Origin of the sequence: Vibrio algicola (genome assembly GCF_009601765.2) — a bacterium.
GTDB classification, from domain to species: Bacteria; Pseudomonadota; Gammaproteobacteria; order Enterobacterales; family Vibrionaceae; genus Vibrio; species Vibrio algicola.
In genome coordinates, this window is record NZ_CP045700.1 from 230687 (window position 1) to 288357 (window position 57671).

55 protein-coding genes and 5 pseudogenes (2 of these 60 running past the window's edge) are annotated in these 57671 nt (G+C 40.6%); 33 read left to right on the forward strand and 27 right to left on the reverse strand.

Annotated elements, in window-relative coordinates:
- The 11 genes from GFB47_RS12555 to napF form a co-directional block, all read right to left on the reverse strand.
- A protein-coding gene (locus tag GFB47_RS12555) for a LytS/YhcK type 5TM receptor domain-containing protein (RefSeq protein WP_153448395.1) crosses the window boundary here: on the reverse strand, positions 1-1267 show its 5' portion. It extends 422 nt beyond the left edge of the window; 1267 of the gene's 1689 nt are visible here — the first part of the coding sequence; it begins with the start codon at positions 1265-1267; its stop codon lies beyond the left edge, outside the window.
- 73 nt (positions 1268-1340) lie between these two features.
- Positions 1341-2084, reverse strand: a complete 744-nt coding sequence (gene cobA / locus GFB47_RS12560) for a uroporphyrinogen-III C-methyltransferase (RefSeq protein WP_153448396.1) — start codon at positions 2082-2084, stop codon at positions 1341-1343.
- A 177-nt stretch (positions 2085-2261) separates the two neighbouring features.
- The gene (nirC, locus tag GFB47_RS12565) at positions 2262-3077 is read right to left on the reverse strand and encodes a nitrite transporter NirC (RefSeq protein WP_153448397.1); all 816 of its coding nucleotides are present in this window, start codon (positions 3075-3077) and stop codon (positions 2262-2264) included.
- Positions 3078-3247: 170 nt separating this feature from the next.
- A complete protein-coding gene (gene nirD, locus GFB47_RS12570) occupies positions 3248-3598 on the reverse strand; it encodes a nitrite reductase small subunit NirD (RefSeq protein ID WP_153448398.1) in 351 nt (116 codons plus the stop codon).
- Positions 3598-6189, reverse strand: a complete 2592-nt coding sequence (gene nirB, locus GFB47_RS12575; protein ID WP_153448399.1) for a nitrite reductase large subunit NirB — start codon at positions 6187-6189, stop codon at positions 3598-3600. The genes nirD and nirB overlap by 1 nt, the downstream gene beginning before the upstream one ends.
- 213 nt (positions 6190-6402) lie before the next feature.
- Entirely contained in the window at positions 6403-6540 is a 138-nt protein-coding gene (locus tag GFB47_RS12580; protein ID WP_153448400.1) for a TIGR02808 family protein, read from the reverse strand.
- A 40-nt stretch (positions 6541-6580) separates the two neighbouring features.
- Positions 6581-7156, reverse strand: a complete 576-nt coding sequence (locus GFB47_RS12585) for a NapC/NirT family cytochrome c (protein ID WP_153448401.1) — start codon at positions 7154-7156, stop codon at positions 6581-6583.
- 62 nt (positions 7157-7218) lie between these two features.
- The gene (locus GFB47_RS12590; RefSeq protein ID WP_153448402.1) at positions 7219-7701 is read right to left on the reverse strand and encodes a nitrate reductase cytochrome c-type subunit; all 483 of its coding nucleotides are present in this window, start codon (positions 7699-7701) and stop codon (positions 7219-7221) included.
- A gap of 38 nt (positions 7702-7739) precedes the next feature.
- Positions 7740-10232, reverse strand: a complete 2493-nt coding sequence (gene napA / locus GFB47_RS12595; protein WP_153448403.1) for a periplasmic nitrate reductase subunit alpha — start codon at positions 10230-10232, stop codon at positions 7740-7742.
- 79 nt (positions 10233-10311) lie between these two features.
- Positions 10312-10605 (reverse strand): chaperone NapD, encoded by a 294-nt coding sequence (locus tag GFB47_RS12600; RefSeq protein WP_153448404.1) that lies wholly within the window; start codon positions 10603-10605, stop codon positions 10312-10314.
- Positions 10606-10622: 17 nt separating this feature from the next.
- Positions 10623-11108 (reverse strand): ferredoxin-type protein NapF, encoded by a 486-nt coding sequence (napF, locus tag GFB47_RS12605; RefSeq protein WP_225874348.1) that lies wholly within the window; start codon positions 11106-11108, stop codon positions 10623-10625.
- Between the two features lie 292 nt (positions 11109-11400).
- Here napF and narQ point away from each other — a divergent pair, with 292 nt between their 5' ends.
- From narQ to GFB47_RS12620, 3 genes are all read left to right on the forward strand, one after another.
- A complete protein-coding gene (narQ, locus tag GFB47_RS12610; RefSeq protein ID WP_225874349.1) occupies positions 11401-13152 on the forward strand; it encodes a nitrate/nitrite two-component system sensor histidine kinase NarQ in 1752 nt (583 codons plus the stop codon).
- Positions 13139-13762 carry a response regulator gene (locus GFB47_RS12615; RefSeq protein WP_153448405.1) on the forward strand — a complete coding sequence of 208 codons (624 nt, stop codon included), beginning with the start codon at positions 13139-13141 and terminating at the stop codon, positions 13760-13762. The genes narQ and GFB47_RS12615 overlap by 14 nt, the downstream gene beginning before the upstream one ends.
- A gap of 214 nt (positions 13763-13976) precedes the next feature.
- The gene (locus GFB47_RS12620) at positions 13977-14144 is read left to right on the forward strand and encodes a hypothetical protein (RefSeq protein WP_153448406.1); all 168 of its coding nucleotides are present in this window, start codon (positions 13977-13979) and stop codon (positions 14142-14144) included.
- A gap of 38 nt (positions 14145-14182) precedes the next feature.
- On the opposite strand, the gene GFB47_RS12625 is transcribed toward GFB47_RS12620, so the two are convergent.
- The 3 genes from GFB47_RS12625 to uraH form a co-directional block, all read right to left on the reverse strand.
- Entirely contained in the window at positions 14183-15103 is a 921-nt protein-coding gene (locus GFB47_RS12625) for an IS5 family transposase (protein ID WP_153448407.1), read from the reverse strand.
- A gap of 141 nt (positions 15104-15244) precedes the next feature.
- The gene (locus GFB47_RS12630; protein WP_178306506.1) at positions 15245-16591 is read right to left on the reverse strand and encodes an NCS2 family permease; all 1347 of its coding nucleotides are present in this window, start codon (positions 16589-16591) and stop codon (positions 15245-15247) included.
- A gap of 210 nt (positions 16592-16801) precedes the next feature.
- Positions 16802-17155: a hydroxyisourate hydrolase gene (gene uraH / locus GFB47_RS12635; protein WP_153448408.1), complete on the reverse strand. Its 354-nt coding sequence runs from the start codon at positions 17153-17155 to the stop codon at positions 16802-16804.
- Positions 17156-17615: 460 nt separating this feature from the next.
- On the opposite strand from uraH, the gene puuE reads away from it, so the two are divergent.
- The 8 genes and pseudogenes from puuE (at position 17616) to cobA (GFB47_RS12675) (ending at position 24833) form a co-directional block, all read left to right on the forward strand.
- Positions 17616-18536 (forward strand): allantoinase PuuE, encoded by a 921-nt coding sequence (gene puuE / locus GFB47_RS12640; RefSeq protein ID WP_153448409.1) that lies wholly within the window; start codon positions 17616-17618, stop codon positions 18534-18536.
- A gap of 142 nt (positions 18537-18678) precedes the next feature.
- A complete protein-coding gene (gene uraD / locus GFB47_RS12645) occupies positions 18679-19161 on the forward strand; it encodes a 2-oxo-4-hydroxy-4-carboxy-5-ureidoimidazoline decarboxylase (RefSeq protein WP_194704546.1) in 483 nt (160 codons plus the stop codon).
- Positions 19162-19321: 160 nt separating this feature from the next.
- The gene (locus GFB47_RS12650; RefSeq protein ID WP_153448411.1) at positions 19322-19849 is read left to right on the forward strand and encodes an ureidoglycolate lyase; all 528 of its coding nucleotides are present in this window, start codon (positions 19322-19324) and stop codon (positions 19847-19849) included.
- A 46-nt stretch (positions 19850-19895) separates the two neighbouring features.
- A pseudogene (locus tag GFB47_RS12655) lies at positions 19896-20780 on the forward strand (urate hydroxylase PuuD); the annotation flags it as partial.
- Positions 20781-20942: 162 nt separating this feature from the next.
- A pseudogene (locus GFB47_RS16785) lies at positions 20943-21173 on the forward strand (urate hydroxylase PuuD); the annotation flags it as partial.
- 384 nt (positions 21174-21557) lie between these two features.
- A complete protein-coding gene (locus GFB47_RS16790; protein WP_153448413.1) occupies positions 21558-21677 on the forward strand; it encodes a hypothetical protein in 120 nt (39 codons plus the stop codon).
- Positions 21661-23829, forward strand: a pseudogene (locus GFB47_RS16795) (nitrate reductase); the annotation flags it as partial. The gene GFB47_RS16790 and the pseudogene GFB47_RS16795, both read left to right, overlap by 17 nt.
- Before the next feature lie 59 nt (positions 23830-23888).
- Positions 23889-24833, forward strand: coding sequence for a uroporphyrinogen-III C-methyltransferase (cobA, locus tag GFB47_RS12675; protein WP_153449005.1), 945 nt, complete (start codon positions 23889-23891; stop codon positions 24831-24833).
- Between the two features lie 15 nt (positions 24834-24848).
- Here the strand turns inward: cobA (GFB47_RS12675) and GFB47_RS12680 are convergent, their stop codons facing one another.
- Together GFB47_RS12680 and GFB47_RS12685 are read right to left on the reverse strand one after the other, a co-directional pair.
- A complete protein-coding gene (locus tag GFB47_RS12680; protein WP_153448414.1) occupies positions 24849-25130 on the reverse strand; it encodes a hypothetical protein in 282 nt (93 codons plus the stop codon).
- A 78-nt stretch (positions 25131-25208) separates the two neighbouring features.
- Entirely contained in the window at positions 25209-25448 is a 240-nt protein-coding gene (locus GFB47_RS12685) for an RNA recognition motif domain-containing protein (RefSeq protein WP_153448415.1), read from the reverse strand.
- A 306-nt stretch (positions 25449-25754) separates the two neighbouring features.
- Here GFB47_RS12685 and GFB47_RS12690 point away from each other — a divergent pair, with 306 nt between their 5' ends.
- Positions 25755-26243 carry a YehS family protein gene (locus tag GFB47_RS12690; RefSeq protein ID WP_153448416.1) on the forward strand — a complete coding sequence of 163 codons (489 nt, stop codon included), beginning with the start codon at positions 25755-25757 and terminating at the stop codon, positions 26241-26243.
- Between the two features lie 121 nt (positions 26244-26364).
- Here GFB47_RS12690 and tal read toward each other — a convergent pair whose 3' ends face one another.
- Entirely contained in the window at positions 26365-27315 is a 951-nt protein-coding gene (tal, locus tag GFB47_RS12695) for a transaldolase (RefSeq protein ID WP_153448417.1), read from the reverse strand.
- 494 nt (positions 27316-27809) lie between these two features.
- Here tal and GFB47_RS12700 point away from each other — a divergent pair, with 494 nt between their 5' ends.
- Positions 27810-29141: a glycoside hydrolase family 18 protein gene (locus tag GFB47_RS12700; RefSeq protein ID WP_153448418.1), complete on the forward strand. Its 1332-nt coding sequence runs from the start codon at positions 27810-27812 to the stop codon at positions 29139-29141.
- 78 nt (positions 29142-29219) lie between these two features.
- On the opposite strand, the gene speG is transcribed toward GFB47_RS12700, so the two are convergent.
- From speG to GFB47_RS12720, 4 genes are all read right to left on the reverse strand, one after another.
- On the reverse strand, positions 29220-29768 hold the full coding sequence (gene speG / locus GFB47_RS12705) for a spermidine N1-acetyltransferase (RefSeq protein WP_153448419.1): 549 nt from the start codon (positions 29766-29768) through the stop codon (positions 29220-29222).
- Between the two features lie 276 nt (positions 29769-30044).
- Entirely contained in the window at positions 30045-30497 is a 453-nt protein-coding gene (locus GFB47_RS12710; protein ID WP_153448420.1) for a hypothetical protein, read from the reverse strand.
- An 8-nt stretch (positions 30498-30505) separates the two neighbouring features.
- The gene (locus GFB47_RS12715; protein ID WP_153448421.1) at positions 30506-31567 is read right to left on the reverse strand and encodes a hypothetical protein; all 1062 of its coding nucleotides are present in this window, start codon (positions 31565-31567) and stop codon (positions 30506-30508) included.
- 11 nt (positions 31568-31578) lie between these two features.
- Positions 31579-32091, reverse strand: a complete 513-nt coding sequence (locus tag GFB47_RS12720; protein WP_178306507.1) for a hypothetical protein — start codon at positions 32089-32091, stop codon at positions 31579-31581.
- 381 nt (positions 32092-32472) lie between these two features.
- Between GFB47_RS12720 and GFB47_RS12725 the strand changes: the two genes are divergently transcribed.
- From GFB47_RS12725 to GFB47_RS12785, 13 genes are all read left to right on the forward strand, one after another.
- On the forward strand, positions 32473-33126 hold the full coding sequence (locus tag GFB47_RS12725; RefSeq protein WP_153448423.1) for a LuxR C-terminal-related transcriptional regulator: 654 nt from the start codon (positions 32473-32475) through the stop codon (positions 33124-33126).
- Positions 33123-33569: a CsgE family curli-type amyloid fiber assembly protein gene (locus GFB47_RS12730; protein WP_153448424.1), complete on the forward strand. Its 447-nt coding sequence runs from the start codon at positions 33123-33125 to the stop codon at positions 33567-33569. The genes GFB47_RS12725 and GFB47_RS12730 overlap by 4 nt, the downstream gene beginning before the upstream one ends.
- A gap of 10 nt (positions 33570-33579) precedes the next feature.
- Positions 33580-33990 carry a curli assembly protein CsgF gene (locus GFB47_RS12735; RefSeq protein WP_153448425.1) on the forward strand — a complete coding sequence of 137 codons (411 nt, stop codon included), beginning with the start codon at positions 33580-33582 and terminating at the stop codon, positions 33988-33990.
- 16 nt (positions 33991-34006) lie between these two features.
- Positions 34007-34840 carry a CsgG/HfaB family protein gene (locus tag GFB47_RS12740; RefSeq protein ID WP_153448426.1) on the forward strand — a complete coding sequence of 278 codons (834 nt, stop codon included), beginning with the start codon at positions 34007-34009 and terminating at the stop codon, positions 34838-34840.
- 367 nt (positions 34841-35207) lie between these two features.
- Positions 35208-36536, forward strand: a complete 1329-nt coding sequence (sbcD, locus tag GFB47_RS12745) for an exonuclease subunit SbcD (RefSeq protein ID WP_153448427.1) — start codon at positions 35208-35210, stop codon at positions 36534-36536.
- The gene (locus tag GFB47_RS12750) at positions 36533-40336 is read left to right on the forward strand and encodes an AAA family ATPase (protein WP_153448428.1); all 3804 of its coding nucleotides are present in this window, start codon (positions 36533-36535) and stop codon (positions 40334-40336) included. Before sbcD ends, GFB47_RS12750 begins: the two co-directional genes overlap by 4 nt.
- Positions 40333-40947, forward strand: a complete 615-nt coding sequence (locus tag GFB47_RS12755; RefSeq protein WP_153448429.1) for a fumarylacetoacetate hydrolase family protein — start codon at positions 40333-40335, stop codon at positions 40945-40947. The genes GFB47_RS12750 and GFB47_RS12755 overlap by 4 nt, the downstream gene beginning before the upstream one ends.
- A 274-nt stretch (positions 40948-41221) precedes the next feature.
- On the forward strand, positions 41222-41410 hold the full coding sequence (locus tag GFB47_RS12760) for a hypothetical protein (protein WP_153448430.1): 189 nt from the start codon (positions 41222-41224) through the stop codon (positions 41408-41410).
- Between the two features lie 264 nt (positions 41411-41674).
- Positions 41675-42382 (forward strand): helix-turn-helix transcriptional regulator, encoded by a 708-nt coding sequence (locus GFB47_RS12765; protein WP_153448431.1) that lies wholly within the window; start codon positions 41675-41677, stop codon positions 42380-42382.
- 89 nt (positions 42383-42471) lie between these two features.
- Positions 42472-43062 carry a hypothetical protein gene (locus GFB47_RS12770; RefSeq protein ID WP_153448432.1) on the forward strand — a complete coding sequence of 197 codons (591 nt, stop codon included), beginning with the start codon at positions 42472-42474 and terminating at the stop codon, positions 43060-43062.
- Positions 43063-43134: 72 nt separating this feature from the next.
- Positions 43135-43833 carry a fimbrial biogenesis chaperone gene (locus tag GFB47_RS12775; RefSeq protein WP_178306508.1) on the forward strand — a complete coding sequence of 233 codons (699 nt, stop codon included), beginning with the start codon at positions 43135-43137 and terminating at the stop codon, positions 43831-43833.
- A complete protein-coding gene (locus GFB47_RS12780) occupies positions 43826-46264 on the forward strand; it encodes a hypothetical protein (RefSeq protein WP_153448434.1) in 2439 nt (812 codons plus the stop codon). Before GFB47_RS12775 ends, GFB47_RS12780 begins: the two co-directional genes overlap by 8 nt.
- A gap of 10 nt (positions 46265-46274) precedes the next feature.
- Positions 46275-47138: a C2 domain-containing protein gene (locus GFB47_RS12785; protein ID WP_153448435.1), complete on the forward strand. Its 864-nt coding sequence runs from the start codon at positions 46275-46277 to the stop codon at positions 47136-47138.
- 104 nt (positions 47139-47242) lie between these two features.
- Here GFB47_RS12785 and GFB47_RS12790 read toward each other — a convergent pair whose 3' ends face one another.
- Positions 47243-47812, reverse strand: coding sequence for a PhnA domain-containing protein (locus GFB47_RS12790; RefSeq protein WP_153448436.1), 570 nt, complete (start codon positions 47810-47812; stop codon positions 47243-47245).
- A gap of 175 nt (positions 47813-47987) precedes the next feature.
- On the opposite strand from GFB47_RS12790, the gene GFB47_RS12795 reads away from it, so the two are divergent.
- A complete protein-coding gene (locus GFB47_RS12795) occupies positions 47988-48182 on the forward strand; it encodes a YtxH domain-containing protein (protein ID WP_153448437.1) in 195 nt (64 codons plus the stop codon).
- 127 nt (positions 48183-48309) lie between these two features.
- Here the strand turns inward: GFB47_RS12795 and GFB47_RS12800 are convergent.
- From GFB47_RS12800 to GFB47_RS16520, 5 genes are all read right to left on the reverse strand, one after another.
- A protein-coding gene (locus GFB47_RS12800; protein WP_153448438.1) for an IS3 family transposase occupies positions 48310-49385 on the reverse strand; the annotation gives its coding sequence in 2 pieces (ribosomal slippage) (positions 48310-49133 and positions 49133-49385; 1077 coding nt in all).
- An 80-nt stretch (positions 49386-49465) separates the two neighbouring features.
- Complete coding sequence (locus GFB47_RS12805; protein WP_153448439.1) at positions 49466-49726, reverse strand: hypothetical protein; 261 nt, start codon at positions 49724-49726, stop codon at positions 49466-49468.
- A 313-nt stretch (positions 49727-50039) separates the two neighbouring features.
- The gene (locus tag GFB47_RS12810; RefSeq protein ID WP_178306509.1) at positions 50040-50189 is read right to left on the reverse strand and encodes a hypothetical protein; all 150 of its coding nucleotides are present in this window, start codon (positions 50187-50189) and stop codon (positions 50040-50042) included.
- Entirely contained in the window at positions 50186-50641 is a 456-nt protein-coding gene (locus GFB47_RS16515; RefSeq protein WP_218619104.1) for a VOC family protein, read from the reverse strand. Before GFB47_RS16515 ends, GFB47_RS12810 begins: the two co-directional genes overlap by 4 nt.
- Positions 50634-50777 carry a hypothetical protein gene (locus tag GFB47_RS16520; RefSeq protein ID WP_203218769.1) on the reverse strand — a complete coding sequence of 48 codons (144 nt, stop codon included), beginning with the start codon at positions 50775-50777 and terminating at the stop codon, positions 50634-50636. The genes GFB47_RS16515 and GFB47_RS16520 overlap by 8 nt, the downstream gene beginning before the upstream one ends.
- 360 nt (positions 50778-51137) lie before the next feature.
- On the opposite strand from GFB47_RS16520, the pseudogene GFB47_RS12820 reads away from it, so the two are divergent.
- The 6 genes and pseudogenes from GFB47_RS12820 to GFB47_RS12845 form a co-directional block, all read left to right on the forward strand.
- Positions 51138-52303, forward strand: a pseudogene (locus GFB47_RS12820) (IS3 family transposase).
- 314 nt (positions 52304-52617) lie between these two features.
- Positions 52618-52992 carry a c-type cytochrome gene (locus GFB47_RS12825; protein WP_153448440.1) on the forward strand — a complete coding sequence of 125 codons (375 nt, stop codon included), beginning with the start codon at positions 52618-52620 and terminating at the stop codon, positions 52990-52992.
- A 40-nt stretch (positions 52993-53032) separates the two neighbouring features.
- Positions 53033-54442: pseudogene (gene ccoN / locus GFB47_RS12830) on the forward strand (cytochrome-c oxidase, cbb3-type subunit I); the annotation flags it as partial.
- 103 nt (positions 54443-54545) lie between these two features.
- Positions 54546-55136 carry a cytochrome-c oxidase, cbb3-type subunit II gene (ccoO, locus tag GFB47_RS12835; RefSeq protein ID WP_153448441.1) on the forward strand — a complete coding sequence of 197 codons (591 nt, stop codon included), beginning with the start codon at positions 54546-54548 and terminating at the stop codon, positions 55134-55136.
- A gap of 9 nt (positions 55137-55145) precedes the next feature.
- Entirely contained in the window at positions 55146-57254 is a 2109-nt protein-coding gene (gene ccoP / locus GFB47_RS12840; RefSeq protein WP_153448442.1) for a cytochrome-c oxidase, cbb3-type subunit III, read from the forward strand.
- Positions 57255-57481: 227 nt separating this feature from the next.
- A protein-coding gene (locus GFB47_RS12845) for a TDT family transporter (protein ID WP_153448443.1) crosses the window boundary here: on the forward strand, positions 57482-57671 show its 5' portion. Its footprint extends 770 nt past the window's final position; only the first 190 of its 960 coding nucleotides appear in the window; the start codon lies at positions 57482-57484; its stop codon lies off the right edge, out of view.

Below are 57671 nucleotides of genomic sequence, written 5' to 3' on the forward strand. Positions count from 1 at the left end.
GTTGCACATCAATTAAGTCATCATCGCGTTCCAAATTATAGCGTAAAAAATCGGCTAAATTAGCGATAAGACTACGGGCTTTATCGGGTTGGATGCGGATCAAAGTTGAAATAGCATTTAGCGCATTAAATAAAAAATGTGGATTGATCTTATGTTGCAGCGCAGAAAATTCAGCCTTTTGCACCATGACATTGGCTTGTTGCACTCTCGATGCCACCAATTGGGTAGAAATCAATTGTGATAAACCTTTCGACATTTCTTGCAGAGCTTGGCCGATTTTATTTTCTTGAGTATAAAAAATTTTAAGTGTTCCCGTCACGTCAGTCCCTTCAAATAACGGCATGATCAATACCGATTGAAAGCGCCCCGTTTGTAGTTTGTTGTGTACCGTTTGCTGGCGTTTGGCGATGGAACGTTGGGTTAATTCACTAATACGTTTATCGGTGACGAGATAACTTTCGTTGTTAAGGTAATCCTCGACGCCGATGCCAGTATAGGCCAAGACATCTTGAGTATTAGTCATTGATACTGCATCGGCAGCGGTTTCTTTACAGATTATCTCACACAGTTTTTGTAAGCTTTGGGGATCATTTTTATGGACATAAGGCAAAGTTTGGTTGGCAATATCAAGTGCGATTTTTGCTTGCTGTGCTGCCGCTTGTTCTTTTTCATCATCGATATCTTGCACTCGTTTGATGATCAAGCCTATACAGGTTGATCCTAAAATCATCGGAAGAGCGATATTGGAAACAATACTCAGCGCCAGCTCTTTTTCTTTGGCTAACATCACGATTAAGAACATGGTTAAACATTCACAAAAAATACCAGCGCCAATGCCATAACACATATAATCTTTTTTCTCGGTATGTTTGTGGATCACGGTACTTAACACACCCGCTAGAATACTGGTGATCAAACAGGGGATAGAGGTAGGGCCATCAATATCAATTAAATAACGATGAATACCAGACAATATACCGGCCGGTAGTCCAACCCAAGGGCCAAATAGAATACCACCAGAAACGATGGCAATAATTCGAACGTTGATGAGGGAGCCTTCAACTTCCACTCCGGTATAAGTACTGAAGATCGCAAAGAAGATAAACAGCAGGGAGATCAATGCTACTTCAAAGGTTTTACGCTCAGAAGCTTGTTTGTTCATAATGTTTTTGAATAACTTCGCTTGGGTCAATAAAAACAAAGCGGTGAGCATTAAGGCGGCGCGCTCAAGCACCTCAAATAACATTAAAAATTGGCTGTGGTACACGAAAATTTCCAGAAGCAGTAAAGGCGATAAATAAGCATAACACCGATTGGCGTAAGTTTAGTGTATATCGCCTTTATTTAAACCAGCTTAATTTTTTATGCAAACGGGTAACGCTACCGACAATGATCAGTGATGGGCTGATCGCTTGATTAGCAATATCTTCTAGATCACAAAGTTGAGCGGTTAATACTCGCTGTTGTGAGGTGGTGCCACGCTCGATAATCGCGCAAGGAGTATCACTGGCTAAACCGTGAGCGATAAGGTTTGTTTTGATCACCGGTGCTTGTTTGAGTCCCATGTAAAACACTAAGGTGTGATTATTATGCGCTAGGCTTTGCCATTCAATGTCGCGGCCTTCTTTTTTCAAATGTCCGGCAATAAATTGCACACTTTGGGCGTGATCACGATGGGTTAAAGGAATGCCCGCATAAGCGCTGCAACCGGATGCGGCAGTGATCCCCGGCACCACTTCAAAACCAATATTATGCTCGACTAAGGTTTCAAGCTCTTCACCACCACGGCCAAAAATAAAGGTATCCCCGCCTTTTAAGCGCACCACATGTTTACCTTCTAATGCCTTATCAACCAATATCTGGTTAATTTGATCTTGCGGTACACAATGTTGACTCAGCTTTTTGCCGACAAACAATAACTCAGCATCAGGGTTAACCAGCGCCATGATTTCATCGGAGACTAAACGATCGTACACCACGACATCGGCAGCTTGAATTAAGCGATAGGCTTTGAGGGTGAGTAGTTCGGGATCACCTGGGCCTGCGCCTACTAAGGAAACGAAAGGAGAATGAGATGCTGTCATGTGAGATACCTTTAAAATAAGGTGGACATAGGGAATATGGCGAGTATTTTGGACCCGAGACCCGAGACCCGAGACCCGAGACCCGAGACCCGAGACCCGAGACCCGAGACCCGAGACCCGAGACCCGAGACCCGAGACCCGAGACCCGAGACCCGAGACCCGAGTTTTCGACTAATATTATGCTTTTGCTTTTACCGCCGCGACTTCTACATCTTTCTCAAACACTGGACGTTCATTTTTTGGGGTGGCAAACCAGTAACCAAAGCCCATAAATACTGCACCAGACACGATGTTACCAAGCGATACCCAAAGTAGGTTATGACCAATACCCGCAAGTGTAAAGGCATCAGAGTGATTGCCAAAGTAAGACAATGCAAAGATAGTCATGTTAGCGATGGAGTGTTCAAAACCTGCGCCGATGAAGGCCAATAGACACCACCAAATCGCGATGAATTTGCCTGTGCCTTCAACACGTTGACACATCCAGATGGCTAAACAAACCAGCCAGTTACACAAAATGCCTTTAAAGAATAAGACACTTGCAGGGGCCATCGTTTTGCCTAGTGCCGCGGCGTGTAAAAAGCTTTTTGGATCAGGTAGAAGGCTACCACCTCCGGCTAGGAAGAAGAGGTAAGCGACAAAGACTGAACCAATTAAATTGCCCATCCAAGTTTGTGGCAGTACGCGTAAATTGTCTTTCCAACTAATTTGACCTGTGATCGCGCCAAAGGCTAAAAACATCGTATGACCGGTAAATAATTCCGAGCCGGCAATGATCACTAAGGTTAAGGCTATACCAAAGGTTGCGCCCATGACTAAAGGACGAATAGAAGGGTCAACAAGGCCGCCAAAAGTGAAGATTAAAATGATGCCGATACCGACATAAGCGCCCGCCATAGCAGAGCTAATCCAAAAGCCAAGTGGGTTGCTATCGGCAAGTTTTACGATTCGCTCAGCATTGTTCGAGCATTTTTTTATGGTATCTGTGTACATGGTTATTTCCTAGTGCAAGTTTAAATATTAATAGCGACTCGATTCTGGCTCTAAAAAAGAAAGAAAATCGAGTCGCTATGGATATTGAAACTAGAAAGCAGTCATTCCGTACCAGCTTTGTTTAAGCTTAAGTACGGAATAATGTATTGAGGATCAAGTGTATATTTAGCCTACGCTTTTACTTCTATCTGGCTGCCATTTACACGGATTTCATACGTTGCGACATTCATCGCGTCGTTTTCCATGCAAATCCCAGTTTCTAGGTTGAAGCGTTGTTTTTTCAGTGGGCTCGCCACCCAAAGCTCACCATCATGCTCACAAATCAAACCGCGTGATAACACATTTGATTGCGCAAACGGGTCCATATTATTAATCGCAAATAATTGCTCATCAAAACGTGGACGGAAGATAGCTACTTGCTGACCATTAACCAAAGCACACACACCGGTTTTTGGGGTAATGTCACTCAGCTGACATACGCTGATCCAGCTTGATTTTTTTGCTTTTTGTTGAGCTGTCATTACGCTTCCTCCGTGGTGTTTTTAAGATCAGTATGCAAAATGTCGCCTTTAAGATGCGGGTACTTTTCGGTGAATGTTGCAGGGCGATGTTGCTCACGCTCAGCCACATAAGACACGTTATCATCACGCTCATCACTGTTGATGAAGTGATCAAAACGTTTTAATTGCGCGTCATCGTTAAGCGTTTCTTGCCATTCACAACGGTAATCATCGACGAGGACTTGGATGTCTTTTTCTAATTGCGCGTTAATGCCAAGCGTGTCGTCAATCACTACTTTGCGTAGGTAATCCACACCGCCTTCTAGGTTTTCTAACCAAGTGGCGGTACGTTGCAATTTATCCGCGGTACGAATGTAGAACATCAAGTAACGGTCGATGTATTTGATCAGAGTTTCTTGATCCAGATCCGACGCTAATAAGTCACCATGACGAGGGATAGTACCGCCATTACCGCCGACATACATGTTCCAACCACTGTCGGTGGCAATCACGCCTAAATCTTTACCTTGAGCTTCTGAACACTCACGAGTACAGCCCGACACACCAAACTTCATCTTATGCGGTGAGCGAATGCCTTTGTAGCGATGCTCTAGTAGTGCGCCTAAACTGCTGCTGTCTTGCACGCCGTAACGACACCAAGTTTGACCTAAACAGGTTTTCACCATACGCAGAGATTTACCATAAGCTTGACCAGTTTCGTAACCTGCCGCGATAAGCTTGCTCCACACTTGTGGAAGGTCATTTTTCTGTACGCCAAATAAACCGATACGTTGCGCGCCAGTGACCTTGGTGTATAAGTTGTATTCTTGCGCCACTTGCGCCAATACGATTAACGCTTGTGGTGTCACTTCGCCGCCCGCCATTCGAGGAATAACCGAGTAAGTGCCGTCTTTTTGAATGTTACCTAAGAAGCTATCGTTGGTTTCTTGCAGGCCAACGTGCTGAGGTTTTAAAATATGATCACCCCAACAAGACGCCAAGATAGAGCCCACGGTTGGTTTACACACTTCACAGCCATAACCGTGTCCGTGTTTTTCCAGTAATTGATCAAATGAACGAATGCCTTCGATGCGGCATAAATGGAATAGCTCTTGGCGCGAGTATTCAAAGTGCTCACAGATATCGTTTTTGACTTCGATACCGGCTTTGGCTAATTCAGCGTTCAATACTTGAGTGACCATAGGCACACAGCCGCCACAACCGGTACCGGCTTTGGTGACCATTTTGATATCACCAATCGTGGTATGACCCTCGGCAACTGCGGCAGCAATTTGACCTTTAGTGACATCAAAACATGAACAAATCACCGCTGTGTCGGGTAGGGCATCAGCGCCCATAGTCGGTTTTTCGCCGCCAGCGTGGGCTGGTAGGATCAAGGCATCGGGGTGCTCGGGCAGATCCATATCATTTAAGTGCAATTGCAATAAGTTGCCGTAATCAGACGTATCACCAACTAACACTGCGCCTAATAGCTTCATACCATTTTCAGACACGATTAAACGCTTGTACACGCCTTCGTCATCATTTTGATAAACAAAGCTTTTACAGTTAGGTGTGCGGCCATTTGCATCGCCAATGCTGCCCACTTTTACACCGAGTAATTTCAGCTTGGCACTCATATCGGCGCCGGTAAATTCGCTGTCGGTTTTACCAAGAAGTTGATCAACCACCACTTGCGCCATTTTATAACCAGGGGCGACTAAACCAAAGAAGGCACCGTTCCAAGATGCACATTCACCAATTGCGTAAATGTCAGGATCTGAGGTTTGGCAGTTGTCGTTAATCGCAATACCGCCGCGAGGACCAATCTCTAATTCAGCCTGACGAGAGAGGCGATCTTGTGGGCGGATACCCGCAGAAAATACGATGAAATCCACTTCAAGCTCAGTGCCATCGGCAAACTTCATGGTGTTACGTGCGCTTTCGCCTTGTGGCAGTATTTCTAAGGTGTTTTTGCTGGTATGAACTTGCACGCCCATACGCTCAATTTTACTGCGCAGTTGTAAGCCACCTTGCAGATCAAGTTGCTCGGCCATTAACACTGGCGCAAATTCGATCACATGGGTTTCAACTCCGAGCGCTTTTAAAGCCCCTGCGGCTTCAAGGCCCAGTAAGCCACCACCGATAACCACACCGCTCTTACTTTTTTTGGCTGTCGCTTCAATGGCTTTTAAATCTTCGATAGTACGGTAAACAAAACAGTCTTTGCTTTCGTTGCCTTTGATCGGCGGTACAAATGGGTAAGAGCCGGTTGCCATAACAAGTTTGTCGTATTGGATTTCACGACCAGAGCTTGAATAGACGGTTTTATTTTCACGGCTGATGTTAATCGCACGTTCACCAATCAGCACTTTGATATTGTGCTTTTGGTAGAAGCCTTCTTTAACAAGAGACAGTTCATCGGCTGTGTGATGGGAGAAATAAGACGATAAGTGAACGCGGTCATAGGCAACGCGTGGCTCTTCACAAAATGCGGTGATCTCAAATTTGTTTAGATCGCCTTTTTCAACCAGGTCTTCGATAAAGCGGTGACCCACCATACCATTACCAATGATGACTACTTTGGTTTTGTTTGCACTTACTTCGGTCATAAATCTGCCCAATTAGAAATGAAATTGTACTTATAATGAGGATTTTGTGATCTAGAGTCATGACTTAAATCAAATTGGCAAAAAAACTATCCGAAAGGGGTAGTGGGACTAGGAGGAAGGTAATGCTGTGTGGCAGGGCTAAAAACACAAAGCCCCTTTCACTTTGCAATGAAAAGGGCTTTATTTTTTATAGGTATATTTGTTTTATTTCGCTTAATCGAGTTGCTTATCTTTGGTTACTGATAAGATTGCGATACAAATAACAGCCACCGCAACAAACCCACCTAAGATAATGGTTGGCATCGCCGCGTAGCCTAAGACATGCCAGATAACGTATTCTAAAGTACTCATTCGTTTTCCTTTTCCTTTTCTTTACTCAGGGCTTAGGGGCTTATTGCCAACCTGCCACATCTTTCATGTCAGGCAGTTTATGTGCAATACCTTTGTGACAATCTACACAAGTTTTATCGCCATCAGCCAGTGCCGTTGAGTGTTGCTTCACGGCGCGTGGGCCTTGCTCTGAAAAGTCCATATAGTTGAACTGGTGACAGTTGCGACACTCTTGAGAATCATTGTCTTTCATACGTTGCCATTCACGATGTGCTAGATGGCTACGACGTGCTTTGAATTTTTCTTCAGTATTAATGGTGCCCATCATCGCGCCATATAATTCTTTAGAAGCTTGCACTTTACGCACAATTTTGTCAGTCCAATTATGAGGGACATGACAGTCAGAACAAATAGCACGCACACCCGAACGGTTAGAGTAGTGAATGGTTTCACGGATCTCTTTTACGATAGGAGCATGACAGCCAGAACAAAATTCTTCGGTGCTAGTGGCTTCTAAACCGGTATTAAATGCACCCCAGAATAATAGACCACCCATAAAGCCCATAAACAGAATCACCCCTGCCGCGGCCTTACTTGGTGTGGATAAACGCTTCCAGAAATTTTTAAGGATTTTCATAATACTCTCTCTTATCGCTTAACTGGAGTAACAGCATCGTTGCTCCAGTTAAGCTCAGCGTTTTATTTTAACGAATCAACACGTTGGAATTCGTTCTCAACCAAAGGTTTCGCATCGGCTTGTGGTACGTGACACTGCAAGCAGAAGTAACGACGAGGTGACACATCAGACAATACAGCGTCTTGACGGTTCACGTAGTGAGTGACACTGATTTTAGTCGCGCCCATTTCTTTGGCGTTTTTCCAACTGTGACAAGCTAAACATTTGTTGGCGTTTAAAGAAACTTCGTAGTTGCGAATGGTATGTGGGATCAATGGTGGTTGATACACGTAATCGCTGTCTACTTGGTGATCTTTAGGGAAACGCTTGAACTCATCAGCTGGACGAGTTGACTCAATTTCACTTGCGCCACGCAATGACTCTAAACCGCCAATACCACCAGGGTTAGTGGCGACCGGCGTGATTTGATCGCTTGCGTCTTCTGCTTGTACGGCACCGATGATCAGCATTGATGCTGCTACGAATGCCAGAATGATCTTTTTCATAATCTTCTCCGATTTCTTTGATTTATAATGCTAGGTACTTAAACGCTGGCCACTTTGGTGATCTTCACAGGACACTTTTTGTAATCTGTCTGTTTAGATAGCGGATCAGTGGCATCCAAAATCAATTTATTGACTAGGACGCGAGCATCAAAGAAAGGTACGAATACTAAGCCCTTCGGCGGACGATTTCGACCACGAGTTTCAATACGAGTGCGAATTTCACCACGAGGAGATTGAATTAATACTTCATCGCCACGGCGTAAATTACGGCTCTCTGCGTCATCTGGATGAATATAACAATGCGCATCTGGCATCGCTTTATACAACTCAGGTACACGACGCGTCATAGTACCAGTATGCCAATGCTCAAGCACACGACCACTACATAACCATAGGTCGTATTCTTTATTTGGCACTTCTGGTGGCGCTTCATAAGGCGCAGAGATGATCAGTGCTTTACCATCTGGTTTACCATAGAAGTCACGCTCAGCACGTTTTGCATACGGGTCATATTCTGGGTTAAAGCGCCATAAGGTTTCTTTGCCATCCACAACTGGCCAACGCAGACCACGAACGGTATGGTACACATCGTATGGGGCTAAATCATGACCGTGTCCACGACCAAACTCTGCGTATTCTTCAAATAGACCTTTTTGAACGTAGTAACCTGCGGCTTTTGCATCATCGTTTAGCTCTTGAGCTTCCGATAATGGGAACTTATCAACATTGCCGTTACGGAATAAAATATCGTACATGGTTTTGCCGCGAAGCTCTGGCGCTTTTGCCATTAGCTCTTCGTCCCACACTTCTTCAATTTTGAAGCGTTTAGCAAATTCCATGATCTGCCAAAGGTCAGATTTTGCGCCTTCAACTGGAGAGACTTGCTGATACCAAGCTTGAGTACGACGCTCTGCGTTACCGTATGCGCCTTCTTTTTCTACCCACATTGCGGTTGGTAGCACTAAGTCAGCCGCTTGAGCGGTAACCGTTGGGTATGGGTCAGAGCAAACGATGAAGTTACGTGGATCACGGTAGCCCGGTAAACGCTCAGTATTGATGTTTGGACCGGCTTGCATGTTGTTATTACACATGATCCAGTAGGCGTTTAGCTTGCCATCTTTTAACATGCGATCTTGTTGTACAGCATGGTAACCAGGTTTTGGCGGAATGGTGCCTTCCGGTAGTTTCCAGATTTTCTCTGCAATCTTACGGTGCTTAGGATTCGCAACCACCATGTCGGCAGGCAGACGGTGTGAGAAGGTACCCACTTCACGTGCAGTACCACAAGCCGATGGTTGACCGGTTAATGAGAACGGGCTGTTGCCTGGTTCTGAAATTTTACCGGTTAATAAGTGCAAGTTGTAAACGAGGCTTTGCATCCAAACGCCACGAGTATGTTGGTTCATACCCATAGTCCACAGTGACATCACTTTGGTTTTTGGATCGGCGTATTGTTTTGCCATTGCGACTAAATCTTCAGGTAGGACACCCGACATTTCAGCGGTTTTTTCTAGAGTATAAGGTGCAACCGAGGCTTTATATTCTTCAAATGAGATATCCGACATTGCACCTGAGTTTGGATTTTTAGCTTTTTCTTGCAGCGGATCATCATCACGCAGACCATAACCGATATCTGTCACGGCTTGTTTGAAGTGAGTGTGCTTTTTAACGAAATCCCAGTTTACGGCATCGTTTTGAATGATGTAATTTGCAATGAAGTTCGCAATCGCTAAATCAGATTGTGGATGGAAAACCATGCCACTGTCGGCCAGCTCAAAGCTGCGATGGTAGTAAGTCGAAAGGACGTTCACTTTAACATGTGGGTGGCTTAAACGGCGGTCAGTGATACGAGTCCAAAGAACAGGGTGCATTTCAGCCATGTTTGAACCCCAAAGCACGAAAGAATCAGCGTGTTCGAAGTCATCATAACAACCCATAGGTTCATCAATACCAAAGGTACGCATAAAGCCAACAACAGCAGAAGCCATGCAGTGACGAGCGTTCGGATCAATGTTGTTTGAACGGAAGCCAGCTTTCATCAATTTAGAGGCTGCGTAACCTTCCATTACAGTCCATTGACCAGAGCCAAACATACCGACGCTGGTAGGGCCTTTTTCTTTAATAGCCGCTTTAAATTTATCGGCCATCACATCAAACGCTTTGTCCCAAGAGACAGGGGCGAAATCACCATTTTTATCAAATTTACCGTCGGTCATACGCAGCAATGGCGTATTTAAACGATCTTTACCGTACATGATTTTTGATAAGAAGTAGCCTTTGATACAGTTTAGGCCTTTATTTACTGGTGCTTCAGGGTCGCCTTGTGTTGCCACAACACGGCCATTTTGAGTACCGATTAGTACCGAGCAACCTGTACCACAAAAACGACATGGGGCTTTATCCCATTTAATCGCCGTTTCATCAGAGCTTACAATCAGGTTAGTAGCGGAGGCCGAAAGGCTGATCCCAGCTACTGCCGCGGCTGATGCGGCTGCGTTTGCTTTTACAAACGCACGTCTTGTCATTTTCATACATTACCCTCAGATTTGAATCCAGTCATATCGTAATTCATTATAGTTATGGTATTTTTATTTTGCTGCCAACACTGATTTATTCAGCGTTGACAAATGGTGTCTCTTTTATTTCATCTTCATCAAGATCAGTTTCGATTTGATGAAAAACTAATGCCACACTCAGTACATGGTCGAGATTGTTTATCACATCGATAGTATCGGTGATATACCCTTGGTTTTGAGTCTCAACCACTACTACTAACTTTCCTTCTTCGCTTTCGCCGTAGATTTCTACCCCATCTAAAGAGGTAATTTTCGCTTTGATTTTTGCGAGGTATTTCGGAACAACATGAACCACTAAGCTCGAGATGTGCACTTCATTTAGCGCCATAAATCCATTCTCTTTATTTAAGTTAATTTAATCTGTATTGCGTTGGTAGGACAAACCGAAACACACGCACCACAACCGGTACAATCATCAGTAATAATATTGGGTTGTGCGACAGTCCCTACCGCTAATTTAAACCGAATAGCTTGAGTGTCACACATATCACCGCAACTTCTGCATTCAACATTTTGTTTTGCAATACAACTATCATTAATGATGGCTTTTGCAGTCCATACAGGCTCTTCTTGAGCATAGAACAAAGATTCAGGACACGCCTGCGCGCACTGATAGCAAAAGATACATTCGCCTTTTTGAAAGTTGATGGTTGGAAAACCACCATCCCCAGGTTGGATAATATGTTCAGGACAGCTTGGAATACATTTGGCACATTGAGTGCAGAGATCAGTAAATTGTGCTTGTTTGGCCCAAGGCAGGTGAGGATATTCGGAATTTTGACGGCGAGTAAATAACTGGCGTCTTGATGTATTGATTGATTGGTTTGTCACGCTATCACCTCCGTCCATGTTGGGTGTAAAATTACAAGCAGAAAACACAAAGTACCATTAAAATTGGCATATAATCTAAGCTTATTATGTGTTTGTAAAGTGTAGTTTTTATAGGGCATTCATAAATACCCATTAAGGGGTAAACAAGGGGGGAACTTGTTTAAGATCAATTTATCAAGCGTATTAAGTTCACACTTTTTTGAATCATCCAGTAACATGAGTGCAGTATTGATACTCTAGCGTCAAAATAACTAGAAAAATCGTCTTAAATAACAAGTGATAAGGTTATCTCGTGAGCTTGAATTTGACCCAGTATGGGGAGAAAGAATTAACCAGACCAATAGCAAGAAGTATTGCTAAGGGATTGTTTTATATTTTGTTTTTGGTAGTGCTGACTACAAGCACAGCCTTACTTACTTTATCGTATAGCTTACGTGATGCTGAGATTGTGAACGTGGCGGGATCGCTGCGGATGCAAAGCTACCGTTTGGCGTATGACCTAACAACCGATTCTTCGCAACTCAATCAACATATTGAGTTATTTGATCAATCTTTGCATTCATCAGCCATGAAATCATTACATGGGTTTCTGGTACCAGTTGATATCCAACAACAATATGTTTTTATCGATCAACGTTGGATCCAATTAAAACAATTATTGGTCTCGCCAGACAGAGATCGCTATTTGGGGCAAGTACAAAGTTTAGTCAAAGAAATTGATCATTTTGTGTATGCATTACAAGAATTTTCAGAAGCGAAATTGAAATTACTCGCTTGGGTTGGCGGTATTTGCTTAGGGTTAATTTTATTGATCACCATTAGCATCGTAAGATTCGTGCGTAAAAAAGTGGTGAAGCCATTAGCCCAACTGGTGGAAGCAAGTCAACAAATTAAGCACAAAAATTTTTCAATTGAATTAGAAATGAATAATGAAACCGAACTCGATGTATTGGCCGCCAGTTATAAAAATATGGCTAATGAGCTAGAAAATCTTTATCAAGGCTTAGAATCTGCGGTAGATAAAAAAACCCACCAACTGCAACAGGCCAATGAGTCATTACAAATTTTGTATGATTGCTCTGAAGCACTTTCAAGTTCACGTTTATCGATCAGTGACTTCCAAACGATTTTAGATTCTTTTGATCGTGTGCCCGGCATGGTGGGAAGCCAGTTGTGGATCGATGAAAAGGGTGGAGGTCATACTAAGCTAGAGGCGGGTGGCAATAGTAGTACCATTTGGAATTCCTATCCATTAGAAATTAATGGTATGCATTTAGGACAATTAAGATGGCAGCACCAGACACCAGACGCTGAAAAAGTATTAATGGAAAATATTGGACGAATTTTTGCTAGAGCTTTATTTTTTGAGCATAGTCAGAAGCAAACCGAGCAGCTTATCTTAATGGAAGAGCGTGCCACCATCGCCAGAGAATTGCATGATTCACTCGCACAATCATTGTCGTATTTAAAGATCCAAACCACCTTATTACGCCGTAATTTGGATCAAGACTTTTGTCAGCAACGTTTTGTTTTATCAACTGAAATAGTACAAGAAGTCGATGTGGTATTATCGCAAGCTTACACTCAGTTAAGAGAGCTATTGAGCACTTTTAGATTAAATATTAAAGAAGCGGATTTCGGCGAAGCGCTGAATGAAATGTTAGTTCCGTTAGAAGCGCAAAGTGATGCGCTGCTGGTGATTGATAACCAACTGCTTTCGATTGAACTAGATGCGCAGCAACAAGTTCATTTATTGCAATTTATTCGTGAGGCGGTGCTAAATGCGATCAAACATGCACAGTGTGATGAAATTATTGTATATTGTGGTGTTGAAAACGGTCAAATTACCGTCAGTATCAATGACGATGGAGTTGGGTTTGATCCCACTCAACCAAAGCCAAACCATTACGGCTTATCCATAATGCAAGAAAGGGCTTCAAGGTTATCGGCACAATGTGAGTTTAATAGTCAGATCGGCTCAGGTTGTGAGGTTAAGTTAAGCATGAATTTAGAATCGAAGGGAAATGAGAATGTCAGTGTGTAAAATAATGTTGGTTGATGATCATCCACTTATGCGCCGCGGAATTGGACAGTTACTGGGTCTAGAAGACTGTTTTGAAGTGATAGCAGAAGCCAGTAATGGAGTGGAAGCGATAGCACTGGCTCATCAACATCAGCCTGATATGATTTTATTGGATTTGAACATGAAAGGCATGTCAGGATTAGATACACTTAAAGCGATGCGTAAAGAGGGTATTGATAGCCAAATCATCATTTTAACCGTATCCGATAACCCTGCCGATATTGATACCTTGATTAAAGCACAAGCTGACGGATACCTGCTTAAAGATACCGAACCAGATGAACTTATCCGTTTATTACAACAAGCACAAGAAGGAAATAAAGTTTACAGTGATTTGGTGCAATCACACTTGATCAACCGTGATAATCAAGAGAATTTACTCGATCAGTTAACCGATCGTGAAACTCAAATTCTACAGGAAGTTGCCAAAGGTTTTCGCAATAAGCAAATTGCTGAACATCTATTTATTTCGGAATCGACCGTAAAAGTACATATGAAAAGTCTGCTTAAAAAATTACAAGTATCCTCACGTACAGCGGCAACGGTATTATACCTTGAAGCATATAAGTGAATGATATGTTATACATTTTCAGTATTGATATTTGTATGATAAATACTAGTGTGTAAGTAATACTATGAATAGAATGATTTTATTGGCAAAATTGACGTTAACTTAACGAGAAAATCTTTGTGGCAAGTAAAGTCATTATGACTTTTTACAAAGCTAATAGATCGCATCAAGATGAGCTTGATACGATCTATTAGCTTTTTCGTGATGGATAATTATGTTATACAAAGAAAAAACGTTAAAATGTAAGAGTATCGTGATTGCGTTTATCTTCACCTTATTGGTAGTGATTATGCTCACAATGAGTGCATTTACTAACTTAAAGTCACGTATTAATGATGTGATTTTGCCAAGTGTTGTTATGGATCTAGGCTTTGTTGCGTAATTCAAATTTAGAGGTGACAACACTAGAATGGTATTATTTCAATCAATTCGGTAAGTTTTAGGCATACCTAGCCCTGTTAGTTTATTTAAAGCTTTGATCATTGCGTAAGCTTCCCCAACTTGGGCATTATAATTTCTTAAGCTGAGTGTTCCGCCCAATAGCTTTTTCACTTGATGCATTGCCGTTTCTGAAATTGACCTTTTATGATACCCAAACCGTGTTTTCCACTGCTTATTAGAACCATAAAACTGTTGAAACCCGACGGATAAATTTCGTGGATGTCCCTTTTCCCAAAAGACTGCACCAAGTCTTGGGGGCACAAGTGGGGTGGCTTTTTTGATACGAATGGCTTCATAGCATTGTCGAGTATCGTAAGCACCATCGCCTGATACTTTTAAGATCTTTCGACGTGTTTGCTTTAGTAAATTAGGTAGAACGTCTCCGTCACTGACATTCGAGAAAGTGAGTTCTGCCGCAATAATTTCATGAGTAACGACATCAACACCTATATGTAACTTACGCCAGATCCGGCGCTTCCCATCAGTTCCATGTTTCCTGACTTTCCATTCACCCTCGCCGTAAACCTTGAGGCCAGTAGAATCAATGGCTAAGTGTTGTATCGTGCCACGAGCTTTCGTTTTGAATGAGACTTCAACCTCTTTAGCCCTACGACTAATACAAGAATAATGAGGGCAAGTGAGCGGGACATTAGCAAGTTGAAATACAGAATCAATAAATCCCTGCAATGCCCTTAAGGGCATTGAAAATATACGTTTTACCATAAGCGCTGTTGTTATTGCTAAATCACTGAAAATACGAGGTCTACCACGCAGCCCTTGTTTAGCTTCTTTCCATTCTTGGATAGCTTCTTCATCAATCCAGAAAGTCAGTGAACCACGTTTAATCAGTGATTGATTATATAACTTCCAGTTTTTGGTCTTATAACGAGGTTTTGGCATGAATATCGATGGTTTAGTGGGGAGTAAACGATCTGATCGTCAGTTTCACATTTGGTTCCATCGAATTACGCAACAAAGCCAAAAAAACCACAACTTCAAATGTATAAAGAAATACGATTAAGTTGCCTGCCAGTAGAGCGGTTACATATATATCAGTTTGGCGATAAAAATGACCGTTAAAACATACATGCAGATAGAGACATCTTTACTTTTTCCGGTCGCGACTTTTAACACTGTGTAAGTGATAAAACCAAGTGCAATACCATTGGCGATGGAAAAAGTCAGCGGCATCATCAGTGCAGTCATGGCGGCTGGTGCAGCGTCGGTAAAATCATCCCATTTGATATGCTGCATGCTGTTCATCATCACAAATGCGACGTAAATAAGTGCGCCAGCGGTAGCATAGCCTGGGATCATGCCAGCCAAAGGTGAAACAAAAATAGCCGCAAGAAATAACAAACCTACCACCACCGAAGACAAACCAGTACGCGCACCTGCGGCAACGCCTGCTGCACTTTCCACATAACTGGTGACGGGTGGACAACCGACACAGGCTCCGGCCACGCTGGCGACACTATCGGCTTTTAATGCTTTACGTAGGTTTTTGATCTTTCCGGTTTTTTCATCGGTCAAATTAGCCCGCTCAGCGACGCCGACTAAGGTGCCGGCGGTATCAAACATATTGACGAATAAGAAGGCTAAGATCACGCTGATCATCGAAATTTCAAATGCACCTGTAATATCCATAGCCATAAAGGTTGGCGCGATACTTGGCGGTGCGGCAAATACACCATGATACTCAACAATTCCTAGACTCCAACCAACCACAGTGACAGTGAAGATGCCAATTAATACTGCGCCGAAGATTTTACGTTCACTAAGGACGCAGATGATCAAGAAACAACACGCGGCTAAAATGGCGCTGGGTTTGGTGAAATCACCTAAAGACAATAATGTCGCAGGGTTATCAACCACAATCCCCGCAGTTTTCAAGCCAATTAAACCGAGAAATAAACCAACACCTGCGGTCATAGCGTAACGCAAACTGTGCGGAATACTGTCGAGTATCCACTCGCGTAAGCTGCTGTAACTCATGGCAACGAAAATGATACTAGAGATAAATACTGCGCCTAACGCCACTTCCCATGTATAGCCCATTTCACCGACCACCGTGAAGGCGAAGAAGGCATTTAACCCCATACCAGGAGCCAAACCGACTGGCCAGTTGGCATAAAAGGCCATCAATAAAGTACCAATGGCAGCGCCGACACAGGTCGCAACAAATAACGCGCCAGAATCCATGCCCGAGGTTGCCATAATGGAAGGGTTAACAAAAATGATGTACGCCATGGTGGCAAACGTGGTTAACCCGCCAATGATTTCAGATTTAACTGTGGTGCCGTGTTCCTTTAATTTAAATAAACGTTCAAGTAAGCCTGAAGATTTATCAGGGCTCGATGGTATGGTTTTGCTGTTTGAATTTTCCACTATTTTATTCCTTGTGTTTGCATCTACTTGTTAAGTTAAAAAGTTAACTGAGATAGAAGGCCTTAAATACCTTGAAATTAAAATTTAGGCATCAGTTTGCCTTGGAGGACATCTTGCTCTCCATACAGGTTGATGGTTTGGGTGTTAATTTGGTGTGGTTAATACCTCAGAGCAAAGTGTTTACTCACTTTACTCTAAGGGTCTTTAAACCTAACTGCCGCGATAAGTTGAGAAGCTATAAGGTGAGCAGAGTAGGGGAACATGATAGTGGCTGTCTTGGTCGTTAATACCAAACCGGATTGAAATATCATCGAGGAAAGGAATCTCATCAAGTTTAACACCACGTTGCGTAAAATAAGTCGCGGTATGAAAGATCAACTCATATTTTCCAATTTTAAAATCCGCACCCTCAAGTAATGGTGCATCGGTTCGCCCATCAGAGTTGGTCTTAACGGTTTTGATTAATTGGCTTCCTTGCGCGGTGATGCGAAAAAGCTCAACTTGAATCTCGCTGCCAGGAACACCGCCTGCGGTATCAAGTATATGTGTGGTTAGTTTTCCCATAATTTTAGACTCTACCCTTAGTATATTGATGAATTATTGACGGCCCATCACTGTTAATGAAATGTTTCAGTGTTAAATTGATTATGTACACAAGATTGTATTTCGTAAAGGTACATAGTCTCGAATTCATGCCTAGATCGAGTTTTGAAAATGCGAGTATGATAGATGTTCGAATGTAACTTGTTGATTGTTATTTAGTATTGATTGATATTGCAGAGGTGAAAGGAAATAATATTTTTTGACTTCAAGGTCAGAAAGTTGCTAATAAATAGCAAAAAGATGCGTTGGTTAACAAAATGCAAATCAATTTACTTGCTATGTTTTATTCATTGTATACAATTATTAAAACAAGGTGGTGATAAGTCTCAATTTTTAGCTATCACAAGCTTTATTGATATAACGAGATTTATTGATATCAGTGTCATCACCATCACCAAGGATGAAGACTAAGGAGTGACTCATGGGTAGCGAGTATCCACGCAATTTAATCGGTTATGCCGACCAACTACCACAGGTGCAATGGCCGAATAATGCCAGAGTCGCGGTATCGTTTGTACTTAACTATGAAGAAGGTGGAGAGCGTTGCACCTTGCATGGTGATGATGAATCAGAAGCATTTTTGTCTGAAATTATCGGAGCTCAACCTTTCCCCAATGCTCGTCATATTAGTATGGAATCGATTTATGAATATGGCAGCCGCGCCGGAGTATGGCGCATTCTAAAACTGTTCAAACAATTTGATTATCCACTGACCGCTTTTGTGGTGGGTATGGCGGCAGAACGTAACCCTGATGCAATAAAAGCAATGGTGAATGAGGGATATGAGATTTGTAGCCACGCTTACCGTTGGATTGATTACCATAAAGTAGATATCGAGACCGAACGCGCTGATATGCAAAAAGCCATCGAGGCCATCAAAGCGGTCACAGGCGAGCGCCCTTATGGGTGGTATACCGGTCGTAATGGGATTAATACTCGTAAACTGGTGGCCGAAGAAGGCGGGTTTTTATACGACTCAGATGCTTACGATGATGATTTGCCTTATTGGCATACAGAAGGACCAAAACCGCAATTAGTGATCCCTTATACCTTAGATGTCAACGATATGCGCTTTGCGACCAACCAAGGTTTTAATACTGGTGAGCATTTCTTTCAATACCTAAAAGACACGTTTGATACCTTATATGAAGAGGGGGCAGAGACACCTAAAATGATGTCGGTTGGCTTGCATTGCCGTTTAATTGGTCGTCCTGGTCGAATTCAAGGCTTAAAACGTTTTATGCAATATGTAAAGCAGCACCAACAAGTGTGGGTGTGTCGCCGTTTAGATATCGCCAAACATTGGCATGAGTGTCATCCACATCCTGACTTGGTCAAGTAAAGACGATACGTAATCTCGCTTTGGATTCAATATTCTGATGATCCGAGAATTTGTCACTTGTCGCCGCTTGTCGTCATAGGGAAATCATACAATCAAAAAGGAAAAAATTGTGGCTCAATTTAAAACCTGTCAACCAAGCCAAATGAGTAAAGATGAATTTGTCGCCACTTTTGCCGACATCTACGAACACAGTCCTTGGGTGGCGGAGCGCACTTTTGATCAAGGTTTAGATGAGACATCCAACAATATCGATACCTTGCATAGCGTGATGTCTAAAGTGATGCTCGATGCTAAACCGCAGCAGCAGCTTGATCTGATCAATGCTCACCCAGATTTAGCCGGCAAAGCAGCCGTCAATGGCGAACTCACCGCGGCCTCTACTTCTGAGCAAGCTGGCGCGGGTATTAGCCAATGTAACGCAGAAGAATTTGCGCGCTTTACCGATTTTAATCAACGCTATAAAGAGCGATTTCAGTTTCCTTTTATCATGGCGGTAAAAGGGGCAGACAGACACCAGATTTTAGCCTCATTTGCACAAAGAATAGATAACGATCAAGACACGGAGTTTGCCACTGCGATAGAGCAGATCAACAAAATAGCCTTGTTTAGATTGCAATCTATGTAACATAAAAATAGCGATATAAAGAAATAAAAGACATGTTAATCATAATAAGGGAATGAGGACTGTCTTAATGCAATGGGTAATCTATCAATTACCTTAGAAGTATGTAGAAGAAACGAGCTTAATTAAGACAAAATCAAACAGTAATAACGGAAGGGATATCATGACAGTCATCAACAGCATTGCATTAACAGTAGAGCCATTAACTCAAGACGCTTTTGCCCCCTTTGGCGATGTGATCGACAAAGCAGAAAGTGAGTATTTCTTGATCAACAATGGTTCGACTCGTCGCTATCATCAGTTAGCAAATGTCGATGTGGCGGATAACGGTGGTACGCCCATTATTAGTATTTTCCAAGCAACCCCTTTAGCGTACCCATTACAAATATCCATGATGGAACGTCACCCTTTAGGCTCGCAAGCTTTTATCCCTCTACTTGGTAACCCTTACTTAATTGTGGTTGCAGAGAAGGGTGATGGGTTACAGCCACAAGCGTTACGAGCATTTATGAGTAATGGTAAGCAAGGTGTCAATTATCACAAAGGGGTTTGGCATCATCCTGTTCTCGCTTTGCAACCTGATGATCAATTCTTAATTGTTGATCGTGCAGGTGAAGGGCATAACTGCGATGAAGTGTACTTTGACCAATCAACCCAGATTAACTTGTCACTGGATAAGCTACCAAACTAAAACGGTATTTATCCAACGCAATCAAAATAGTTTAAAGGAGTAAATTATGGATCCGCATATTACGGAATGGCTCAACCTTTCAATTCGATGGGTTCACATGATCGTTGGTGTCGCCTGGATTGGCGCATCATTCTACTTTGTATGGTTAGAGAATAACTTAAACCGTGTTGATCCTAAAACGGGTTTATCGGGCGATTTATGGGCTATTCATGGTGGGGGGATCTACCACCTAGAAAAATACAAGCTCGCACCACCAAAAATGCCAGACAATCTGCATTGGTTTAAGTGGGAAGCGTATTTCACTTGGATCACCGGGGTGTGCTTACTGTTTGTGGTTTACTACCTCAATGCCAATATTTATTTGATCGCGCCAGGATCAGGCTTGAGTGCGGGCGCAGCCATTGGCATCGGCATTGGTTCGCTGATCGGCGGCTGGGTAGTGTATACATTATTGTGTGACTCACCTTTAGGTAAAAAACCTTTATTACTCGGTATTGTTTTGTTTATCTGTTTAGTGGGCGCCGCTTATGGTTTAAGCCAAGTGTTTAGTGGCCGTGGTGCTTACATCCATGTTGGTGCCATTATTGGTACGATTATGGTGGGTAATGTGTTCTTTATCATTATGCCTGCGCAACGTAATTTGGTGAAAGCGATTGAAGATGGCACAGAGCCAGATCCATCACTGCCAGCCAAAGGTTTATTGCGTTCACGTCATAACAACTACTTAACGCTGCCAGTGTTGTTCATTATGATCAGTAACCACTTTCCAAGTACCTTCGGCTCGGAATACAACTGGTTAATTCTTGCTGCGCTATCGGTATTTAGCATTTTGGTTCGCCACTACTTTAATACACGTCATGGTAGTCAAAAATATGCTTGGGCGGTACCTGTTGCGGTACTCGGTATGATCAGCTTGGCGTTTGTCACTTCAAACAGCATGCCATCGATGAAATCTGCGAGCAGCGAAAGCGTGCCAGTTGCACAAGTGACTAGCACAGTAGAAGCGACTGAAACGGTTGATGCACAAGGTGAAACCGTGCAAGTTGAATCCACGGAAACGCCAACGCCAACCGTGTTTATGCAAGTTCAAAATGTGATTGAACAACGTTGTGTGGAATGCCACTCCGAAAATCCAACCAGTAACCTGTTTGCTTCTGCTCCGGCCGGTGTGATGTTGGATACTGCGGAAGAAATTCAAGCTAATGCCCCACGGATCCAATCACAAGTGCAAATGAAAGTGATGCCGTTAGGAAATATGACCAAAATGACTGACGCAGAGCGCAGTTTGGTGGTTAATTGGGTCAATGATGGCGCGAAAATTTAACGGCAGATCATTTGGACTGAATAAAAAATAACGATAGATATATCCTCGTTTTCGGCATCTTCGGATGCCGATTTTTTTGTTTGGATTTTATACCTCAAACTATGTTTGGCATGAACATCGGTAGGCAATGTTGCGTGATAAAGGTGCACTCATGCTTATATTGCGATTATCTGTGATATTTATTTATTAAGTATCATGGAGTTAAAATGTTTTTCACTTTGGCATGGTTTTCGCTTTATCTTTTGCAATGAATAAAACGACTTATTCAAAAAAATCTGATCTGCACCAGGCAAAGACGCCTCGTTACCTCTGACTCATCGATGGATGGCTTTGAGGTAACGAGGCGTTTTTATTTGTAATATATAAAAAGAAGGATGCAATAATATGACCAAACAATGTATCAAATCAGCGTGTCCTTATTGCGGCGTTGGCTGTGGTGTCAGCATTGAACACGATGGGAAAATTGTCGGCGATAAAAGTCACCCTGCTAGCCATTGCCAATGATGGCGATGTGTTATTGTTTAACGGGTTATTACGCTACTTATTGGATAACCAAACCTCTGAAAATCAAAGTATAGATTTTGCCTTTATTGATCAATTTACCTAAGGTATTGATGATGTTATTAGTGAAGTTCAATCAGATCAATATCAGCTTAACCATGTTAGCCAAGAGCTGAATATTGACGCTAGCTCTCTCGCCTCATTTTATCAATGGTTCGCTGCTTCTCCGACCGCGGTCACTCTGTTTTGCCAAGGGGTAAATCAGTCTGAGTCTGGCACAGATAAAGCCAATGCCATTATCAACGCACATTTGATCACCGGAAAAATTAGCAAATCAGGCTGTGGCCCATTTTCGATAACTGGGCAGCCCAACGCCATGGGAGGCCGTGAAGTGGGCGGTCTTGCCAATCAATTAGCGGTGCATCGAGGCTTTGATGAGCAATCGATTCACCAAGTCGAAAAATTTTGGCAAGCGCCGAATATCGCCAAAAAACCGGGTTTGAAAGCGGTAGATTTATTTGATGCAGTAGAACAGGGGAACGTAAAATTCATTTGGATAATGGCAACCAATCCTGTGGTCTCTATGCCTGATAGCGATAAAATCCGCCGCGCGTTAGAAAAGTGTGAATGTGTGGTGGTATCCGATATCAGCGCTAATGCCGATATTGCCAAGTACGCCGATATTTTATTGCCGGCCGCGGGCTGGGGCGAAAAGCAAGGAATGGTAAGTAACTCAGAGCGTTGTTTAACTCGCCAACGTCAATTTATCCAACCTCCTGGTGAAGCCAAACCAGATTGGTGGATGGTGAGTCAAGTGGGTCGACAATTATGTCAATTAATGCAGGTAGATTCAGGTTTTGAATTTAAGCATGAAGCCGAGGTATTTCGTGAATATGCGTCCATGACCGGTTTAAATCAAAATACCCCATTGCAGTTAGATATTTCGGCTTTAGAAACATTAACCAATGATGAATATCATGCATGGCAACCCCAACGATGGCCTGTCACCAAAAACTCGCGCGTGGTGGCAAAAACATTAAAGCAAAATGGACTTGAATGTCACGACAGCAAGATTAAATATATTTTAAAGGATGTCTTTCTCGATAAACAGAGTGGCGCTTTTCGTTTTCCAACCTTGTCGGGCAAAGCCAATTTTGTGCTAACGAAACCATGTATAAAAAAATCATTAGAGAAACATCGTTGGTGGTTAAACTCAGGTCGTCAGCGCGATCAATGGCACACCATGACTCGCACCGGTCATATTGTTCATCTGTCAGCTTCGGAAGTCGAGCCGACGGTGTACATTAATCGCCTGGATGCCGAGAATGCAAATTTAAAACCCGACAACTTAATTGCGATTCGACAAGGTGACAATCAGCTTAAAGCGAAACTGGCGATTGACGATAATTTAACACATGGTCAAGCTTTTATGTCGATGCATTGGGCGGGTGAGTACGGTAAAACCAGTCAGGTTAATCGCGTGCTCAAAGGTGTTGTTGATCCTCATTCGGGTCAACCCGCCTTTAAGTCCCAAGCTATTTCTATTTACGCGCAAACCGTCGCCAGTTATGGGATTTCTACTGGGATCAATTTCACTCTTAAGCATTGGGATTATTTAAGTTTGCAACATGTGCAGTTTCAAACCGGTATGCAAACTCAGGCAAAAGCGGGGAGCACGACTTCCAATTTTCAAAAAGGTATTTGGCGCTTTGCTCACAGCATCGCGATCAGCAAAGCCGAAATACAAGCTCAAATTAAAGCAACCCATCCTCGTTGTAAGTTTTTAAGCTTAGATCACGAGCAAGGTTGGAGTATGGCTGGACTGGTTAACGATAAGGTGGTGTCGGTTATTTCAGTTAACGATCAGCCGTTGAAACTAGCAGCAGAAGCGTTAATTTCGTTGATAAACCAACCATTGAACCTCACTCAGTTATTAAGTGCGCTTTCTTCTAACCAAAGCCAAAATAGTAAGCTAATTTGTAGCTGTTTTAGAGTAACCGAAGCCGATATCTTGCAAGTGTTAGAAGAACGCACATCTGTGTCGCTGGCGGAACTTCAAACGACATTAAAATGCGGGACCAATTGTGGATCTTGTTTACCGGAAGTGAATCGTTACTTACAAACACAAAAAATTGATGTGTTGGCGGTGAAATAACCACTTTTCACCTCGCCCAGAAGGGACGCTAAATAGGATATAAGGAAGATATTATGACAATGGATCACTCACTATTTGCCCCTTTGGGTGAAAAAACAAACCACCTTTATACGCGCTCAAACCTTAACGGTAGAGGACGTTATTTAGAGGAAGAGAAAAAAACGAGTTCTCGGATGTCACAAGCATCAAAGGACAAATTAGGGCGGGTACTATTGGTGGGGGCTGGCCCTAACGATCCAGAACTGCTTACCGTTAAAGCATATAAAGCGATAGAGAATGCTGAGGTGGTGGTGTTTGATCGTTTAGTCGGGCAAGAGGTTTTAAATTTAATCCCAGACAGTTGTGAGCAAATTTATGTCGGTAAACGTTGTGGTCAACCGAGTTTAAAGCAACAGCAAATTAACCAAATATTGATCGAGCAAGCTCAGTTAAGAAAACAAGTGGTACGTTTAAAAGGTGGTGAGCCTTTTATTTTTGGTCGTGGCGGTGAAGAAGCGTTAGCCTTGGTTGCCAATGAAATTGAATACGATGTGATCCCAGGCATTACCGCGGCTATCGGGTGCGCGGCATCCTCAAAAATCCCGCTCACACATCGCAATGTTTCTCGCAGTGTGACCTTAGTAACTGGGCATATCACCAGCGGCGCGTTTTCATCTTGGGCAGGTTTGGTGTCTAGTGGACAAACGTTGGTATTTTATATGGGGTTAGAGCAAGCAAAAAATATTCAGCAAGGTTTAATGAGTGAAGGGGTTAAAGAGGACTTTCCATTAGCGATTATCGGTAATGGCTGCAGTAAAAATCAACAAGTGTATGTTAGTCAGTTATCACAACTGGTGTCATTATCAGAGCAATTAAAAGGGCTGACGCCAGCGTTGATTATTGTGGGAGAAGTAGTCAATTTACGCCAAGACTTGTTGCAAGCCCATCATTTACAGGCTCAAAATCAGCAAGATCAATCACAGGCGTTATATCCGCAACTGATGGCTGAATTAATAGGAGTTTAAGCTTATTGCTAGAATCTAAGATTTATTTCGGTATTTGATCACGGCAAGCGAGATTAAAAAAGGCACGAAAGCAAGGGTTAATACACCGCACATTACACCAATTTCTCCGGTTGGGTTATCGTTTGGTACAGAGTAAGACACCGCATAGAGAAAACATAACCACGAAAAACTGATCACTTTGGTTTTAATAGGGAATGCAGACTCAGGTTTAAACACAAACCAAACAAACACTAAAGGTAAGAGGAAAATGCCAAATTTTAATTTAGTACTGACACGCGGGGATGGTGTATCGATCATGGTAAGCAACTTAACGGTGAAGGTTGGATGTTAACTAAAAACCAGCAATAATATTTGCTGGCTTTTAAGTGGTAAAGCTTAAGCGTCTGCTTTCTTTACTCGGATTTTTTGACCCGCAACTAAAGCTTGATTTAAGCTCTCAATTGCTTTTTTTGCTTCGTCGTCGCTTGGCATTTCAACAAAAGCAAAACCTTTTGATTGACCCGTGATCGCATCTAAAACAAGATTGCAGGTGCCAACCGAGCCATGCTCAGTAAATAAGACGCGAACTTCATGTTCAGTCATGGTGCGGGCAAGATTTCGAGCTAAAATTTTCATAGTAAACCATTTAATATAAGGTGTTGAAGGTGATTGTCTCAAAGGATCGTCAATAGTCCAAGTGATTAATCGTATTCTAATGAATAATCCTGCTCATATTGTTTTTATACCCATCAATAACCGATAAGTGATGACTAATAAAGCAATAGTCCATAAAGCGGAATTCTGTTAAAGTGGCGTGCTTTTTTATGATAGACCTTTAATTTACGTTGCTTGTTGTGTTTATCAGATGATACCCATCTATTCGTTTTCATCTGCTTAATATCAGATCATCAAGCCGCGACTGACCTAACACTAGGAATTACTTTGACCAATAACGATATCTTACGCCGTATTCGCTACACTTTTGATTTTAAAGACGCCAACATGGTGGATATATTTAATGCCGCTGATTTGGCCGTCACAAGGCAGCAAGTGATCAACTGGCTTAAAAAAGAAGACGACAGCGAATTTGTAAAATGCAGCGATACCGAATTGGCTATCTTTTTAAATGGTTTAATCAATACTAAGCGTGGCAAACGTGAAGGCGAGCAACCAGAGCCAGAAAAGCGTTTAACCAATAACATGGTATTTATGAAACTGCGTATTGCACTGAACATGAAAGCGGAAGATATTATCACCACTCTTGAAGGGGCTAATTTCCGTTTAAGTAAGCATGAACTGAGCGCTTTCTTCCGTAAGCCAGACAATAAGCATTATCGTGAATGTAAAGATCAAATCTTGCGTAACTTCTTAATGGGCGTGCAATTGCAATTGCGTCCAACTGATACGCACGAGTATCAAGACGGTGAGTAATTAACCTAGGGTTAAGCCTAAATAAGCCAACAAAGACAGAAAAGGTCAGCAGATGCTGACCTTTTTGATACTCTCAATATCACTATCGAGAGCTTAGAGCTTAGTTCTCAAGCCTTAGGCCTTAAAGTTTAGCTTCGATCATGGCTTCCAATTTACCTTGGTCTACCGCAAATGCACGGATACCTTCAGCCAGTTTTTCAACCGCCATTGGATCTTGGTTATGCTCCCACAAGAATTCGGCATGAGTCATGTGTTGAGGTTGTGGCTGTACGTCTTGGTCTGCGATTAATTTTTGCACCACTTCACCTTGGCTGTCTTCTAATTCTTGTAGAAGTTGTGGGCTAATAGTTAAGCGATCGCAACCCGCAAGTTCTAAAATTTCACCAATATTACGGAAGCTTGCCCCCATGACAACCGTATTGTAACCGTGCTGTTTATAATAGTTGTAAATGCTAGTTACCGACTGAACACCTGGATCTTCATTAGCGGCAAAGTCACGGCCTTGTTTCGCTTTGTGCCAATCCATAATACGACCCACAAATGGTGAGATTAAGAACACGCCGGCTTCAGCACAAGCACGCGCCTGAGCAAAAGAGAACAGTAGGGTAAGGTTACAGTTAATACCTTCGCTTTCTAGAATTTCAGCGGCGCGAATTCCTTCCCACGTTGAAGCTAATTTAATTAAAATACGATCATTGGTAATGCCGGCATCATTGTACATTTTGATCAATTGACGGGCTTTTTTAACACTGCCTTCAGTATCGTAAGATAGGCGCGCATCGACTTCTGTTGAAATACGACCAGGAACCACTTTTAAAATTTCTTGACCAATTGTTACCGCTAGCATGTCGCAAGTATCTTGTACTTGTTGAGCCGTATCTTGGCTCTGGGCTTTAGCGTAGGCAATAGATTGGTCGATTAAAGGAGCGTAGTCTTCAATTTGAGCGGCTTTTAAAATCAAAGATGGATTAGTGGTGGCATCTTCTGGTTGATATTTAGCAATAGCTTCAATGTCGCCGGTATCGGCAACAACAGTGGTAAGCGAGCGAAGTTGTTTTAATTGACTACTCATTTTAGGACCTTAAAAAGTGAATGAAGCATAATGGAAGGAAAAGTCAGACAAGTCAGCGTTTTTATTATTATAGTCTGGATTCCTTGACTTAACTGGCTTCATCATCGAAATAACGGGGGGGTAAGTCAACCATAACTTTCTAAAAGGACCGCTGGATCTCACTTTTTTTTAAGCAACCGCTTGCGTAATCGTTGGCATTAAAATTCATAAAACGTAAATAAAAAAACGACATATATGAGCCAGAAAAAAGATCGCACAATATTAAATTTTTGAGATCTAGATACGATTATATTGCAATAAAATCGATCTTTTGCGTTATCGTCTAAATTTAATGGAAACCACTTCATAACCTGTCAATTCAATAGCACTTATCCATTCATTGTTCACTATTTTTATAGTTAGTTAGGTTAAGATTTAAAAGTTAGATTCAGATTTGAAGTTATGCACTTCGGTGTTGAATCCAAACCAAATCAATTCTAATCAAGGAGATAATAATGAATAAGAAAAAAGGGGTTTCGTTATCGGTGATCGCGTTAGCATTATCTGGTTTGGTTTCACATTCGGTATTGGCCAGTGATGCTCCTCAAGTGAGCAAACCGATCGTCGCCGGCTACTTCGCAGATTGGCAATATAAAAACAAACAGCACCCCTATACAGTGAAAGATATACCAGCGGATAAACTCACCCATGTTATCTATGCTTTTTTGTCTATGTGTGGTCCTCATACCGGCGCAGGAGATAAAGTGATCAAACAAGTTGAGCAACAATGTGCAGGCAAAGATCCTTATACCGCGATTATTGTTGATAAAAAGGCGGCTTTAGAGGTTGATTTTGGCAAGGTCAATGTGGATGTCAGCTATAAAGGACACTTTGCTCAACTGGCGCAATTGAAAAAAGACCATCCCAATCTCACTATTTTGCCCTCTTTTGGTGGCTGGACCATGTCAGAACCTTTTCATGCGATGGCGAAAGATAAACAAGCCATGGATCATTTTGCGAAAACAGCGGTTGAATTAATTGCGCAGTATGACTTTTTTGATGGTATTGATCTTGATTGGGAGTATCCAGGTGGCGGTGGATTAACCACTTCTCCGTGGGATGAAAAAACCAAATTAACCGATGAGCAAAAAGAGCAAGAAAAGGCAGCATTTACGTATTTAGTCCGAGAGATCCGCAGTGATTTAGACCAATTAAGCAGCAAAACTCAACGTGACTATGAATTATCAACCGCGGTGGGGGTTGGGCCCAAAGCGGCTCAAATTGATTGGAAATCTGCCGCGCCGTATATGACCAATATGTTTGCCATGACGTATGACTTTTTAGGTGGTTGGGGACAGCAAACCGGTCATTTAACCAATCTACATGCCACCGAGCGTAGTTGGTGGGGAATGGGTGCGGATGTTTTCTTAAATCAAATGCTTGAATTGGGTATTCCCGCTAATAAATTAGTCATGGGAGCCGCTTTTTATGGACGAGGATGGGAAGGCACTAAAAATTTCGATGGTAAATTACCTACCGCTGATCTCATGTCTGAAAAAGGCGCGACATTCGGCACCGATGAACCTGGTTATTTCATGTATTGGGATCTAATGAAAAACTACGGCAAAGAGCAAGGTTATCAATACGGTTATGATGAGCAAGCACAAGCACCATTCTTATGGAATGCTGAGAAGAAAGTCTTTATTTCGTTTGATGATCAGCGTTCGATAAAAGCCAAGGCACAATGGGTGAAACAAAAAGGCTTGGCGGGTATTTTTGCTTGGGAGTTAACGGGAGATACCGATAAAAATACGCTGGTGGATGCGATGAGTGAAGGTATGAAGTAGTGGCTTATTAGAATAACCAAATTAGCTGGGTTTTGAATAAATGCGCAAGATCAGAGCTGATCTTGCGCATTTTCTCGATTATTTGACCGCATTAATTGCACTGGGTTGATCTTGCCTATTGAGATAGTCACGCTGCAGCATATACATGCGAATCGCATTTCGATATTGGCCATTCATAAAGAACTCTTCAATTAAAAGCCCTTCTTGTTTAAAGCCAAAACTTTCATAGAGATAGACGGCTTTCTCGTTTTCATCGGACACTTGTAGATACAGCTTATTGACGTTCAATATTTTAAATGCGTAGTTGACCGCGCGATCAATGATTTCGCGTGCATAACCTCTACCTTGGAAGTAAGGCGCAATGATTATCTGAAATTCTGCGGTACGATGAATGTAATTTATTTCGACTAATTCCACCAATCCGACATGCTCACGATCACCATTTTCAGCAATGAAGCGACGCTCATTTAAATCATGGATATGCTTCACATACAGGCTTTCAAGTTCCATAAACGACTCATAAGGCTCTTCAAACCAATAAGACATTACACTACGATTATTGTTTAAGCTGTGGATGAATCGTAAATCATCTTTTTCTAGTGCACGAATACGGATAGAGTCCGACATATTAGCTATTCCATTAGAATTTTAACTGAGTATATAGAATAAAAAATGGCTTGCAGAATGAAATTTTTTCGTCGTCTCGATAAAATTTTATACTCGATAAAAACCAACGGAGAGATCATTCAGAAAATGATCTACCTACTGATTTGACATTCAAAGAATTGAACTTCGGACTTGAATTTTGGGTCAATACTCTGCTTCAAGAAGGGCAAGTATCACTCTCGTTGTATGTGAAACGGTGAAGTAGAGTAAGTTCGTATTGAGTTTACAGTGTAAATTTTATTGTTTTTCTATCTGACATTGTTGGTTAATTTTAAAATGTTGCTCTGCATTTAGCGCTGTGACGTCGGTTGCAATAAATAAATGAATCGGGAGCTCCTGTACGTTGATTTGAAAATTATTGTTGGAACGGCCTGAGACCTGGGACAACATGGTATTGTTAGTTTTAGTCACGATCTTAACCTTAATTACTTTAATAGATTGGGTTTTGATACCTAAGGTTAATATATGACCCGTTATGTTACAGGATAAATGGCTATCATCGATATCAATATTGTTACTCATAGGTTCAATACCGTTGTTACTAGCATTAGCGCTATTGCTCACAGGTTTTGGATCTGAGGTATTGATCTTCGATGACTCGGCCTGTGCGTACTTAAAAACGTCACTAGCATAAAATGATGAAAAAATAGCGGCGCAAAACACCGCTATTACTAGGTTTTTAATATTCATAAATAAGCTTATAACTGATTTACAGTAGCTGTGTTACCCCAGCCACTAACTGTTGTGCTAGACCAATCCCCACCATTTTGGCTAGTATAAGCATTATTACCGACACCACTTACACCAATGTATGAGTAGTTTAAATCACCAGTTTGCATTGTTACCGCATTGTTTCCTAAGCCTGACATATCAGTCATAGATATATTAGCAAAACCAGATTGATTAACTAGGACATTATTTAACATTCCAGAAGTGTTAACACTTGCATTGTTAGCAACACCTGTTTGCCCAACTGCTGTGCTATTAAGGAAACCACCTGTTAAGTTAATATCTGCACCATTCAAGTCACCAACTTGGCTTAATGTTGCTCCACTCATTAATGAATTTGAAATATTTACAGAACCGTAATTACCATAACCTGCTTGAGTGACACTTGCTCCTGCTAAAGCTGAGTTAGTAATATTAATCATAGCAGAATTCATTGAGCCGCCAATTTGATTAATTAATCCACTCACTGCAAAAGAGTTTGCGACAGAAATAAGCGCAGTGTGTGAATCACCAAAAGCACCAAGCTGGTTAATGGTTGCATTAGCAAAAAGTGAGTTGTCAATCATGATACCCGCTACATTATTAGCCGCCAAAAAACCACCTTGGTTTATATTTGCATTACTAAAGGCAGAATTAGAAATACTCGCACTAGCACTATTATTATTTAAAAATGCACCACCTTGAGTAAGGTTAATATTGGTTGCATAAGAATTACTAATATTTCCCGATGCATTATTGGACGCGATAAAAGCGTCTTGGTTAACATTTACATGATTAAATGCACCACCAGTAATTGCAACATCGGATGTATTTGACGAACCTAATTGCACCACATGAGCATGGTTAACAAATCCACCATGAACTTGAGCATTGGATACATTAGAACCTAGGTCAAAAGGGGTGACTTGTAAAACCGTCACCTGGCTTGCCACTCCTGATAAACCTACAGTTGAAGTATTATCAACCGCAGATGCCTGAAAAGAAGCACCAGCAGCGAGTATTGCAGATATAGTAAGGGCTAACTTTTTCATAATTTAATCCTTTATTTTAGATTGATGGTGATATCTCGATTTAAACCATTAACCATAATTAAACGGCTACTACCATTCTGGTTAATATCGTAATTTGACGCATTGTAATTAAATTTATCGACAACATACGCGAGATTATCATTACCATTTTGTATTATCTTACTATCTTTATTCCATCCAGATTGAACTAGTAATGCATCATTATTACTGCCATTTTGGATAATGATTCCATTATTACCTATTCCGGATTGAATGATAGCAGCTTCATTGTTGGATCCAGTTTGTTTAATATTGGAAATATTATTCATCCCTCCTTGTGTAATGTGTGCAATGTTATATGAACCGCCTTGATTTATTTCTGATGTATTATTCCCACTAGAACCTGAAAAAACGAAATGTTTACTAACATCAACAAGGTCTGTAGTTTTGAAATTAAGCTCACTCTTACCAAGATCTCTATTCGCTAGGCAATTAAAAGATAAAAGTAAAGTTGCTAATTCTATTGTTATAATGATGGTTTTCATTCTGTTTATTCTTTCTTTATGAGAATACCATCGATTATGGTTGCGGCTCATAATTAACGCTATAAACTTTACACTGAATGTGATGGGGTTAATATTAATTAAATAGTGGTTATTTATATTGTTTTTATGATTATTTTTAATGAGTGGTTTTTAATTTATAATACTAAAGTTTATATAGCATATACTAATATATAACATTATTTCGTGATTGAAATAGTTCCAAGACATAGTGAAGTGCGATAACTCTTTGTATTTAAGGTGTTCCTAATTTTGTACGATGTTATAGCGGATTAATTTTAAAATTTAATGGATATTCTAGAGGGGTAGGCTAATCTTGATGAAGTGCTTATAAGATAATTACGAACTAAGTAAGGAGGCGATATGGCGTTAAATAGCCTTTTTCTAGTAGCCAATAGAAGTTTACAGTCATCGCTATTGAAAGAAAGTTTAGAAACAATAATTGACAAAAAAATCAATATGATGACTTTTTGTGAAATGGAGATCGCGATTGAGAAAAGCAAGAAGGATATGGGGTATGTGATTTTAGATTTGGAGTATGTAACTGACGAAATGATTCATAAGTACATCATTGCGTTGCAAAAAAATAATGTTCAAACAAAAGAAATACTCATCAATACCAGAGATGAGATACAACTTCCATTTGTATTAACTTTTCCTAATGTTGTTGGGATATTTTTCAAAGAAGTAAAATTAGATCATATATCGAAAGGCATAACATCGATTTTATCAGGTAAGATTTGGTTAAATAGAGATCTTTCACAGAAGATAATTGAATATTATCGGAGTAAAGATTTATTTAGCTCTAAGGTTTTTGCTAGCCTAACAGGGAGAGAAGAAGAAATATTAAAGTTACTTCTTATTGGAGCTTCTAATGTGCAAATTGCCGAGCAATTATTTGTCAGTGAAAATACAGTAAAAGCACATCTGTATCATGTGTTTAAAAAAATAAAAGTAAAAAATAGATTGCAAGCTTTGATGTGGGCGAAAAACTATAAATTTAATGGTGTAGCATGAAAAAACATACTGGTTTTCTATTGATTTATTTAGTATTTATGCCATTAGCGTTAGCAGAGAGTGTTAATGATTTAGGTAGTAACCCGTTAAAAGAAAAGATGATATTAAATAATGATAGTTTAATCAATGGTCTAATTGTAGATCAAACCATGACATTATTAGGAAAGAATTTTTATTTCTATTTCTCTCAGTTGATGAATGAAAGCCATGAAAAATTAAATGTTAACTTGCGTATTACAGAAAGGCCAACAGCATTATCGGGCAGCATAATCACAATATTTCATATTAATACCGCTATATATAGAACATCACTTTCTCCAGGAAGACAACAAGCAAAACTAAAAGCAGAAGAAGCACTGAGAAATATTAACTACTATTTAGTTAAGTGGAAGATTGAAAAACGATTTGAAGATAATAATGATCTTGCATCTGATGAGTTATAGAGGTGTATTTATGGAAAGAATAAAAAAGTATATTTTAGTCATAGGCTTAGCTTTGCCTTTTGCTAACGGATGTCTTGCGACAGAGCTAATTTACCAGCCCATTAATCCAAGTTTTGGTGGTAACCCTTATAATGGTACACATTTACTCAATGTTGCCAATGCGATCGATCAGTATGAGCCAGATAGTGATGGCTTTGGCCTCACCGCCGCCGACCGACTTGCCACTACACTAGAGTCGAGATTGTTAAATAATTTACTGGATGACGTTAGCTCTGGAAAAAGTGACAGTGGTCAATTAGAAACAAATGACTTCATTTTAAATGTATTGGACGATGGTAATGGAGGGTTAACTTTAAATATTTTCGATAAAATTACAGGAGAATCTTCCATCATAGAAGTGAGTGGACCACTGTCTAATTAAAAAGGGATTATTTATCATGTCTAAAATCTTGATGGTATTAATAACATTTGTGGTCGCTGGCTGCTCAAACTCGTTAGATATTCCGGACTCTGATGAAAGCTCTAAATTGATGTACCGAGGTGCTGCATATTCCGATCTCATTAACTTGCCAAAACCACAAGGTATTATCATGGTTTCGGTCTACGACTTCAGAGATCAAACTGGTCAATATCGTCCACAACCTAATAGTAATTTTTCCACTGCAGTCAGTCAGGGGGCGACCGCTTTACTTACGATGTCTCTTATTGATTCTGGTTGGTTTGCACCGTTAGAAAGGGAAGGATTACAAAATCTACTGACCGAACGAAAAATTATAAGAGCGGCGCAAAATCATGGAGAAGCATTCAACCATAATGGAACACTACCATCATTACAATCTGCTAACATATTGATTGAAGGTGGGATTGTTGCCTATGATACCAACATAAAAACAGGCGGTGTAGGGGCGCGTTACTTAGGTATTGGCTCGTCGGGTAAATATAGAACAGATCAAGTGACAGTTAACCTAAGAGCCGTCGATGTCCGCAGTGGTAAAATTCTCTCCAGTATCACGACCAGTAAAACCATCCTGTCTTATGAGTTAAGCGCTGGTGCATTCCGGTACATTGATTATAAAGATCTTCTAGAGGTTGAAATGGGGTATACCAACAATGAACCGGTCAATATTGCATTGATGTCGGCAATTGATACTGCAGTTATCTATATGGTGGTAAAAGGGATTCAAAATAGATTATGGAATCCTGCAAGTGTTGAAGAGTTAGAAAATGCCGTGTTCAAAAATTATGCTGATGACAAGGTCGAAATTTTATAATCTTGTTTTTGGTATGGTCTTAATGACAACATTCTAGAACTAAGTTAATATTTGCGACTCACTTCATAAAAATATGAAACCGTTTCAATCGGTACATATGAAGTGAGTAACTTTGAATTTTATATTCAGAGTTATCATTCGTATCCCATTGTAAAGTGCTTTACGAAGTGTTTGCTTAGCTTTTGGTTTGGCCGCTGATCAGTTAAGCATATGAACACACCATTAATGGTTACGCATAGCTGGCTATTACTTTGTAATGGTTTTTGTAACAAGCTCAGGTTTTCTTTCCTGAGCTTTTTTTATGCCTGAAATTTGATTTTATGGCACAATTGTTTATCTATTTCAGAGTTAATAAGTTCATTATTTTATGAAAATTTTACACACATCAGATTGGCACCTTGGCCAGAATTTTTTCAGTAAAAGCCGTAAACGTGAACATCAAAAATTTTTGCAATGGTTACTTGAGTTAGTAGAGAAGCAATCAATTGATACCATTATTGTGGCCGGAGATGTGTTCGATACCGGATCGCCTCCAAGCTATGCACGCGAAATGTACAATCAATTTGTGGTTGATGTGCATAAAACGGGTTGTACGTTAGTGGTTTTAGGTGGAAACCATGATTCAGTCTCGATGTTAAATGAATCGAAAGAATTACTCGCATGTTTAAATACTCATGTAATAGCCAATAGCAATGAAGATCTCACCAGTCAGGTACTTACCTTAAAAACGCAATCGGGAGAGGTTGGTGCAATATTATGCGCGGTACCATTTGTTCGACCTAGAGATGTGGTGCAAAGTCTTGCGGGTGAAACCAGCGTGGATAAAAAACAATCACTTGGACACGCGATAAAGCAGCATTACCACCAGTTGTATCAATATGCCGAACAAGTTCGAGATTCACTTGATGCACAACTGCCAATTGTCGCCACGGGTCATTTAACCGCAGTTGGTGTCACCGCATCCGAATCCGTTCGCGATATTTATATTGGCTCTCTTGAAGCTTTTGATGCAGGGGCTTTCCCTCCTGTGGATTATATGGCTTTAGGTCATATCCACCGCCCTCAGATTGTGGCTAAATCAGAATCTATCCGCTATTGCGGCTCACCGATCCCGTTAAGTTTTGATGAGATAAAAGGCTTTGATGAAATAAAGAGTATCGAGCAAGCAGAGGCTGGCACTCAGACTAGACAAAGAATTCAAATCGCGAACAAACAAGTGGTGGTTGTGGAATTTGATAATAACCAGAAAAAAATAACACCGACCTCTATTCCTATCTTTCAAGCGATGGCGGTCATCAAAGGTGATTTACAACAAATAGAACAACAACTGCAGCAGTTTACACAGGTAAAAGATACCGTATGGCTGTGCATACATGTCGAGGTGCAAGATTATTTATCCGATTTACAAGCTCGCATTCAAAGCTTGGTCGAAGGGCTGAATGTAGAAGTGTTGCAACTGCGCCGAACACGCTCCCAACAAGCAAAAGCATTGACTCAAATGCAAAATGAAACCTTGGCAGAGTTAAGCCCACAAGATGTGTTTGCGAAACGTTTGCAACTGGAGACGTTTGAAACCGAGATTGAGCAGCAAAGAAAAGCGAGGATCCTTGACCATTTTAAAGTGGTGTTATCGGAAGTAGAGTTGAAAGATCTGCCCGAAAATGATGCGGTAATGCCACAAGGAGACGTTAAATGAAGATTTTAAGTTTACGTTTTTCAAATTTGAATTCACTTAAAGGTGATTGGAAAATTGATTTTACTCAATCCCCTTTTGCTGAAAATGGATTATTTGCGATCACAGGTTCAACCGGCGCGGGTAAAACCACTATGTTAGATGCGATTTGTCTTGCCCTTTATCATCAAACCCCTCGCTTAGGACTGATCTCAACCTCTTCTAATGAAATTATGACGCGCGGAACCGCTGAATGTTTATCAGAAGTGGAGTTTGAAGTTAAAGGGATCGCATATCGCGCTTTCTGGAGCATGCGTCGCTCGCGAGGTAAAGCGGATGGCAACTTACAATCGGCGGTCGTCGAACTGGCAGAAGTCGCGTCAGGTAAAATTCTCGCCAGTCAAATAAAGCGAAAAGATAGCGTGATGAAATTATTGACCGGATTAGATTTTTCGCGTTTTACCAAGTCTATGATGTTGTCTCAAGGCCAATTTGCTGCTTTTTTAAATGCAAAAGAATCGGAGCGAGCGGAATTACTTGAAGAATTAACCGGCACTGAGATTTACGGTGATATTTCAGAAAAAGTTCATGAACACTTTACTGCTGCCAAGCAACAGCTTAGTGAGCTTGAATCTCAGGCCAAAGGTGTACAGCTGTTAACTGAGGAACAAATTAGCCATTTAACGCTTGAGGGTGAGCAATTATCTAATCAAATAAATCTAGATAAAAAGCAGCTACAGGAATGGCAACAGCATCTGCAATGGTGGCAACAACACGATAAATTGCAGCAAGCAAAACTCAACGCTGAAAATGCGATGACGGATGCTTTAACGGCCAAACAATTGGCTCAAACCGAATTGTCATTATTAGCCAACAGCGAACCGGCAGAAAAACTGCGAATGCCATTTCAATTATGGCAAGAATCAAGACAGCATAAAATACAGACTGACCAACAGTTAGCGAGCAAGAAGAAACAGCACCTTGAGCAAGAGGTTTCGCAGCTTAACGCTCAACAACAAGCCGAACAGGTTAATAGCCAACTGCAATCGCTTAAGCAACAACATCAAGACTTATTGACCTTAGTGGATGAAAAAGTTCAGCCTCTAGATAATGAAATAATGCATGCTCAAACACAGCAAAAAGAACAGCAAAATCTACTGAGTCAACAAGCATTGCAATTATCAGAGACTAAAAAACAGGCACAAAAGCTAGAACAACAACAGCAAAATACTCAACAACAATGCCAAGTGAGCCAAACTTATTTGCATCAGCATGCTAACGATCAAGCCATCGCACAATATATACATGCTTGGCAATTACAAGTTGGGCATATTGCGCAAAATGATCACAAAATGGCCACGTTAACTCAGAAGATAAACACCGAGCAAGACCAACAATTGCAGCTGAAGCAAAGGTGCGCTCAAGTAGAAATGCAATTGAACCAACAACAAACGGATGTGCATGGTAAAAATGCATTATATCAAGCCGCGCTTCAAGAGTGGCAAATTGAAACCGAGAATAAACATGATGAGCAGGATAAACTGCAGCAACTTGAAGCTCAATTAACGTTAAAATCACAACAGCAGCAGCAGGTTTTTCAGTTGAATGTGATCCAGCAATCATGGCTAAAATTATCGGCCCAAAATCAAGCTATCGCACCTCGTTTAACTGAGCAGGGTACCCAATTAGATCAACTTACCGAACAATGCACGACGCTGCGTGAAAGCTATAAAACCAAAGATGATTTAATTAAAAGTTATACTCAACTCATCGACCAAGATACCCATTTTTCTGACTATCGAGCTCAATTGTCACAAGGAAAAGCGTGTCCACTTTGTGGTGGATTAGATCACCCTTTAATACAATCGGGTCAAGCTTTGTCTCGCTCACAATTGAGCATTAACAAAGAACAAGCAGAGCAGGAAAAACAACAGATTGAATCACAGGGAATATTGGCGCGAACACAATTAGATTCGGTGCGCAGACACATCGATGAATTGAGCAAACAGCAAGCTCAATCGGCGCAAGACATCGCCGATCTGGAACAGCAATGGGTTGAGAAAATAAACCGTGCGTGCGTGGGGTTAGATTCGCTATTATCGGAAATTAATCAGCCTGAAAAAATAAAACAATTAGAGCACCAGTTACCGCGCGAGATTGATGATTTAATGCATCGTATTCACCAATACAAAAAAATTGAGAAACAGGTATCGACGAGCAAAGAAGCGTTGGTGTCGAGTGAACGATTATTGGAACGATCGCAGTCTGATGTTGCCACTCTGAAACTGCAACAGCAAACACAACAATCACAGATTGAAGATTCAGTATTACAAAAGCAAAATTTGGCGAGCGAAAGCAGTAACATTTATCAGGCGTTATGCCGTCAATGGCAGGCGTTGGGGTATGCACTACCGCAAGCTGAGGCGGGTGAAAGTACGGTGCCGCATAGCGTGATGGCAGATTGGCTGTCAGATAAACAACAAGCTGCCCAGCAATGGCAAAAACACCATGAAACAAATACTGATCTGCAAAATCAATTGGTTCGTTTGCAAGAACAAATATCGAACGCTGCGAGTACGTTGCAAGACAAACAAGTGACGGTCGATAAAATGCAGCATACTCAATTAGAGGCGAGCAATAAACTGGATCATTTACGCCTACAAAGGCGCGCTGTGTTCGATGATAAACTTGTCATGGATGAAAAGCGACATAGCCAAATAGCACTCGAACAGGCAGAAAAGCAGTGTCACCAAGCGCAGAGGCTATTTCAGCAATTGAATACGCAACAACAGACGTTATCAGCCGAAATAGATACCATCGCGCAACAATTACAACAGTTAGAGAGCCGATACCAACAAAGAGAGTCAGAGTGGCAGCAGCAGTTACAACAAAGTCCATTTGACACTCAGCAACAATTTGAGGCGGCATTATTAACGACCGAAGATCGGAAAAAATTGTTGGTATTACAAAAAGATATCACCAATCGTATTGAGCGCCAAACGGCCTTAGTTGACAATGCCACCTCGCAGTATCAGCAGATCATGCAACTTGAACAAGCCAAGCAATGGTTATCCGTTAGCCCGAATAGTGTCGAACAGAATATCCAGTCTTTAAGTGATAATATCGAACAAAAATCTCACCGAGCAGGTCAAGTTGAGCATGAGATCGAGTCAGATGTGCAGCGCCGAGCAGGGCAGCAATCTTTGTTTGAAAAAATTGAATCGATGCGCTCAACGTATGATGACTGGCAATATTTACATTCCCTCATCGGTTCTAAAAGTGGCGATAAGTTTAGGAAATTTGCTCAAGGCTTAACCCTCGATAATTTGGTGTATCTGGCGAATAAACAGCTAAACCGTTTGCATGGACGTTATTTATTGCAACGTTCAGGCTTGGCGATGGCAGAGGAGGCAACGAGTTCTAACTTATTATCGATAGAGGGATTGGCCCTTTCTGTGGTGGATACTTGGCAAGGGGATACGATTCGAGACACCAAAACCTTATCTGGAGGGGAGAGCTTTTTAGTCAGTTTAGCCTTGGCATTAGCCTTGTCGGATCTGGTCAGCCATAAAACCAGTATCGATTCGTTATTTTTAGATGAAGGTTTTGGCACATTAGATGCTGACACTTTAGATATGGCGTTAAATGCATTAGATAACTTAAATGCCTCGGGTAAAATGATTGGTGTGATCAGCCATATTGATGCAATGAAAGAGCGGATCCCAGTTCAAATCAAAGTACATAAGAAAAGTGGTTTAGGGATCAGTGAGCTTGATCAAAACTATCGACATCACACTCAAACTCAAGACAAGGAAATGGCATGAACAATATTATTGTCGATGGAAAGAAAATAAAACCGTCCAAAGTGGTTTGTGTCGGGCGCAATTATGCCGAGCATATCAAAGAGCTTAATAATGTGATGCCAGATGAAATGGTGGTCTTCAATAAGCCTAATTCTGCCATTAGCGCAACCTTAACTTCATTTCATCAAGAGCCGTTGCATTATGAAGGTGAAATCTGCTTTGTGATAAAAAGTAAAAAAATTCATGCGGTTGGATTTGGCTTGGACTTAACCAAGCGCCAATTACAATCAAAGTTGAAAGGGAAACAACTGCCATGGGAAAGAGCAAAAGCATTTAATGGTGCGGCAGTACTCAGTCAGTTTGTTTCGATCTGTAATGGAGATTGGCAAGGCTTATCTTTAGAGTTATTAATTAATGGCGTTAAGGTACAAGCCGGTGGCGTGAATCAAATGCTCTATACTCCGGATCATATTGTGCAAGAAGTATTAAGCTACAGTAAGCTTGAAAATGGCGATGTGATCATGACGGGTACGCCAAGTGGTGTAGGGGTAGTACATCAAGGTGATATTTTCACTGGCCGTATTAAGCAATATGAACATGTGCTTTTAGAGGCGCAATGGGTTGCGGAATAATAGTGACAGAAAGAGTCTAAAAAACTTATCGACAGTATTTGTTAATGAAATGTACTCTGGTTCATTATTGATTCTCATAATCTTAAGGTTTCAATCTATCACTTTGATTTTATGCATTAAATTTAATTATGTTAAATATCAAACATTCTGGCATTGTTATTAGGTTGTAAATTAGAAAAACTAATGTGAAAATGTGGTTTTTCTCATTATGACTTATGCGAAATTGTTCGTATTATCGCCATATATTAATAAGTTAATAAGAGTGAGAAGCCAGATGACACAAGCAATTTTAGATACTGTTGCCACACCATCAATGGACCAAAAAGCCTACTCGGTTAGCTTCAAAGGATTGATTCAGCATTTTTCAGATGTACTATTTGGCAAAAGCCAAGTAACGAATGCCGTCACTAATGATACGTCAGCGTTATCTGAACATTTGCGCAAGGATCTTGGGTTGTACTAACCCATTAGATTTCAACATTGCTTTATGAATACGAAAACCAGCCTAGTGCTGGTTTTTTTATGCCCGTATATAAAACGGGAGTATTATTATTTTAATCGAGGGCTGAGAGCTAATGTCATGATTTTGTCAAAGAAATAGTCAATAAATGTGATAGCTGGGGGTTTGCAATAATTTTTGATAATAAAAAAGTATGAATTTAATTTTTTATAATCTAAACTTTAATAGTATAAAAATTAAATTGGTTATCTACCGATAGGATGAGGTATGTTGGAAAAATTCAGTTGCAATCATATAGTTTTAGTGAGTAAAAATGAAAGTTTATTCCCTATTTTAAATGAGGTTTTCCAGCGACTGTCTCCAAGACCAGATAAATTTTATTACGAAAAAAACTTTAATTTTTTAGATAAAAAACAACATCATAATAAGTTGGTTATTATAGATTTTAATACAATTAAAATTCCGACAAATTTCTCTCCTACAGGTACGAGACAAAGCTACAAGTGTCTTGCTATCAATACTAAGCTGACTTTTGACTTAGCTAAGCGCTTTCTAACCCTAGGTTATGTTGGTGTGATAGACCAACCAATGCTTATGGAGCAACTCCCTAAAGCTGTCCGTTCAATTCTAAATGGCGAGTATTGGTATTCTCGCATTGTACTTTGTTCTGTGATTAAACCTGAAAATCATAAAGAAATGGATTTAGATGATGTACTTAATAAATTATCTCAAGAATACGATTTAACATTAAAAGAAACTAATACTTGTAAGTTTATGCTGGAAGGATTGACTAATAGTCAGATAGCGGAAGAAAATCATGTCAGTATTAATACTATAAAAACGCATAGTTTAAATGTTTTCAACAAACTGCAAATACATTCAAGAAAAGAGTTAATAAACTTTGTAACTGATAAATTTGAGAATAACATCTCACCTGAAAATCACCCGCTCAATCAGATTAAATCACCCGTTTAGGATGAGGCAGGTATCTTCGTAACTGACTAGTATTTGATTGCTGGCCGAGTCTGGCATTTAAAAACAATATATTTTACGAGGGATTGACAATGAAAATGAAATTACTAGCGGCTTCTGCTGCACTCGCTTTTGCTCCAACTTTTGCAAACGCGGCGATTGATTTAAATGCTAGTGATACTGTTAGCTTTAATCTTAGCGGTGTCATTGAAGAGTATTGTGTGATGGAAGTGGTTGATGATAACGCAGGTGTGCTACAGTTAGAAAATTCGGTATTAAATAACTTTGGTTCAGTCAAAGTATGGTGTAACAATGGTACTGGTTTTGCTGATGTTAACGTAACTTCAGCTAACTCTGGTAAGTTAGTTGGCGGTACGTATGGAGAAGAAATTACTTATTCATTTCGTTTCCATGAAAATGATCACCCTCTAACTACATCAGCTAATGACTATTTAATACATCGTGCTGGTAAACCGCATATTCTATTAACACAAACATCAAATATTGTTACAGAAATCTGGACTAAGAAAAATGCCGCGGGTACTCATACTTTAACTGAGCTTGCAGCAGCGCCACCTATTAAACAACTTTACCTTCAAACTGAAGATGTAATGGCGACTACAGTTGCTGATACATATGCAGATGTTTTAACTCTAAAAATCGGTCCTGTAGGCTCATTATAATTGATAATTTGATTGCAGGATAGTTTAAGCGAACCATATTTGTGGTTCGCTTCTTTTACAAGGATGGTTTTTATGAAGCAGATTTTGATGCTTATTGTTTGTATTTTAGTATCAAGTAATAGCTATGCTTTTCGGGTTGAGCCTTTTTTACAAGCAATGGAACCGCTAGGAAAAAAAGCATCAGCGACGTTTAAAGTGATCAATGATTCAGATAAACCTCTTCCTATAGAGACGGAGATATTACGTGCTCATGTGAATGAACAGGGCAAGGAAGTCACACAACCTGATGATAGTTTTTTTCTTATACCTCCCCAAACAATGATACCGCCTCAATCGTCACAAGTTTTTCGACTCAAATATATCGGTGAGCCTATTCTTTCTCAAACCGAAGCTTATCGTTTGGTTTTTAAGCAATTATCCCTTGATGAAAATCAGGGGAAATCAGGCGTTCAACTTCTTTTTCATTTCAATGTTTTACTTTTAGTCTCACCTAAAGACGCTAAATCGAATTTAATTACCAATATAGCGGATCACAAAGATAAAAAATCAATTGATGTTAAATTGAAAAATGAAGGTAATAAGTATGTTGACCTCTCTAAATTAAATATGAACGTTGTAGGAAGCGAAGGGGAAAATACCCTTAAATGGTTCCAATATTCACCTATCACTGGTTTTCAAATATTATTACCTCAACGTGAGAGGCAGTTTGTTATTGAATCTGGGGATATCCCGAATGTAGGGACCGTTAAGACTGTCGATTTTAGTGAATAATATCAAACGCATTTGTTGGGTATATTTAGCAACGCTTTCCTTTTCTGTACAAGCGGCAACGTGGTGGATCGAATTGCCAGTACAGATAGAAGGAAAGGTGGTAACCCAATTAGAAATAGAAACAGATGGCATGACAGTAGAAAAACTGGATGTTGAACGAGTGACCAATGCGTTTAAAGGCTTGGTGAGTTCTGAGTTATTACAAAAAATAAGTAACCAAGAGCACGGTGATATCACAATCGAAGAATTGAATAGTTATGGTATTCATTTGAACTTCTCCCCACAAAACTTGCAATTTGATCTGACTCTTGATTCTGGTGCGATGGCGATGTCATCGTTAGATTTTGGCTATGACTATCAAGTACCCGATTATTCTTCCAGTGCTAATGTCACCTTTCAAAATGCGTTTAATTTTATCAATCGTTATGACTTCGAAGAGAAACTATCTGAAAATACGATTGAAATTACTGGCGCATTAAATTTATTTGGTGTTTATGGTGCCAATCTCATTTGGAATGGCAACATTGACTTTTCTGGCGAAGGTGAAATAACCGAAAGCAGAGGCCCTGTCTTACTTTATTTTGATCAACCCCAAATCCCCATGCGTATTTCTATGGGGGAGATGGATACATCATCAACGAATAATTTATCTTCTATTACCATCACAGGGCTTTCTATTTCTCGTAGTCAAAATACGCTAAGACCCTTAGAAACGACGACAACGGCGCCAAATCAGGTTTTTGAATTAACGGAGTCTGCTGATGTTAGTATCTTAATTAATGGTCGTTTATTTAATACAATTAAATTGCGTCCAGGTCGCTACTCATTAGATGATCTGCCTATTTCAAGTGGTGCGAATGACATATCATTAGTGATAAATTATTTGTCTGGAAAACAAGAAATTAAAGAATTTAGTAATTTTTATTCGGCAGCGCCATTAGCCAAAGGGTTTGATGATTTTAATTTATCCACCGGAATAGTTTCTGACTACAGTAGTGATGGATTGAAAGCAACATACCAAGAAACATGGATTGCTTCAGGATTGTATCGTTATGGACTCACTGATGGGATAACCCTAGGTGCTATTAGTACTTATCATCCTGATGCTCAGATTGTCGGGCTTGACCTTGTATTCACATCTTCGTTAGGTACATTATCCCTAAGACCAAGTATCAATTTATTATCTGAATCTATAAATGACAATCTAGCGCTCAAAGGTTTTGCTGGGGGAGATGAATCATTGGCATTAAGTGTAGATTACTCTCAGACATTTTTTGCAACCACCACTTTTACCGGGACAGATATTCGATTGAATGCGAATTTCCTACAAAATTATTCTGCCCAACCATGGTTTTTAAATAGTGACCAATTCGACACCAGTAATACTTATATTGTCAGCATTGGTCAGGGTATCACTGAGCAACTAAGTTTAGATTTAAGTGGGCAGTATCAAGAATTGTACTTTTATAATGATACCTATAATGGCAAGGCTTTATTATCTTTTCAATGGGATAGTTTAACCGCTAAAACGGGAATCGAGTATTATTCTGATTCTGAAAATTTCACGGCGGAAACCCGATATATCTTTAACGTCACTTGGAGTGGAATGATTTCAGATTCATCTATTTATGGCTCATTATCTTATGATCAGAGAGGAAACTATACTCGAGCAGAACTGAGTTCGGATTCGGCTAAATATGTAGGCGATCTGGATGGTTCAGTTTCTTATACATACGTCGATAATAACTCTTCAGCTTCGGTTGAATCAAATTATATTGCGAATCGGTTTAGAGGCAGAATGAACTATAATTATAAATTAAATCAGGATAAAGAGTCATCATCTTCGTTAACCAGTAATATATCGACGACTTTTGCTTTTGTTGATGGGCGAGTATCTTTATCTCCACAACCCATCGGAGCGCTTGCAATGGTTGATGTTCATGATTCTTTGACTGCGGATGTCTTAATTAACCCTTCAAGGGATGAATATGAAGGCGTTGCCAGTCGATATTTATCGACACATACGGCTTTAAGTTCGCATATAACAAGTAGAGTCATTATTGAATCACCAGACGCACAGGTTGGTTATAATTTAGGGAGTGGCTCGTACAATGTCACCCCTGGTAGTTTAACTGGGCATATACTAGAAGTCGGCTCTGATTTTTCTAATACCGTCATTGGGCAATTTATAGATCAAGATTCAAAGCCAATTGCATTGAAGGTTGGAAAGGCTTATCAGGGCGATCACTCGGTGAGTTTTTTTACTAATAGTAATGGCAGGTTTGCTTTAGAGGGGGTTTCAACCGGTATTTATAATGTCGAAGTCTCTTTTGACGGGCAAGTATTTAAAGGGAAATTGGATATCCAACCTGAATCTAATCTTTTGTATAGAGCAGGTACTGTTATCCTTCAACGGACTCAAGCTCCATAAGGGGGTAGATATGCATAATGTATTAAAAATTTTTGTTGTTATATTATTTTCTACTATGAGTATGAAAAGCTTGGCTCAATGTGAGGTTAATTGGAGTATTACCGAATCTCCTGTTGGAGTGATATTGCATCAAGGTAAATATGTTTTACCTGTCAAGGTTGTGGTGAATAGCACAAACGAAAGTTGTACGACTTACTTAGCTTTAAATGCTAAAAAAACAATTGTTTTCCGGTCTGGTCGAGATGCTTTTAAAGCTAAAATTCTAGATAATCAGATGAATAGGATACCTATTTGGAATGAAAAGTTCCTATTACCGTTAAAAGATAATGAAGCACATGTCTACCTTGTTCTTCGTTCACCATTTGAATTAATGCCAGGAAACTATTCTACATTCTTTGATTTTTTAATTTTTGATGCAAAAAAGAAAATAGTTAATACCTCTAGCGTATCATCTCAAAGTGTCAGTTTTTCAGTTGAACCAGTTGCATCCGTACAAGTAAGAGGGAAAAGGCAAACCAATCATTATGGTAACTATGAAATTGATTTTGGTAATCTGTATAAAGGAAACACACAAAAAGTAATGCTATTATTTAACAGTAATACATTAACTCAAGTTTCTATTGAATCAAAGAACGGAGCATTAGTTAATGCCAGAAATAATGAATACCGCATTCATTATGAAGTGATGCTTGATGTGCGACAAAAATTTAAGTTTCAGCCGTCAAAATCAAATAAAACAGCAGTGTTTGAAAGGGTATCAGGGAAAGGCAAGAAGCTGGTTAAAATGCAAATGCGAATTTTAGATGACACTAAATCTGCACTTGCAGGTCAATATCAAGATAATTTAATTTTGACGATTGGACCTCAACTTTAAATATTCAAAAGTGCTATTTTTGACAAGCTATTATTTAAGTTGGATATGAAAATGGCGTTAAATCAAAGGATTAACGCCATTTTTAAATAAATGATTTGTTAGTTTTACTTCTTACGGCAGTACTCAGCAATTAAGTACATAGATTGACCGTTTGCTTTACCTGAAATCAAACGCGGATCAGCGTCTAGGCTAATGTTACGAACGACAGTACCTTGTTTGATAATAGTTGAAGATCCTTTAACCGGTAAATCTTTAGTAACAGTCACATCATCACCTTTTTGAAGAACAACGCCATTGATATCGCGCGCTTTTTCTTCGTCTTCATCCATGCCGATTTCTGCCCAGTTTTTGGTTTCTTCTTCGATATACATCATATCAAGCAACTCGTTAGCCCAAGTTTCACCTTGACGAGATAGGTTGGTCAGTTGACGCCAAGCCAGAACTTGCACTTGAGGTACCTGACTCCACATACTGTCATTTAAGCAGCGCCAGTGGTTAACATCCATGCTTTCTGGTGACTCAACCTGTGCGCGGCAAGTACCACAAAGAATGGTAGCGTGATCGACAGTGATGTATGTGTGAGGCGCTACAACAAAAGGAGCAAGATCAGAAGTAGAAGAGCAAAGCTCACATTTTGAGTCGCAACGAGCGAGTAAAGTCGATTCAGTTGACATAGATATTCACCTAAAATTTATCGGGTTTGTTTTCAATCCGCTATTATCCATGTATCACTAAAGCACTTCAAGGCGAAAGATTTGTTAATGACAGTATGTATAAAGCTAGGTAGACGAATTGTTTTATTTGTGTAAAATTAGAGCGATAAACTTAAAGATAGAAGCAAGGAACACAATGACCAAGCTAATATTTGGAATTATTTTGATTGCGATGGGGGTTGGTCTTGGTATTAAATATCAAGATCCAATCATGGATATGCTGAATTTAAGACAAGCAGAAGAAATTCAAGATGGCTATGAAGATGCCAAAGATAGCTTACAGTCAGGTATGAGTTCATTGTCGGATACGGTGAGCCAATTAGCTCAATAATACTTCCGATTAAGAAATAACATGACGGAAAATGTCATTCACAAAAAAGAGACGTTGCTTAATCGTAACGTCTCTTTTTGTATCTAATGGTAATCCTCCCATTTCTAACTGTTGTTAAAAGTAGAAGTTAAGCGACCATCAATGGTGGTCTACCACCATTGGCTTTATGAGGCCGTTCATTATTATAAAACCAAAGCCAATTGGTTGCATAGTCTTGGACATCTTCCAATGACTCGAAAATGTGCTTACTCACCCAACTGTATCGAATGGTTCGGTTATGCCTTTCAATATAAGCATTTTGTTGTGGATTCCCCGGTTGAATGTAATCAATCCGGATTCCATGTTGTTTTGCCCAGTTAGTAAATTCATGACTAATGAATTCAGGCCCATTATCACATCGGATAGCGATTGGTTTTAGGCGCCATTCTAGAAGTTGATCCAACGTGCGAATAACTCGTAAAGCAGGTAAAGAAAATCCTGCTTCAATTGCTAAACCTTCTCGACGATAGTCATCAATCACATTAAATAAACGGTAATTTCGGCCGTCCGATAACTGATCATGCATAAAATCTATAGACCAAACTTGATCAGACCGGAGCGGTTCCTTTAATGGTTCTGGTTTATTACGTTTTAATCTTCGACGCGGCTTAATACGAAGATTTAAGGCTAACTCACAGTAAATACGATAAACGCGTTTATGATTCCAACGATAGCCTTTTACATTACGTAAATAGTCAAAGCACAAGCCAAACCCCCAATCACTTTGAGTTGATGTGAGTGAGATTAACCAATCAGCAATTAAATCATTTTTAGCACTCAGTTTAGGCTGATATCGATAACAGGTTTCACTTACGTGAAACCATTCGCATGCTTTTTTAATACTGACTAAATGTTTCGCCACCGAACTCTGAGCCATAACACGACGCTCACAGGGCTTCACCACTTTTTTGACATAGCATCTTGAATAACTTCAGCTTTTAGCCGTTCTTCAGCATACATTTTTTTGAGTCGACGATTTTCATCTTCAAGCTCTTTTAATCGAGCCATTAACGAGGCATCCATACCACCATATTTTGCACGCCATTTATAAAAAGAAGCGTTACTCATTCCATGCTCACGACAAAGCTCAGGCACAGGAGTGCCTGCTTCAGCTTGTTTTAGTATGGAGAGGATCTGACTGTCCGTGTATCGTGATTTTTTCATATTGAATCTCCTACGTTTAGATTACGAGAAAATTCTACTTTTGCCAGCAGTTATTTTTCGGGGGGATTACCTAATCTCTATTAATGGGCATTTTGTCCTGTGTGTGTAAACCCTTCATAAGCTAAAAACATGCCTAAGCCAATTGCTGGTAATAAAATCACAACATTTTTTAGAAAATCTAATTGACTATAAAAATTAATTGGATTGAGTAAATCAGGCGATTGGACAAGGTAATGATCTGGAGAACCAAGCATGGTAAGTATATACACTATTGCTGGGACACCAAAAATACCAAAGATGAACCCAACGACAGCTGCTAATATTTTATTTAACATATTCATATTATCACCCCCGCTTTTCAACACCATTATCGTTTTTATTGATGGCATCAATATACGACTGTCTTTAGTTGAAGAACTGTTGATTAGTCCATTTAATTTCTATGTTTTTTAGATTACTCCTGTTATAAAAAAGTAAATTCGGGATAGATCACAAAGGTTAGTTTCTATACAAAAAAGATCGGAGATTGGTCACAATCAGCGATCTTTTATCTATAAACATAGGTACATTTTCTACAGGTAAACTAATCTTAGTTAATCCAATCTAAGTGACATTAAGTATAGCTTATTGCTACAGATTGTTTGACATTCGGCGTTATAAATTGCCGCCGATACCAATGCTAGGGTTGACATAGACTGGTCCAATTTTAAATGGCGCTCCAATGTCTAAATTGGCATAAGGAGTACAAGAAGCCAAAAGTAATACAGTTGCTGTTAACGCAATAATTCGTTTTAAATTCTTCATTTTTTGCTCTCCTGTATGACAAAGCCTGCGCCAGCAGGATCACGGATGATGGCAACAGTACCATTGCGAACGGCTTTCGTTGGGGCCATTAATACCACGCCGCCATTTTGTTTTACTTTCTCAATCGTCGTTTTTACATTATCGACTCTTATGTAGTTAACCCAAGTGGTACTGACATCAGCGTTAGGCTTTTTAACAAAACCAAAAGCAGGTTTGTTGTTAATCGTTAAATACTGATAACTATTTTTCGCCAGTGTTTTTTCACCGCTTTTATACTGCCCAAGTTGCTGATAAAACGCTTGGCTTTGCGCGACATCTTGGGTCCACACTTCTTGCCACATCCAATTACCTGATTGTTTCGGCAGTGTAACTGGGTCGCCTGATACGGTATTGAGAACAGAGAATACGGCCCCTTGAGGATCTTGCAATACGGCAATATCACCACTACACACGTCCTTTTAAAGTGGTTTTCTTAATTAAGGTTTTGCCACCGGCTTTTTCTGACAAGCTTACGGTTTGGTCAATATTGTCAGTTGAAATAACCGGTAACCAATAGTTGGTATTGCTGTTCGCCGGCAGTTTTTCCATACCGGCAATGTATTGTTCTTGATATTGGATCAGGCTGTAATCATCGTTAATGGCTTCAAATTTCCAGCCAAAACATGTTGGTAAAAAGGTTTAACTTGCTCTGGATTGGTGGTTGCCAAATCGCGCCAAACAATCGTGCCGGGGGTTTTAACGCTACTATCGGTTAAAGCGGGAAAGGTCATGGATGGCGATCCACTACAAGCAGCAAGCAATAATGTTATTGCACCTGCAATGGGCAGTGAAAACCATTTTTTTGCCAGTATTTCATTATGTCTGTCCTTGTTTGGTTAAAAATGTAATGGTTTAATGATCTTGGAGGGTTCTATAGCCTATAATTGACTGCAATATAGGAACCTAACTATGAATATTAACACTCGAAAAAAACGACTAAATTACACACATAAACAAAAGCACGAGTACGCCAGATTGATGATTGAAGAGCATTATACCAATCAACAAATTATGGATATATCAGGCGCTGGCGCTACTGCGGTTGCTCGTTGGAAAAAGCAGTACATAGATGAACAGCGTGGTGAATTCGCACCCGATAAAGTGCCTTTAGATGCCGATAAACGATTAATCGAAGAACTGAAAAAAGAGTTGGCAGAATCAAGAGAAGATGTTCGATTGTTAAAAAAAGCAACCGCCTTGTTCATACGCGACAATCCAAACTTGAAGTGATTCAACAACTGAGCAAGGCAGAGCCTAAAATTTCTATTCAGAGATTATGTGGGCTGCTTGAGTTACCCATATCAAGCTATTACTACACGCCAGTGACTCGAGTTGCCGATGAGGTGCTCGGGAATAAAATGAAGACTATTTTCGAAGACACTTTTTATTGTTATGGAAAGCGACGATTGGCTTTTGAGTTGAATAAAGAAGAATCCGTCACTGTTGGTTTATTTAAAACCGCTAGGCTAATGAAAACATTATAATTAGTCGCTAAGCGACCGAAGAAACCACACTATTATGCTCAGGGAAAAGAACGACCGACTACACCAAACTTATTAAAAAGAGCATTTAACCCGACTGATTTGAATACTCATTGGGTTGGCGATATTACGTTTATTCGCTCACATCAAGGTTGGAGCTATTTAGCCACAGTGATGGACTTGGCGAATCGAGAAATTGTTGGTTATGCACTGTCGAAAACACCGGATGCCCAGTTGGCTAAACAAGCTTTAACGAATGCGATTGCTCAGCATAAACCAACAACGAAGGGGTTGATGTTTCACTCCGATCAGGGTGTACAATATACGGCAAAGTTATTCCAAGAAACGCTTCTCGATCACAACATGATACAAAGTATGAGTCGGCGAGGGTGTTGCTGGGACAATGCCGTACAAGAACGATTCTTCCGCAATTTGAAAACGGAATATCTGAACGACCTAAGCTTCATCAATCACCCATCGGTGGTAACCGCCGTCGAACGGTATATTAGCTTCTACAACTACAGACGATTGAACTCCGCGATTGATTATCTAACGCCAGTTCAAAAGCGCCAAGAATTACTAAAAGTGGCTTAGAACTCCTACAGGATTGCTTGACCATTACAAAAGAGCGAATCGAAGGAAGGGGTAAAAATAGTGTCATGTCGAAGATATTGAAATTATATGGGATTTTTTTGCTACGGGTAACTGTTTTAATGTCGCTTACCTCAAATAGCGAGCAAATTTCCTATGTCACTTCAAATAAAGAGAATATTTCTTAAATAATGTAAGCACATGTATATTCATCAACTATTCTTAATTGTGATGGAAGCTGGTTGTTTTCTTTACCAAGTTAATACTAAAAGTAAAGTCAGCAACTTTCAAAACAATCAGGATCAGATGAGATGCGTATGTTTAAACAATTATGGTTAGTCAGTTTAGGGTTATTGGGTTTCGGAGTTATCCCAGCGACAGCTCAAGCGGATGAGCAATATGATACCGGCCAGAAAAAAGCCGCGGTTTGTATGACTTGTCACGGTAAAGCGGGGGTCTCAGATATCGCTATTTATCCTAACCTGCAAGGGCAGAAATTTGAGTATTTAGTCACCACACTTAAAGCTTATAAACGACGTCAACGAACAGGGGGGCTTGCGTTAGTGATGTATGAACAAGCCGATAGCCTGACCGAGCAAGACATGAAAGACATTAGTTATTTCTTTTCCAAAGTCACTTCTCAATCCATATCAGAACCAACTCAATCCAAACCTGAACCTAGCGCACAATAGCGTTAAAACGTGATGGATGGAGATAACAAGGAGGTGAACAATGGAAATTAATTACGATATGAAAGTGGTGAAATATTTCATCATTACCAGTTTGATCTGGGCGCTACTCGGTATGACTGTTGGGTTAATACTTGCAGCGCAACTTTATTGGCCAATACTCAATTTTGATTCTGAATACTTTCAATTTGGTCGATTACGCCCCTTGCATACTTCTGGGGTTATTTTTGGTTTTGTAGTCAATATTTTGATGGGGACGTCACTGTATATTGTGCAACGTACCAGTAAAACGACACTGTTTAATAAAAGTTTAGCTTGGATGGTGTTCTGGGGTTGGCAATTAGTCTTAGTGCTGGCGTTGATCACATTGCCATTAGGCTGGACCAGCTCAAAAGAATACGCTGAACTTGAATGGCCAATTGATATTTTAATTGCCGTGGTTTGGGTGATGTACGCAGTATTATTTTTTGGCACTATTGGCCAACGAAAAGTACAACACATCTTTGTGGCAAACTGGTTCTTCGGCGGCTTTATTATTGTGATCGCGATGATTTTTATCGTTAATAACTTGGAGATACCGGTTAACTTGACTAAATCGTATTCTGTTTATGCTGGCACGCAAGACGCCATTGTTCAGTGGTGGTGGGGGCATAACGCGGTTGGTTTCTTGTTAACTGCAGGGATCATTGGTATGAACTACTACTTCATCCCTAAAGCGTCCGAACGACCTATCTATTCCTATCGACTTTCTGTGGTTCACTTTTGGGGCTTGGTAGGTTTTTATACTTGGGCAGGTACTCACCATTTAATTTATTCTTCTGTGCCAGATTGGTTGCAAAACCTCGGTATCATCATGTCATTATTATTATGGCTGCCATCTTGGGGCGGGGCATTTAATAGCTTAATGACACTGCTTTCAAATAAAGAAAAACTGAAACATGACTATGTGATGCTGTTCTTCCTTTCTGCGGTTATTTACTACGCGTTGGCAACCTTTGAAGGTCCACTATTAGCGATCCGCTGGTTTAATATGATCGCACATAATACCGAATGGATTGTTGGTCATGTGCATTCTGCCGCATTAGGTTGGGTGGCAATGTCTGGCTTTGCAGTGTTCTACTACTTTATTCCGCGTTTATGGGGACATAAAGACATGTGGTCACGTCGGTTGGTCAAATGGCATTTTTGGTTTGCACATATCGGGATTGCGATTTACGCGGTTGCACTTTGGATTGGCGGGATCGGTCAAGGTTACATGTGGTTAAAACAAAACGATGATGGCTCTTTAATGTACACCTTTGTTGACGCCATGAACTTTGTTGCGCCATGGATGCTTGCGCGCTTTATTGGTGGAGCGTTCTTTGTTGCTGGGGTGATATTGATGATTTATAACCTTTATCGAACGCTTTCTTTGCCGCTCAACGATACAGACAATGACGTTAATAACAAAGCGGCTGGTTTAGATAACGGTAACTTAGACACGAATAACTTAGGCGCGAATAGCTTAGGTGCGAATAACATCGCCACGAAAACCACAGACCAAGAGGGTAAAGCTTATGTTAAATAAAGATTTTACTCAGTCGGTTTGGATCCTGATTTTTTCTACCATTGGGGTCGCGAGCTTCTCGTTACTGGCTTGGGTGGTGCCAGATCTGTTTATGAAAGATGAACAGATCAAAAAATCGACTGTACTCCCTTATACCGCTTTGCAGTTAGCCGGACGAGATATTTACATTAGTGAAGGTTGTCATACTTGTCACTCGCAGATGGTGCGTCCATTACCTGCAGAAGTAGCACGATATGGCGAACCAACCAAAGGTGAGGATGATATTTATGAATACCCAAATCTCTGGGGTTCTAAACGTACCGGTCCTGATTTGGCTAACGTTGGGCGTAAATATTCTGACCGTTGGCATGAGATCCATTTAATGGATCCTAGGAATGTGGTACCAACCTCAATCATGCCTTCTTATCCGTGGCTATTTACTAAGGTATTAGACGGTGAAGATATTGCCGACAAAATGGAAACGCTTAGGATCTTAGGCGTGCCTTATACCGATGATGAAATTGATCGGGCGCGTTTGCAGGTGAAAAATAAAACCTATGCTGATGCATTGATCAGTTATCTGCAGAGTCTAGGGGAATAAGGAGGCAGCATGTTAAGTACATTTTGGAGTGCGTGGGTCATTATTCTTACCGTGATTTTCTTGGTCATTATGGGGTATGTCATTTGGCATTATTGGCATAAAAATCATGAGGCGGATGCGGATAAAGCGTTACATGTTTACGATGGTATTGCGGAAAACGATGCCAAATTACCAATGGTATTGCTGTATTCATATTTGATTGCCTTTATTGCCAGTGCGATTTTCTTTGTGTTGTATCCGGGGATGGGAAATTGGCAGGGTTTAATGAATTGGCATTCAACCGATGAACTACAACAATACGATACCAAGATCATTGATAAAAAATTGGCGGCGTTACAGTCCGATTCAAAGACATTAACCCAGTTAAGCCAAAACGAAGACATTGTCGGTTATGGTGAAAAGCTATTTAATAACCACTGTGAAGCCTGTCATGGTAAAAATGGGCAAGGGCAGTTGCACTTTCCTAATCTCGTCGATAATGAATGGATTTATGATAGCAGTGATGCGGGGATCATAAGTTCGATCACCCATGGTCGTCATGGGGTGATGGTCGGTTGGAAAGATGTATTAACCGAGCAACAAATTGAGGATGTCTCGACCTATGTTGCCAGTTTACAAACCAATCGCGCAGTTCCTGCGGCAAAAGTGCAACGCGAACAAGGTCAGCAACTGTTTGAGTATAATTGTGCCGCGTGTCATGGCGATGCTGGCACTGGTAACACTCAAATTGGTGCCTACAACTTAACCGATGATACTTGGGTTCACGGTGGCAATATTGCGCAAATACAAACGACGGTACGCGAAGGGTTAGATTCGGTGATGCCTGCCTTCGATAAGCAATTATCCAAAGCGCAAATTACCGCCTTGGGTGCTTATTTGACCCATCAACGGTTAAAAGGGCAAAAGCAAGTGACTGCGCTCGATGCCGATATGGTTAAACGAGGTGAATACCTAGCTTATGCAGGAGACTGTGTGGCTTGTCATACCGCTGAAAATGGCGAACTATTTGGTGGTGGATTGGCTTTCCCAACCCCATTTGGTGCCTTGTATTCAACTAATATTTCGACTCATGTTGAGCGAGGGATTGGCAGTTATACTTACCAAGAGTTCCATGATGCGGTGCGTTTAGGCGTGGCCAAACACGGCAACTTATACCCAGCAATGCCGTACACGTCTTATCAATATATAACCGAGGAAGATACTCAGGCGTTGTGGGCTTACATGCAATCGTTGACCCCAGTGAGCAGTCCAAATATACCAAACGGTATGATATTTCCGACCAATATTCGATTGGGAATGTGGGCGTGGAATTTGGTGTTCTTTGATGAAGATAAGCTGACCTACCCACCAGAGGCTAGCGATGCTTGGAAGCGAGGAAAGTATCTCACTATGGGCTTAGGGCACTGCGCTGAGTGTCATACGCCGCGTAATGTCGCGCAAGCATTAGAAGAGGATAATCCTTTCCAAGGCAATATCATTGATCATTGGAATGCGCCGGATATTACTGCTAATGAGTTACATCAACATGGTTGGGAAGTGAAAGACATTAGCGACTTCTTAAAAACAGGGCATTCCTCTAAAGGAACGGCGTTTGCTGGTATGGCCGATGTGGTGAAAAACAGTACTCGTTATATGACCCGTGATGACTTGGATGCGATTGCCGAATATTTATTAACCGGAGATGAAGGAAACCGCTTGGATCCTGCTACGAAACCATTACAACCAAGTGGCTTTAGTGTGGCGGATAAACAAACCAAAGAGTATCAAATCTTTGCCGAAACTTGTGGTGCTTGTCATGGACCAGACGGTAAAGGACGCAAAGATATTGCTCCAGCACTGTTAGGTAACGGTATTATTGCTCACTCAGAACCTTACAACACGGTTGCAGTAGTATTGCGCGGTTTATCACCGGATTATCTTGAGCCGAATCGTGATTACATGCCAATGAGTAGCTTTAACGATATTGCAGGCGATGCTGAAATGGCACGCATGATCAGCTTTATTCGCGATAAGCTTGGCGCTCGATCTGAACCTGTTACGAAAGAGATGGTAAAAGAGATCCGCATTAGCCTTGAAAAAGGAGGCGTTACGGGAGGGGTCCATGAAACAGGCAAGTGAGGTCACACAGTGGAAAACCGATAGCGTTTGATACGTTGGCTAGCTTAGCCGGTTGTACGCATCAACAGTAAACATGATTATTTATAAACATGTTTACAATAAACATTAAAACCATCAGTGAGGTAACTTGCTGGTGGTTTTTCTTAGAATAGAGCACGGTGAATGCTTTCTAAATGGTGTGTATTAGAATAAAATACGCCGCTTAAATTCAATCGAGATACCAATAGATGACCAAAATAAAAAACTTTCCCACTCCAGTTGCAGGCTTAGCATTAGGGATCTCAGCTATTGGTTGGTGTTGGGAAAATTATGCACCGCATTTAGGTTTGATCCAAAATACCACCTCCGCAATCGCGTTATTATTAGTGTGCGGTGTGATGGCTAAATTTATTCGCCATCCAACCAAGTTATTTGAAG

Coding starts and splice junctions, on each gene's coding strand:
- GFB47_RS12585 (WP_153448401.1), bottom strand. CDS start 7,156: ATGAAAATCCTTAAAAATTTCTGGAAGCGTTTATCCACACCAAGTAAG.
- puuE (WP_153448409.1), top strand. CDS start 17,616: ATGGGTAGCGAGTATCCACGCAATTTAATCGGTTATGCCGACCAACTA.
- GFB47_RS12710 (WP_153448420.1), bottom strand. CDS start 30,497: ATGAATATTAAAAACCTAGTAATAGCGGTGTTTTGCGCCGCTATTTTT.
- GFB47_RS12735 (WP_153448425.1), top strand. CDS start 33,580: ATGGAAAGAATAAAAAAGTATATTTTAGTCATAGGCTTAGCTTTGCCT.
- tal (WP_153448417.1), bottom strand. CDS start 27,315: ATGAGTAGTCAATTAAAACAACTTCGCTCGCTTACCACTGTTGTTGCC.
- GFB47_RS12720 (WP_178306507.1), bottom strand. CDS start 32,091: ATGAAAACCATCATTATAACAATAGAATTAGCAACTTTACTTTTATCT.
- GFB47_RS12825 (WP_153448440.1), top strand. CDS start 52,618: ATGTTTAAACAATTATGGTTAGTCAGTTTAGGGTTATTGGGTTTCGGA.
- ccoP (WP_153448442.1), top strand. CDS start 55,146: ATGTTAAGTACATTTTGGAGTGCGTGGGTCATTATTCTTACCGTGATT.
- GFB47_RS12760 (WP_153448430.1), top strand. CDS start 41,222: ATGACACAAGCAATTTTAGATACTGTTGCCACACCATCAATGGACCAA.
- GFB47_RS12755 (WP_153448429.1), top strand. CDS start 40,333: ATGAACAATATTATTGTCGATGGAAAGAAAATAAAACCGTCCAAAGTG.
- GFB47_RS16790 (WP_153448413.1), top strand. CDS start 21,558: ATGACCAAACAATGTATCAAATCAGCGTGTCCTTATTGCGGCGTTGGC.
- nirD (WP_153448398.1), bottom strand. CDS start 3,598: ATGACAGCTCAACAAAAAGCAAAAAAATCAAGCTGGATCAGCGTATGT.
- GFB47_RS12785 (WP_153448435.1), top strand. CDS start 46,275: ATGCATAATGTATTAAAAATTTTTGTTGTTATATTATTTTCTACTATG.
- GFB47_RS12680 (WP_153448414.1), bottom strand. CDS start 25,130: ATGATCGATACACCATCCCCGCGTGTCAGTACTAAATTAAAATTTGGC.
- GFB47_RS12775 (WP_178306508.1), top strand. CDS start 43,135: ATGAAGCAGATTTTGATGCTTATTGTTTGTATTTTAGTATCAAGTAAT.
- GFB47_RS12650 (WP_153448411.1), top strand. CDS start 19,322: ATGACAGTCATCAACAGCATTGCATTAACAGTAGAGCCATTAACTCAA.
- nirB (WP_153448399.1), bottom strand. CDS start 6,189: ATGACCGAAGTAAGTGCAAACAAAACCAAAGTAGTCATCATTGGTAAT.
- GFB47_RS12750 (WP_153448428.1), top strand. CDS start 36,533: ATGAAGATTTTAAGTTTACGTTTTTCAAATTTGAATTCACTTAAAGGT.
- uraH (WP_153448408.1), bottom strand. CDS start 17,155: ATGGGAAAACTAACCACACATATACTTGATACCGCAGGCGGTGTTCCT.
- uraD (WP_194704546.1), top strand. CDS start 18,679: ATGAGTAAAGATGAATTTGTCGCCACTTTTGCCGACATCTACGAACAC.
- speG (WP_153448419.1), bottom strand. CDS start 29,768: ATGTCGGACTCTATCCGTATTCGTGCACTAGAAAAAGATGATTTACGA.
- GFB47_RS12740 (WP_153448426.1), top strand. CDS start 34,007: ATGTCTAAAATCTTGATGGTATTAATAACATTTGTGGTCGCTGGCTGC.
- ccoO (WP_153448441.1), top strand. CDS start 54,546: ATGTTAAATAAAGATTTTACTCAGTCGGTTTGGATCCTGATTTTTTCT.
- nirC (WP_153448397.1), bottom strand. CDS start 3,077: ATGTACACAGATACCATAAAAAAATGCTCGAACAATGCTGAGCGAATC.
- GFB47_RS12580 (WP_153448400.1), bottom strand. CDS start 6,540: ATGAGTACTTTAGAATACGTTATCTGGCATGTCTTAGGCTACGCGGCG.
- GFB47_RS12600 (WP_153448404.1), bottom strand. CDS start 10,605: ATGGCGCTAAATGAAGTGCACATCTCGAGCTTAGTGGTTCATGTTGTT.
- napA (WP_153448403.1), bottom strand. CDS start 10,232: ATGAAAATGACAAGACGTGCGTTTGTAAAAGCAAACGCAGCCGCATCA.
- GFB47_RS12725 (WP_153448423.1), top strand. CDS start 32,473: ATGGCGTTAAATAGCCTTTTTCTAGTAGCCAATAGAAGTTTACAGTCA.
- cobA (WP_153448396.1), bottom strand. CDS start 2,084: ATGACAGCATCTCATTCTCCTTTCGTTTCCTTAGTAGGCGCAGGCCCA.
- GFB47_RS12810 (WP_178306509.1), bottom strand. CDS start 50,189: ATGAAGAATTTAAAACGAATTATTGCGTTAACAGCAACTGTATTACTT.
- GFB47_RS12790 (WP_153448436.1), bottom strand. CDS start 47,812: ATGTCAACTGAATCGACTTTACTCGCTCGTTGCGACTCAAAATGTGAG.
- GFB47_RS12795 (WP_153448437.1), top strand. CDS start 47,988: ATGACCAAGCTAATATTTGGAATTATTTTGATTGCGATGGGGGTTGGT.
- GFB47_RS12715 (WP_153448421.1), bottom strand. CDS start 31,567: ATGAAAAAGTTAGCCCTTACTATATCTGCAATACTCGCTGCTGGTGCT.
- GFB47_RS12620 (WP_153448406.1), top strand. CDS start 13,977: ATGTTATACAAAGAAAAAACGTTAAAATGTAAGAGTATCGTGATTGCG.
- GFB47_RS12685 (WP_153448415.1), bottom strand. CDS start 25,448: ATGAAAATTTTAGCTCGAAATCTTGCCCGCACCATGACTGAACATGAA.
- GFB47_RS12765 (WP_153448431.1), top strand. CDS start 41,675: ATGTTGGAAAAATTCAGTTGCAATCATATAGTTTTAGTGAGTAAAAAT.
- GFB47_RS12590 (WP_153448402.1), bottom strand. CDS start 7,701: ATGAAAAAGATCATTCTGGCATTCGTAGCAGCATCAATGCTGATCATC.
- sbcD (WP_153448427.1), top strand. CDS start 35,208: ATGAAAATTTTACACACATCAGATTGGCACCTTGGCCAGAATTTTTTC.
- GFB47_RS12805 (WP_153448439.1), bottom strand. CDS start 49,726: ATGAATATGTTAAATAAAATATTAGCAGCTGTCGTTGGGTTCATCTTT.
- cobA (WP_153449005.1), top strand. CDS start 23,889: ATGGATCACTCACTATTTGCCCCTTTGGGTGAAAAAACAAACCACCTT.
- GFB47_RS12770 (WP_153448432.1), top strand. CDS start 42,472: ATGAAAATGAAATTACTAGCGGCTTCTGCTGCACTCGCTTTTGCTCCA.
- GFB47_RS16520 (WP_203218769.1), bottom strand. CDS start 50,777: ATGGAAAAACTGCCGGCGAACAGCAATACCAACTATTGGTTACCGGTT.
- GFB47_RS12730 (WP_153448424.1), top strand. CDS start 33,123: ATGAAAAAACATACTGGTTTTCTATTGATTTATTTAGTATTTATGCCA.
- GFB47_RS12625 (WP_153448407.1), bottom strand. CDS start 15,103: ATGCCAAAACCTCGTTATAAGACCAAAAACTGGAAGTTATATAATCAA.
- GFB47_RS12700 (WP_153448418.1), top strand. CDS start 27,810: ATGAATAAGAAAAAAGGGGTTTCGTTATCGGTGATCGCGTTAGCATTA.
- GFB47_RS12615 (WP_153448405.1), top strand. CDS start 13,139: ATGTCAGTGTGTAAAATAATGTTGGTTGATGATCATCCACTTATGCGC.